At 57.5% G+C, this 57,671-nt stretch carries 52 protein-coding genes (1 of these 52 cut by a window edge); 38 read left to right on the forward strand and 14 right to left on the reverse strand.

Annotated features, from left to right (window positions below):
• The 21 genes from GUC22_RS07425 to GUC22_RS07525 form a co-directional block, all read left to right on the forward strand.
• Positions 1-454: the 3' end of a LysR family transcriptional regulator gene (locus tag GUC22_RS07425; protein WP_004870937.1), read on the forward strand. Its footprint begins 473 nt before the window's first position; only the last 454 of its 927 coding nucleotides appear in the window; the start codon falls outside the window, past its left edge; its stop codon occupies positions 452-454.
• 651 nt (positions 455-1,105) lie between these two features.
• Positions 1,106-1,552 carry an NADH-quinone oxidoreductase subunit NuoA gene (nuoA, locus tag GUC22_RS07430; protein ID WP_004870939.1) on the forward strand — a complete coding sequence of 149 codons (447 nt, stop codon included), beginning with the start codon at positions 1,106-1,108 and terminating at the stop codon, positions 1,550-1,552.
• Positions 1,553-1,567: 15 nt separating this feature from the next.
• On the forward strand, positions 1,568-2,242 hold the full coding sequence (nuoB, locus tag GUC22_RS07435) for an NADH-quinone oxidoreductase subunit NuoB (RefSeq protein ID WP_002913178.1): 675 nt from the start codon (positions 1,568-1,570) through the stop codon (positions 2,240-2,242).
• A gap of 86 nt (positions 2,243-2,328) precedes the next feature.
• Positions 2,329-4,137, forward strand: a complete 1,809-nt coding sequence (gene nuoC / locus GUC22_RS07440; protein WP_004104077.1) for an NADH-quinone oxidoreductase subunit C/D — start codon at positions 2,329-2,331, stop codon at positions 4,135-4,137.
• Positions 4,138-4,139: 2 nt separating this feature from the next.
• Positions 4,140-4,640: an NADH-quinone oxidoreductase subunit NuoE gene (gene nuoE / locus GUC22_RS07445; RefSeq protein WP_004104075.1), complete on the forward strand. Its 501-nt coding sequence runs from the start codon at positions 4,140-4,142 to the stop codon at positions 4,638-4,640.
• Positions 4,637-5,974 carry an NADH-quinone oxidoreductase subunit NuoF gene (gene nuoF / locus GUC22_RS07450; RefSeq protein WP_004870941.1) on the forward strand — a complete coding sequence of 446 codons (1,338 nt, stop codon included), beginning with the start codon at positions 4,637-4,639 and terminating at the stop codon, positions 5,972-5,974. Before nuoE ends, nuoF begins: the two co-directional genes overlap by 4 nt.
• A gap of 32 nt (positions 5,975-6,006) precedes the next feature.
• Complete coding sequence (gene nuoG / locus GUC22_RS07455; protein WP_160183448.1) at positions 6,007-8,733, forward strand: NADH-quinone oxidoreductase subunit NuoG; 2,727 nt, start codon at positions 6,007-6,009, stop codon at positions 8,731-8,733.
• Entirely contained in the window at positions 8,730-9,707 is a 978-nt protein-coding gene (gene nuoH, locus GUC22_RS07460) for an NADH-quinone oxidoreductase subunit NuoH (protein WP_004870946.1), read from the forward strand. Before nuoG ends, nuoH begins: the two co-directional genes overlap by 4 nt.
• Before the next feature lie 14 nt (positions 9,708-9,721).
• The gene (gene nuoI, locus GUC22_RS07465; RefSeq protein WP_004104066.1) at positions 9,722-10,264 is read left to right on the forward strand and encodes an NADH-quinone oxidoreductase subunit NuoI; all 543 of its coding nucleotides are present in this window, start codon (positions 9,722-9,724) and stop codon (positions 10,262-10,264) included.
• Positions 10,265-10,274: 10 nt separating this feature from the next.
• A complete protein-coding gene (gene nuoJ, locus GUC22_RS07470; RefSeq protein WP_004123127.1) occupies positions 10,275-10,829 on the forward strand; it encodes an NADH-quinone oxidoreductase subunit J in 555 nt (184 codons plus the stop codon).
• Complete coding sequence (nuoK, locus tag GUC22_RS07475; RefSeq protein ID WP_004104062.1) at positions 10,826-11,128, forward strand: NADH-quinone oxidoreductase subunit NuoK; 303 nt, start codon at positions 10,826-10,828, stop codon at positions 11,126-11,128. Before nuoJ ends, nuoK begins: the two co-directional genes overlap by 4 nt.
• Positions 11,125-12,966, forward strand: a complete 1,842-nt coding sequence (gene nuoL, locus GUC22_RS07480; protein WP_004870951.1) for an NADH-quinone oxidoreductase subunit L — start codon at positions 11,125-11,127, stop codon at positions 12,964-12,966. The genes nuoK and nuoL overlap by 4 nt, the downstream gene beginning before the upstream one ends.
• A gap of 157 nt (positions 12,967-13,123) precedes the next feature.
• Positions 13,124-14,653, forward strand: coding sequence for an NADH-quinone oxidoreductase subunit M (gene nuoM / locus GUC22_RS07485; protein WP_004870953.1), 1,530 nt, complete (start codon positions 13,124-13,126; stop codon positions 14,651-14,653).
• A gap of 6 nt (positions 14,654-14,659) precedes the next feature.
• Entirely contained in the window at positions 14,660-16,117 is a 1,458-nt protein-coding gene (gene nuoN / locus GUC22_RS07490) for an NADH-quinone oxidoreductase subunit NuoN (RefSeq protein ID WP_024359263.1), read from the forward strand.
• A gap of 202 nt (positions 16,118-16,319) precedes the next feature.
• Positions 16,320-16,871 (forward strand): tyrosine-type DNA invertase, encoded by a 552-nt coding sequence (locus tag GUC22_RS07495; RefSeq protein ID WP_024359262.1) that lies wholly within the window; start codon positions 16,320-16,322, stop codon positions 16,869-16,871.
• 425 nt (positions 16,872-17,296) lie between these two features.
• Positions 17,297-17,824 (forward strand): fimbrial protein, encoded by a 528-nt coding sequence (locus tag GUC22_RS07500; protein WP_024359261.1) that lies wholly within the window; start codon positions 17,297-17,299, stop codon positions 17,822-17,824.
• A gap of 62 nt (positions 17,825-17,886) precedes the next feature.
• On the forward strand, positions 17,887-18,549 hold the full coding sequence (locus GUC22_RS07505; protein ID WP_024359260.1) for a molecular chaperone: 663 nt from the start codon (positions 17,887-17,889) through the stop codon (positions 18,547-18,549).
• A 30-nt stretch (positions 18,550-18,579) separates the two neighbouring features.
• The gene (locus tag GUC22_RS07510) at positions 18,580-21,129 is read left to right on the forward strand and encodes a fimbria/pilus outer membrane usher protein (RefSeq protein ID WP_084402807.1); all 2,550 of its coding nucleotides are present in this window, start codon (positions 18,580-18,582) and stop codon (positions 21,127-21,129) included.
• 19 nt (positions 21,130-21,148) lie between these two features.
• Positions 21,149-22,192: a fimbrial protein gene (locus GUC22_RS07515; protein ID WP_024359258.1), complete on the forward strand. Its 1,044-nt coding sequence runs from the start codon at positions 21,149-21,151 to the stop codon at positions 22,190-22,192.
• A gap of 12 nt (positions 22,193-22,204) precedes the next feature.
• Complete coding sequence (locus tag GUC22_RS07520; RefSeq protein ID WP_004870973.1) at positions 22,205-22,714, forward strand: fimbrial protein; 510 nt, start codon at positions 22,205-22,207, stop codon at positions 22,712-22,714.
• A 34-nt stretch (positions 22,715-22,748) separates the two neighbouring features.
• Complete coding sequence (locus GUC22_RS07525; protein WP_004870975.1) at positions 22,749-23,279, forward strand: tyrosine-type recombinase/integrase; 531 nt, start codon at positions 22,749-22,751, stop codon at positions 23,277-23,279.
• 48 nt (positions 23,280-23,327) lie between these two features.
• On the opposite strand, the gene rnz is transcribed toward GUC22_RS07525, so the two are convergent.
• A complete protein-coding gene (gene rnz, locus GUC22_RS07530) occupies positions 23,328-24,245 on the reverse strand; it encodes a ribonuclease Z (RefSeq protein WP_024359257.1) in 918 nt (305 codons plus the stop codon).
• A gap of 60 nt (positions 24,246-24,305) precedes the next feature.
• Between rnz and GUC22_RS07535 the strand changes: the two genes are divergently transcribed.
• From GUC22_RS07535 to menE, 7 genes are all read left to right on the forward strand, one after another.
• The gene (locus GUC22_RS07535) at positions 24,306-24,767 is read left to right on the forward strand and encodes a GNAT family N-acetyltransferase (protein ID WP_004870979.1); all 462 of its coding nucleotides are present in this window, start codon (positions 24,306-24,308) and stop codon (positions 24,765-24,767) included.
• 97 nt (positions 24,768-24,864) lie between these two features.
• Positions 24,865-26,160, forward strand: coding sequence for an isochorismate synthase MenF (gene menF, locus GUC22_RS07540; protein WP_160183449.1), 1,296 nt, complete (start codon positions 24,865-24,867; stop codon positions 26,158-26,160).
• 77 nt (positions 26,161-26,237) lie between these two features.
• Complete coding sequence (gene menD, locus GUC22_RS07545; protein WP_049131213.1) at positions 26,238-27,908, forward strand: 2-succinyl-5-enolpyruvyl-6-hydroxy-3-cyclohexene-1-carboxylic-acid synthase; 1,671 nt, start codon at positions 26,238-26,240, stop codon at positions 27,906-27,908.
• Positions 27,905-28,663 (forward strand): 2-succinyl-6-hydroxy-2,4-cyclohexadiene-1-carboxylate synthase, encoded by a 759-nt coding sequence (menH, locus tag GUC22_RS07550; RefSeq protein ID WP_049131214.1) that lies wholly within the window; start codon positions 27,905-27,907, stop codon positions 28,661-28,663. The genes menD and menH overlap by 4 nt, the downstream gene beginning before the upstream one ends.
• Before the next feature lie 14 nt (positions 28,664-28,677).
• Positions 28,678-29,535, forward strand: a complete 858-nt coding sequence (menB, locus tag GUC22_RS07555; RefSeq protein WP_004123101.1) for a 1,4-dihydroxy-2-naphthoyl-CoA synthase — start codon at positions 28,678-28,680, stop codon at positions 29,533-29,535.
• Complete coding sequence (gene menC / locus GUC22_RS07560) at positions 29,535-30,500, forward strand: o-succinylbenzoate synthase (protein WP_049131215.1); 966 nt, start codon at positions 29,535-29,537, stop codon at positions 30,498-30,500. The genes menB and menC overlap by 1 nt, the downstream gene beginning before the upstream one ends.
• Complete coding sequence (gene menE, locus GUC22_RS07565) at positions 30,497-31,888, forward strand: o-succinylbenzoate--CoA ligase (protein ID WP_049131216.1); 1,392 nt, start codon at positions 30,497-30,499, stop codon at positions 31,886-31,888. The genes menC and menE overlap by 4 nt, the downstream gene beginning before the upstream one ends.
• Here the strand turns inward: menE and GUC22_RS07570 are convergent.
• The 4 genes from GUC22_RS07570 to GUC22_RS07585 all read right to left on the reverse strand — a co-directional run bounded on the left by GUC22_RS07570 (position 31,865) and on the right by GUC22_RS07585 (position 35,553).
• The gene (locus tag GUC22_RS07570; protein ID WP_004133986.1) at positions 31,865-32,488 is read right to left on the reverse strand and encodes a DUF2238 domain-containing protein; all 624 of its coding nucleotides are present in this window, start codon (positions 32,486-32,488) and stop codon (positions 31,865-31,867) included. The genes menE and GUC22_RS07570 overlap by 24 nt on opposite strands.
• Before the next feature lie 105 nt (positions 32,489-32,593).
• Positions 32,594-34,114, reverse strand: a complete 1,521-nt coding sequence (locus tag GUC22_RS07575) for a tripartite tricarboxylate transporter permease (protein ID WP_049087151.1) — start codon at positions 34,112-34,114, stop codon at positions 32,594-32,596.
• An 11-nt stretch (positions 34,115-34,125) separates the two neighbouring features.
• Positions 34,126-34,557: a tripartite tricarboxylate transporter TctB family protein gene (locus tag GUC22_RS07580; protein WP_004133992.1), complete on the reverse strand. Its 432-nt coding sequence runs from the start codon at positions 34,555-34,557 to the stop codon at positions 34,126-34,128.
• 15 nt (positions 34,558-34,572) lie between these two features.
• On the reverse strand, positions 34,573-35,553 hold the full coding sequence (locus tag GUC22_RS07585; protein ID WP_024359250.1) for a Bug family tripartite tricarboxylate transporter substrate binding protein: 981 nt from the start codon (positions 35,551-35,553) through the stop codon (positions 34,573-34,575).
• A 134-nt stretch (positions 35,554-35,687) separates the two neighbouring features.
• Between GUC22_RS07585 and tctD the strand changes: the two genes are divergently transcribed.
• Positions 35,688-36,365: a transcriptional regulator TctD gene (gene tctD / locus GUC22_RS07590; RefSeq protein WP_024359249.1), complete on the forward strand. Its 678-nt coding sequence runs from the start codon at positions 35,688-35,690 to the stop codon at positions 36,363-36,365.
• Positions 36,352-37,767: a sensor histidine kinase gene (locus tag GUC22_RS07595; protein ID WP_160183450.1), complete on the forward strand. Its 1,416-nt coding sequence runs from the start codon at positions 36,352-36,354 to the stop codon at positions 37,765-37,767. The genes tctD and GUC22_RS07595 overlap by 14 nt, the downstream gene beginning before the upstream one ends.
• Here GUC22_RS07595 and nudI read toward each other — a convergent pair.
• Positions 37,759-38,184, reverse strand: a complete 426-nt coding sequence (nudI, locus tag GUC22_RS07600; RefSeq protein ID WP_024359247.1) for a nucleoside triphosphatase NudI — start codon at positions 38,182-38,184, stop codon at positions 37,759-37,761. The genes GUC22_RS07595 and nudI overlap by 9 nt on opposite strands.
• A 137-nt stretch (positions 38,185-38,321) precedes the next feature.
• On the opposite strand from nudI, the gene GUC22_RS07605 reads away from it, so the two are divergent.
• Entirely contained in the window at positions 38,322-39,338 is a 1,017-nt protein-coding gene (locus tag GUC22_RS07605; protein ID WP_160183451.1) for an Rpn family recombination-promoting nuclease/putative transposase, read from the forward strand.
• A 49-nt stretch (positions 39,339-39,387) separates the two neighbouring features.
• Here the strand turns inward: GUC22_RS07605 and GUC22_RS07610 are convergent, their stop codons facing one another.
• Positions 39,388-40,836, reverse strand: coding sequence for a catalase (locus GUC22_RS07610; RefSeq protein ID WP_064343065.1), 1,449 nt, complete (start codon positions 40,834-40,836; stop codon positions 39,388-39,390).
• A 269-nt stretch (positions 40,837-41,105) separates the two neighbouring features.
• Between GUC22_RS07610 and GUC22_RS07615 the strand changes: the two genes are divergently transcribed.
• The 6 genes from GUC22_RS07615 (at position 41,106) to yfaU (ending at position 47,307) form a co-directional block, all read left to right on the forward strand.
• Entirely contained in the window at positions 41,106-41,648 is a 543-nt protein-coding gene (locus GUC22_RS07615; protein ID WP_004123076.1) for a YfaZ family outer membrane protein, read from the forward strand.
• Positions 41,649-41,744: 96 nt separating this feature from the next.
• A complete protein-coding gene (locus GUC22_RS07620; protein ID WP_024359244.1) occupies positions 41,745-42,941 on the forward strand; it encodes a nicotinamide mononucleotide deamidase-related protein YfaY in 1,197 nt (398 codons plus the stop codon).
• A gap of 204 nt (positions 42,942-43,145) precedes the next feature.
• Entirely contained in the window at positions 43,146-43,928 is a 783-nt protein-coding gene (locus tag GUC22_RS07625; RefSeq protein WP_004123072.1) for an IclR family transcriptional regulator, read from the forward strand.
• 13 nt (positions 43,929-43,941) lie between these two features.
• Positions 43,942-45,147 carry an L-rhamnonate dehydratase gene (rhmD, locus tag GUC22_RS07630; RefSeq protein ID WP_004134009.1) on the forward strand — a complete coding sequence of 402 codons (1,206 nt, stop codon included), beginning with the start codon at positions 43,942-43,944 and terminating at the stop codon, positions 45,145-45,147.
• A 52-nt stretch (positions 45,148-45,199) separates the two neighbouring features.
• Positions 45,200-46,489, forward strand: coding sequence for an MFS transporter (locus GUC22_RS07635; protein WP_024359242.1), 1,290 nt, complete (start codon positions 45,200-45,202; stop codon positions 46,487-46,489).
• Positions 46,490-46,503: 14 nt separating this feature from the next.
• A complete protein-coding gene (gene yfaU / locus GUC22_RS07640; RefSeq protein WP_024359241.1) occupies positions 46,504-47,307 on the forward strand; it encodes a 2-keto-3-deoxy-L-rhamnonate aldolase in 804 nt (267 codons plus the stop codon).
• Between the two features lie 23 nt (positions 47,308-47,330).
• On the opposite strand, the gene glpC is transcribed toward yfaU, so the two are convergent.
• From glpC to GUC22_RS07660, 4 genes are all read right to left on the reverse strand, one after another.
• Positions 47,331-48,509, reverse strand: a complete 1,179-nt coding sequence (glpC, locus tag GUC22_RS07645; protein WP_160183452.1) for an anaerobic glycerol-3-phosphate dehydrogenase subunit GlpC — start codon at positions 48,507-48,509, stop codon at positions 47,331-47,333.
• Positions 48,506-49,765 carry a glycerol-3-phosphate dehydrogenase subunit GlpB gene (gene glpB / locus GUC22_RS07650; protein WP_049087156.1) on the reverse strand — a complete coding sequence of 420 codons (1,260 nt, stop codon included), beginning with the start codon at positions 49,763-49,765 and terminating at the stop codon, positions 48,506-48,508. The genes glpC and glpB overlap by 4 nt, the downstream gene beginning before the upstream one ends.
• Complete coding sequence (glpA, locus tag GUC22_RS07655) at positions 49,755-51,380, reverse strand: anaerobic glycerol-3-phosphate dehydrogenase subunit A (RefSeq protein WP_160183453.1); 1,626 nt, start codon at positions 51,378-51,380, stop codon at positions 49,755-49,757. The genes glpB and glpA overlap by 11 nt, the downstream gene beginning before the upstream one ends.
• A 119-nt stretch (positions 51,381-51,499) precedes the next feature.
• Positions 51,500-52,378, reverse strand: a complete 879-nt coding sequence (locus GUC22_RS07660) for a LysR family transcriptional regulator (protein ID WP_024359237.1) — start codon at positions 52,376-52,378, stop codon at positions 51,500-51,502.
• A 184-nt stretch (positions 52,379-52,562) separates the two neighbouring features.
• Here GUC22_RS07660 and GUC22_RS07665 point away from each other — a divergent pair, with 184 nt between their 5' ends.
• Entirely contained in the window at positions 52,563-53,753 is a 1,191-nt protein-coding gene (locus GUC22_RS07665) for an MFS transporter (RefSeq protein ID WP_049131221.1), read from the forward strand.
• A gap of 3 nt (positions 53,754-53,756) precedes the next feature.
• Here the strand turns inward: GUC22_RS07665 and yfaE are convergent, their stop codons facing one another.
• The 3 genes from yfaE to nrdA form a co-directional block, all read right to left on the reverse strand.
• On the reverse strand, positions 53,757-54,011 hold the full coding sequence (gene yfaE, locus GUC22_RS07670; RefSeq protein WP_004104002.1) for a class I ribonucleotide reductase maintenance protein YfaE: 255 nt from the start codon (positions 54,009-54,011) through the stop codon (positions 53,757-53,759).
• Complete coding sequence (gene nrdB, locus GUC22_RS07675; RefSeq protein WP_004123058.1) at positions 54,011-55,141, reverse strand: class Ia ribonucleoside-diphosphate reductase subunit beta; 1,131 nt, start codon at positions 55,139-55,141, stop codon at positions 54,011-54,013. The genes yfaE and nrdB overlap by 1 nt, the downstream gene beginning before the upstream one ends.
• A gap of 103 nt (positions 55,142-55,244) precedes the next feature.
• Complete coding sequence (gene nrdA, locus GUC22_RS07680; RefSeq protein WP_004123055.1) at positions 55,245-57,530, reverse strand: class 1a ribonucleoside-diphosphate reductase subunit alpha; 2,286 nt, start codon at positions 57,528-57,530, stop codon at positions 55,245-55,247.
• Positions 57,531-57,671: the final 141 nt, after the last annotated feature.

The following is a 57,671-nucleotide window of genomic DNA, read 5'->3' on the forward strand; positions in this document are numbered from 1 at the left end:
GAAGGGTTTTGACATGCTGACGCTACGCGCTTCGCCAACGTTGTGGTACTGCGCAGCGGACTACGTCCTCCCTCAGGGCGAGTCTGTCCCGCTTGTTCTGCTGGATGCCCCGGATCCGTTTCGGGAAGAGATCGTTGCGGTGCTCAACGCCGCTCGCGTCCCCTGGCATCTTTCCCACGCGGCAACCTCAATGGCCGGGGTGAAGGCGGCGGTGAAGGCCGGGCTTGGGGTGACCGCGCAGCCGGTAGAGATGATGAGCCCTGAATTCCGCGTTCCGGGGCGGTGTGACGGCTTACCCGTGCTGCCGGATACCCACTATATGCTGAACTGCGATTCTCAGCAGGCAAGCGAACTGACGCAGGCTATTTTTCAGTCGCTGAGCGCGGAGTACCAGCCGTGGTCCACGCAACGTGTTTATACCCCCGAAGGGGGAGATAATTCCCTTATTTCCTGAGTGGGAAAAGCTAACAAACATCACAAAAACTGGTAACAAAATGTAAGTGTAAAAACGAACCCCCGACGTGTGAAATCGCCGCTGCGGTTCGTTTTTTTCAAATTTTATTGATTAATAGAATGTTTTGTTGATTTGTTTTGATGTAAATCAGTGAGTTAGATCTGCTCTTCCTCTCATTTCTCGACTTTTCTCTGCACTTTCAATACTTCCTGCTAATGTTAAAAAACCGGATAGTTTGTTGCCGTTTTCTTGGTTGAATTAACAAAAGCGTGTCACAGATCAAGAAAATACCCCTCTTTAGGGGGAGGAATCGTGGCTAAATCCTGTCAAAATAGGCGGGTAATTTTGATTTACGGCGGAAACGGACACGATTCAACAGCACTAAATCCGAAGAGTATGCAAGGTTATTCCGCATAAAAGGGCATTTAATGTTAATGAAAAAAATCCAATGTAAATTAATGTTGTGAAAACTTTTGTTAAAGTTGACAAAAGGTTAATGAAAGGAGTAAAAAGCCACCGCAACTGGCCTTCCACATCACCCAGGGACGCTTTTTTGCACGGCTATTTTTTTATTCCTCCCCGTGAAACGCTGTGGCGTTCATCTGCCAGTAAGAGCAGAGGGTTTTAGCGCTACACTTTTTTGGTTAAGCAATGCGTATGTCAACATCCACTGAAGTCATCGCTCATCATTGGGCATTCGCTATATTTCTCATCATCGCTATCGGCCTGTGCTGCCTGATGCTTATCGGCGGTTGGTACCTTGGCGGACGCGCGCGCGCGCGTAGCAAGAACACGCCGTTTGAATCCGGGATCGACTCCGTCGGTTCGGCTCGCTTACGTCTTTCTGCGAAGTTTTATCTGGTTGCCATGTTCTTCGTTATCTTCGACGTGGAAGCCCTGTATCTCTACGCATGGTCGACTTCTATCCGTGAAAGCGGCTGGGTCGGCTTTGTGGAAGCCGCAATTTTCATTTTAGTGCTACTGGCTGGTCTGGTTTACCTCGTTCGTATTGGCGCTCTGGACTGGACGCCTGCGCGCTCCCGTCGCACGCTGGTTAACCCGGAAACAGACAGTCCCACTAACCGTCATACGCAGTAAAAGCGAGGCAATAAGATGGATTATACGCTCACCCGCATCGATCCTAACGGTGAGAACGACCGTTACCCCCTGCAAAAACAGGAGATCGTAACCGACCCCCTGGAGCAAGAAGTCAACAAAAGCGTGTATATGGGGAAACTCGAACACGCTTTGCATGACATGGTGAACTGGGGCCGTAAGAACTCAATCTGGCCTTACAACTTTGGCCTTTCTTGCTGCTACGTGGAAATGGTGACGTCATTCACTGCGGTGCATGACGTTGCGCGTTTTGGTGCAGAAGTATTGCGTGCCTCCCCGCGTCAGGCTGACCTGATGGTGGTCGCGGGCACCTGCTTTACCAAAATGGCGCCGGTCATTCAGCGTCTTTATGACCAGATGCTGGAGCCGAAGTGGGTTATCTCGATGGGCGCATGCGCCAACTCCGGCGGTATGTACGATATTTACTCTGTCGTGCAGGGCGTGGATAAGTTTATTCCGGTTGATGTTTACATCCCGGGCTGTCCGCCGCGTCCGGAAGCGTATATGCAGGCGCTGATGCTGCTGCAGGAATCCATTGGTAAAGAACGTCGTCCGCTCTCTTGGGTGGTAGGCGATCAGGGCGTTTATCGCGCCAATATGCAGTCGGAACGCGAGCGTAAACGCGGCGAACGTATTGCAGTGACCAATCTGCGGACTCCGGACGAGATTTAACTTGCGCCTGCGGGCGGGATGAAAACTTCGCAAATCAATCTACTACAGCGCGAAGTCTCGCCGGCAGTCACCACGGACCTTTTGCAATGGTGAACAATATGACCGATTTAACCGCGCATGACGCCGCACCAGCCTGGCAAACCCGCGATCACCTTGATGACCCGGTGATCGGCGAACTGCGCAACCGTTTTGGGCCGGATGCCTTTACCGTTCAGCCAACCCGCACCGGCGTTCCGGTGGTTTGGGTGAAGCGTGAACAGCTGCTTGAGGTGGGTGATTTCCTGAAGAAGTTGCCGAAGCCTTACGTGATGCTGTTTGACCTGCATGGCATGGACGAACGTCTGCGCACGCACCGCGACGGTTTACCCGCCGCGGATTTTTCCGTTTTCTATCACCTGATTTCAATCGACCGCAATCGCGACATCATGCTCAAGGTCGCATTGTCTGAAAACGATCTGCATCTGCCGACCTTCACCAAACTGTTCCCGAACGCTAACTGGTATGAGCGTGAAACCTGGGAGATGTTTGGCGTGACCTTCGATGGTCACCCGAATCTGCGCCGCATCATGATGCCGCCGACCTGGGAAGGCCACCCGCTGCGTAAAGACTACCCGGCGCGCGCAACCGAATTTGACCCGTTTGAGCTGACCAAAGCCAAACAGGATCTGGAAATGGAAGCGCTGACCTTCAAACCGGAAGAGTGGGGCATGAAGCGCGGGACCGAAAACGAGGACTTTATGTTCCTTAACCTCGGCCCTAACCACCCCTCCGCGCACGGTGCGTTCCGTATTATTTTGCAGCTTGATGGCGAAGAGATCATCGACTGCGTTCCTGATATCGGCTACCACCACCGCGGCGCTGAGAAGATGGGCGAGCGCCAGTCCTGGCACAGCTACATTCCGTATACCGACCGTATTGAGTACCTCGGCGGCTGCGTTAATGAGATGCCGTACGTGCTGGCGGTGGAGAAACTGGCGGGAATAACCGTGCCGGATCGCGTCAACGTCATCCGCGTAATGCTCTCCGAGCTGTTCCGTATCAACAGCCATCTGCTGTACATCTCCACCTTTATCCAGGACGTCGGGGCGATGACGCCGGTGTTCTTTGCCTTTACCGACCGCCAAAAGATCTACGATCTGGTGGAAGCAATTACCGGCTTCCGTATGCACCCGGCCTGGTTCCGTATCGGCGGCGTCGCGCACGACCTGCCCCGCGGTTGGGATCGCCTGCTGCGTGAATTCCTCGAGTGGATGCCGAAGCGTCTGGATTCCTATGAAAAGGCCGCGCTGCGCAACACCATCCTGATCGGTCGTTCGAAAGGGGTTGCCGCCTACAACGCCAAAGAAGCGCTGGAGTGGGGCACCACCGGCGCGGGCCTGCGCGCGACCGGCATCGGCTTCGACGTACGTAAATGGCGTCCTTATTCTGGCTATGAAAACTTCGACTTTGAAATCCCGACCGGCGGTGGCGTCTCCGACTGCTACACCCGCGTGATGCTGAAAGTGGAAGAGCTGCGCCAGAGCCTGCGCATTCTTCAGCAGTGCCTCGATAACATGCCGGAAGGCCCGTTCAAGGCGGATCACCCGCTGACGACGCCGCCGCCGAAAGAGCGCACGCTGCAGCATATCGAAACCCTGATTACGCACTTTCTGCAGGTTTCCTGGGGGCCGGTCATGCCGGCGCAAGAATCCTTCCAGATGATTGAAGCGACCAAGGGTATTAACAGTTACTACCTGACCAGCGACGGCAGCACTATGAGCTACCGTACCCGCGTGCGCACGCCAAGCTTCGCGCACCTGCAGCAGATCCCGGCCGCTATTCGCGGCAGTCTGGTCTCCGACCTGATTGTCTATCTGGGTAGTATCGATTTTGTTATGTCAGACGTGGACCGCTAATTATGCACGAGAATCAACAACCACAAACCGAGGCTTTTGAGCTGAGTGCGGCAGAGCGTGAGGCGATTGAGCACGAAAAGCACCACTACGAAGACCCGCGTGCGGCGTCCATTGAAGCGCTGAAAATCGTTCAGAAGCAGCGCGGTTGGGTGCCGGACGGCGCAATCTACGCTATCGCCGATGTGCTGGGGATCCCGGCCAGCGACGTAGAAGGCGTGGCGACCTTCTACAGCCAGATTTTCCGCCAGCCGGTGGGTCGTCACGTGATTCGCTACTGCGACAGCGTGGTGTGCCATATCACCGGGTTCCAGGGCATTCAGTCGGCGATCGAGAAGAAGCTGGATATCAAACCGGGTCAAACCACCTTTGATGGCCGTTTCACTCTGCTGCCGACCTGCTGCCTGGGCAACTGCGACAAGGGGCCGACCATGATGATTGATGAGGACACTCACAGTTATCTGACGCCGGAAGCGATTCCTGACCTCCTGGAGCGGTATAAATGAAAACCATTATTCGTACTGCCGAAACCCATCCGTTAACCTGGCGTCTGCGCGACGACAAACAGCCGGTATGGCTGGATGAATACCAGAGTAAAAACGGCTACGCCGGGGCGCGTAAAGCGCTCTCCGGCATGGCGCCGGATGAAATCGTCACTGCGGTAAAAGACGCCGGCCTGAAAGGGCGCGGCGGCGCGGGCTTTTCCACCGGTCTGAAGTGGAGCCTGATGCCGAAAGACGAGTCCATGAACATCCGTTACCTGCTGTGTAACGCCGATGAAATGGAGCCGGGCACCTATAAAGACCGCCTGCTGATGGAACAGCTGCCGCACCTGCTGGTGGAAGGCATGCTGATCTCCGCGTTCGCGCTGAAAGCCTACCGCGGCTATATCTTCCTGCGCGGCGAATATATCGAAGCGGCGCAGCACCTGCGCCGGGCAATCGCCGAAGCGACCGAAGCGGGCCTGTTGGGGAAAAATATCCTTGGCACCGGTTTTGACTTCGAACTGTTTGTGCACACTGGGGCAGGGCGCTATATCTGCGGCGAAGAAACCGCGCTGATTAACTCCCTCGAAGGCCGCCGCGCCAATCCACGTTCGAAGCCGCCGTTCCCGGCCAGCTCCGGCGTATGGGGGAAACCGACCTGCGTGAACAACGTTGAAACCCTGTGCAACGTTCCGGCGATTCTGGCCAACGGCGTCGAGTGGTATCAGAACATTTCTACCAGTAAAGACGCCGGCACCAAGCTGATGGGCTTCTCTGGACGGGTGAAGAACCCGGGCGTCTGGGAACTGCCGTTCGGCACCACCGCGCGCGAGATCCTCGAAGATTACGCGGGCGGCATGCGCGATGGTCTGAAGTTTAAAGCCTGGCAGCCGGGCGGCGCGGGCACCGACTTCCTGACCGAAGCGCACCTCGATTTGCCGATGGAGTTCGAAAGCATTGGTAAAGCGGGTAGCCGTTTGGGTACCGCGCTGGCGATGGCCGTCGACCACGAGATCGGCATGGTTCCGCTGGTGCGCAACCTCGAAGAATTTTTTGCCCGCGAATCCTGCGGCTGGTGTACGCCCTGCCGCGACGGCCTGCCGTGGAGCGTGAAGATCCTGCGCGCCCTGGAGCGCGGCGAAGGCCAGCCGGGGGATATCGAGACGCTTGAGCAACTGTGTCGATTCCTCGGTCCGGGTAAAACCTTCTGCGCGCACGCGCCGGGCGCGGTTGAACCGCTGCAGAGCGCGATCAAATATTTCCGCGAAGAATTCGAGGCTGGCATTAAGCAGCAGTTCAGCAATACCCATGCAATTAACGGTATTCAGCCGAACCTGCTTAAGACGCGCTGGTAATCTAAAGGTTTTTTATTTTTGGAAGCACGCAAATGGCTACGATTCATGTAGACGGCAAAGAATACGAGGTCAACGGAGCGGACAACCTGCTAGAAGCTTGTCTCTCTCTGGGCCTTGATATTCCATACTTTTGCTGGCATGCGGCGCTAGGGAGCGTCGGTGCTTGCCGCCAGTGTGCGGTGAAGCAATATCAGAACGCGGAAGACACGCGTGGCCGCCTGGTGATGTCCTGTATGACTCCGGCATCCGACGGCACTTTTATTTCCATCGACGACGCAGAAGCGAAGCAGTTCCGCGAAAGCGTAGTTGAGTGGCTGATGACCAACCACCCGCATGACTGTCCGGTGTGCGAAGAGGGCGGCAACTGTCACTTGCAGGATATGACCGTGATGACCGGTCATAGCTTCCGTCGCTACCGCTTTACCAAGCGTACCCACCGCAACCAGGATCTGGGGCCGTTCATCTCGCACGAAATGAACCGCTGCATCGCCTGCTACCGCTGCGTCCGCTACTACAAAGATTATGCCGACGGCACCGACCTTGGCGTTTACGGCGCTCACGACAACGTCTACTTTGGGCGCCCGGAAGACGGCACGCTGGAAAGCGAGTTCTCCGGCAACCTGGTGGAAGTCTGTCCGACCGGCGTGTTTACCGATAAAACGCACTCCGAGCGTTATAACCGTAAATGGGACATGCAGTTTGCGCCAAGCATCTGTCAGCAGTGTTCCATCGGCTGTAACATCAGCCCCGGCGAACGCTATGGCGAACTGCGTCGTATCGAAAACCGCTATAACGGTACCGTTAACCGCTACTTCCTCTGCGACCGCGGTCGTTTCGGCTACGGCTATGTGAATCTCAAAGACCGTCCGCGTCAGCCGGTTCAACGCCGCGGTGACGATCTGATTACCCTTAACGCCGAGCAGGCGATGCAGGGGGCGGCGGATATTCTGCGCCAGTCGAAGAAAGTGATCGGTATCGGCTCCCCGCGCGCCAGCCTCGAAAGCAACTTCGCGCTGCGCGAACTGGTCGGCGCCGGGAACTTCTATACCGGCATCGCGAAGGGCGAACAAGAGCGCCTGCAGATGATGCTGAAAGTGCTGCGCGAAGGCGGTATCCATACCCCGGCGCTGCGCGAAATCGAATCCTACGATGCGGTGCTGATCCTCGGCGAAGACATCACCCAGACCGGCGCGCGTATCGCGCTGGCGGTGCGTCAGGCGGTGAAAGGCAAAGCGCGCGAAATGGCGGCGGCGCAGAAAGTCGCCGACTGGCAGATCGCCGCGATCCTTAACATCGGCCAGCGCGCGAAGCATCCGCTGTTTGTCACCAATATTGATGACACCCGCCTCGATGACATCGCCGCATGGACCTACCGCGCGCCGGTGGAAGATCAGGCGCGCCTCGGCTTTGCCATCGCCCATGCGCTGGATGAAAGCGCCCCGGCGGTCGAAGGGTTGAGCGGCGAGCTGAAAGGCAAAATCGACGTGATCGTTCAGGCGTTAGCCGGAGCGAAAAAACCGCTGATTGTCTCCGGAACCAACGCCGGCAGCATTGAAGTGATTCAGGCGGCGGCCAACGTGGCGAAAGCCCTGAAAGGCCGCGGCGCCGATGTCGGCGTGACGATGGTCGCCCGCGCGGTCAACAGCGTTGGCCTCGGCATGATCAGCGGCGGCTCGCTTGAAGAGGCGCTGAGCGAACTGGAAACCGGCGCAGCCGATGCGGTTATCGTGCTGGAAAACGACCTGCACCGCCACGCTTCAGCCGCCCGCGTTGATGCGGCGCTGGCGAAAGCGCCGCTGGTAATGGTGGTTGACCATCAGCGTACGGCGATTATGGAAAAAGCGCATCTGGTGCTCTCCGCGGCAAGCTTTGCGGAAAGCGACGGTACCGTGGTCAACAACGAAGGTCGCGCCCAGCGCTTCTTCCAGGTTTACGACCCGGCCTACTACGACGCGAAAACCGTAATGCTGGAGAGCTGGCGCTGGCTGCACTCATTGCACAGCACCGTGAACAATCGTCAGGTTGACTGGACCCAGCTGGACCACGTGATTGACGCTGCCGTTGCCGCACTGCCGCAGCTGGCCGGTATCAAAGACGCCGCGCCGGATGCGACCTTCCGCATTCGCGGCCAGAAGCTGGCCCGTGAACCGCATCGCTACAGCGGTCGTACGGCGATGCGCGCCAACATCAGCGTGCATGAACCGCGTCAGCCGCAGGATAAAGACACCATGTTCGCCTTCTCCATGGAAGGGAACAACCAGCCGTCCGCGCCGCGCTCGCAAATTCCATTTGCCTGGGCTCCGGGCTGGAACTCCCCGCAGGCGTGGAACAAGTTCCAGGATGAAGTGGGCGGTAAACTGCGCCACGGCGATCCGGGCGTGCGTCTGTTTGAAGCTTCCGCTAGCGGTCTTGAGTACTTTACCGCAGTACCGGCAAGCTTCCAGGCAGAGGACGGGAAATGGCGTATCGCGCCTTACTATCACCTGTTCGGCAGCGACGAGCTGTCGCAGCGTTCTCCGATATTCCAGAGCCGCATGCCGCAGCCGTACGTTAAGCTGAACCCGGCAGATGCCGCGAAGCTTGGGGTGAACGAAGGCGCAATGGTCTCTTTGCGCGTTGATGGCCAGGCGCTTAGCCTGCCGCTGGTGATTTCGGCGGGGCTGACGGCAGGGCAGGTTGGCTTACCGATGGGCATGCCAGGGATTGCGCCGGTACTGACCGGAGCGCGTATTGATACTCTGCAGGAGGCGAAAGCATGAGTTGGTTAACTCCCGATCTCATCGACATTCTGTTAAGCATCCTTAAAGCGGTGGTGATTCTGCTGGTCGTGGTGACCTGCGGCGCGTTTATGAGCTTCGGCGAACGTCGTCTGCTGGGCCTGTTCCAGAACCGTTATGGACCTAACCGCGTGGGCTGGGGCGGTTCGCTGCAGCTCGTCGCCGACATGATCAAAATGTTCTTTAAAGAGGACTGGGTTCCGCGCTTCTCGGATCGCGTGATCTTTACTCTGGCGCCGGTTATCGCCTTTACTTCGCTGCTGCTGGCCTTCGCCATTGTGCCGGTCAGCCCGACGTGGGTAGTGGCCGATTTAAACATCGGGATTCTGTTCTTTCTGATGATGGCAGGCCTGGCGGTCTATGCGGTGCTGTTCGCCGGTTGGTCGAGCAACAACAAATACTCGCTGCTTGGCGCGATGCGTGCTTCTGCCCAGACCCTGAGCTACGAAGTATTCCTCGGGCTTTCCCTGATGGGCGTAGTGGCGCAGGCCGGTTCATTCAACATGACCGATATCGTCAACAACCAGGCGCATCTGTGGAACGTTATTCCTCAGTTCTTTGGCTTTGTGACCTTTGCGATTGCGGGCGTAGCGGTATGTCACCGTCACCCGTTTGACCAACCGGAAGCGGAGCAGGAGCTGGCCGACGGTTACCACATCGAATATTCCGGCATGAAGTTCGGTCTGTTCTTCGTCGGTGAATATATCGGCATTGTTACCGTATCGGCGCTGATTGTGACGCTGTTCTTCGGCGGCTGGAATGGCCCATGGTTACCTCCTTTCATCTGGTTCGCGCTGAAAACCGCGTTCTTTATGATGATGTTCATTTTGATCCGCGCATCATTACCGCGTCCGCGCTATGACCAGGTAATGTCCTTTGGCTGGAAGGTATGCCTGCCGTTAACGCTGATCAACCTGTTGGTAACGGCGGCTGTCATTCTCTGGCAGGCGCAATAAGGGGTGAATTGACCATGACCTTAAAAGAATTATTGGTAGGGTTTGGCACCCAGGTCCGCAGTATCTGCATGATCGGGATGCACGCCTTTGCCAAACGAGAAACTCGGATGTACCCGGAAGAGCCGGTATATCTGCCGCCGCGCTACCGTGGCCGTATCGTGCTGACGCGCGATCCGGACGGCGAAGAGCGCTGCGTTGCCTGTAACCTGTGTGCGGTAGCCTGTCCGGTAGGCTGTATCTCTCTGCAAAAAGCGGAGACCAAAGACGGCCGCTGGTACCCGGAGTTTTTCCGCATCAACTTTTCACGCTGTATTTTCTGCGGCCTGTGCGAAGAAGCGTGCCCGACCACGGCGATTCAGTTGACCCCGGACTTTGAGCTGGGCGAATACAAACGTCAGGATCTGGTGTACGAAAAAGAGGATCTGCTGATTTCCGGTCCGGGTAAATACCCGGAATATAACTTCTACCGGATGGCGGGTATGGCAATCGACGGCAAAGATAAGGGCGAAGCAGAGAACGAAGCCAAGCCTATCGACGTCAAGAGCCTGTTACCGTAAGGAGAGGGCAATGGAATTCGCTTTTTATATCTGTGGCCTGATAGCCATCCTCGCAACCCTGCGGGTGATCACCCACACAAATCCGGTGCACGCGCTGCTGTACCTGATCATTTCGCTGTTGGCGATTGCCGGGGTGTTCTTCTCGCTGGGGGCTTACTTCGCCGGCGCGCTGGAAATTATCGTTTATGCGGGCGCCATTATGGTGCTGTTCGTGTTCGTGGTGATGATGCTCAACCTGGGCGGCAGCGAAATCGAACAGGAACGTCAGTGGCTGAAACCCGGGATCTGGATTGGTCCGGCCATTCTTTCCGCGGTGCTGCTGGTGGTGATCGTTTACGCCATTCTCGGCGTTAACGATCAGGGTATCGACGGCGCGGCGATTAACGCCAAAGAGGTGGGTATCGCGCTGTTTGGGCCGTACGTTCTGGCGGTGGAGCTGGCCTCCATGCTGCTGCTCGCGGGTCTGGTTGTCGCCTTCCATATCGGTCGCGAAGAACGCGCCGGGGAAGTGCTGAGCAACCGTCCGAACGACAGCGATAAAAGAAAAACGGAGGAACACGCATGATCCCCTTAACACATGGACTGATCCTCGCCTCTGTCCTGTTTGTCCTCGGCCTGACGGGGCTGGTTATCCGCCGCAATCTGCTGTTTATGCTGATTAGCCTGGAGATCATGATCAATGCCGCCGCGCTGGCTTTCGTGGTTGCAGGGAGCTACTGGGGCCAGACCGATGGCCAGATAATGTATATCCTCGCCATCACCCTCGCCGCCGCGGAAGCGAGTATCGGCCTGGCGCTGCTGCTGCAGCTCCATCGTCGTCGCCAGAACCTGAACATCGATTCAGTAAGTGAGTTGCGCGGATGAACATGCTTGCCTTAACCATTCTTTTGCCATTGATTGGCTTTGTTTTGCTGGCCTTCTCCCGCGGCCGCTGGTCGGAAAATTTATCCGCCACCGTAGGGGTTGGCTCGGTAGGCCTGGCGGCGCTGGTGACGGCGTTTGTCGGCGTCGACTTCTTTGCCAACGGCAAACAGGCGCTCAGCGTTCCGCTGTGGACCTGGATGTCGGTCGGCGACTTCAACATCGGCTTCAACCTGGTGCTGGACGGCCTCTCTCTGACTATGCTCTCCGTGGTCACCGGCGTCGGTTTCCTGATCCACATGTTCGCCTCCTGGTATATGCGCGGTGAGGAGGGCTACTCCCGCTTCTTCGCCTATACCAACCTGTTTATCGCCAGCATGGTCGTTCTGGTGCTCGCGGATAACCTGCTGCTGATGTACCTCGGCTGGGAAGGCGTGGGCCTGTGCTCTTATCTGCTGATCGGCTTCTACTACACCGATCCGAAGAACGGCGCGGCGGCGATGAAAGCGTTTGTGGTGACCCGCGTCGGCGATGTGTTCCTGGCGTTCGCGCTGTTCATTCTCTACAACGAACTGGGCACCCTGAACTTCCGCGAAATGGTCGAACTGGCGCCTGCGCACTTTGAGGCCGGCAACAACATGCTGATGTGGGCAACCCTGATGCTGCTGGGCGGCGCGGTGGGTAAATCTGCGCAGCTGCCGTTGCAGACCTGGCTTGCGGACGCGATGGCGGGCCCAACGCCGGTTTCCGCGCTAATCCACGCCGCGACCATGGTCACCGCCGGTGTCTATCTGATTGCGCGCACTCATGGCCTGTTCCTGATGACCCCGGAAGTCCTGCATCTGGTGGGGATCGTCGGGGCGGTAACGCTGGTGCTGGCAGGCTTCGCCGCGCTGGTGCAGACCGATATCAAACGCGTGCTCGCTTACTCCACCATGAGCCAGATTGGCTACATGTTCCTCGCGCTCGGCGTGCAGGCGTGGGACGCGGCCATTTTCCATCTGATGACCCATGCGTTCTTTAAAGCGCTGCTGTTCCTGGCGTCCGGCTCGGTGATCCTTGCCTGCCACCACGAACAGAACATCTTCAAGATGGGCGGCCTGCGTAAGTCAATTCCGCTGGTATACGTCTGCTTCCTGGTCGGGGGCGCGGCGCTGTCCGCGCTGCCGCTGGTGACTGCCGGCTTCTTCAGTAAGGATGAGATTCTGGCGGGCGCGATGGCGAACGGTCATCTTAATCTGATGGTCGCCGGTCTGGTCGGGGCGTTTATGACCTCCCTGTACACCTTCCGTATGATTTTCATCGTGTTCCACGGTAAAGAACAAATTCACGCTCACGCAGGGAAGGGGATTACCCATCATCTGCCGCTGATTGTGCTGCTGGTGCTCTCGACCTTCGTTGGCGCGCTGATTGTGCCGCCGCTGGAAGGCGTGCTGCCGCAGACCACCGAGCTTGAACACGGACGCGTCATGACGCTGGAAATCGCCTCCGGGGTGATTGCCATCGCCGGCATTCTGATTGCCGCCTGGCTGTGGCTGGGTAAACGCACGCTGGTGACGTCGATTGCCAACAGCGCGCCGGGTCGTCTGCTCGGTACCTGGTGGTACAACGCCTGGGGCTTTGACTGGCTGTATGACAAAGTATTCGTCAAGCCGTTCCTCGGCGTGGCGTGGCTGCTGAAGAGCGATCCGCTGAATGCGCTGATGAACATTCCGGCAATCCTTTCCCGCTTCGCAGGCAAAGGCCTGGTGGTGAGCGAGAACGGCTATCTGCGCTGGTATGTGGCTTCAATGGGCATCGGCGCGGTCGTGGTGCTGGCGCTGCTGATGGTATTGCGTTGAGTTTGCGGAGGGCGGGCGTTGTCGGGTAGCGCTTACCCGTAGGCCCGGCAGGCAGAGCGCCGCCGGGCAACAAAACCCGCAATCCGAAGTGAATTTTCTGTGAGAATTCGTTGAAAATCGGTCCTGAACGGGACTTTAACAAGGAATAAAGATCGCCATGTTATTACCCTGGCTAATATTAATTCCCTTTATCGGCGGCTTCCTGTGCTGGCAGACTGAACGCTTTGGCGTGAAGATGCCGCGCTGGATCGCGCTGATCACTATGGGATTGACGTTTCTGCTTGGCCTGCAGTTGTGGATGCAGGGCGGCTATTCTCTCACGCAATCAACCGGTATTCCGCAGTGGCAGTCGGAATTCGTGATGCCGTGGATCCCGCGATTCGGTATCAGCATCCATCTGGCTATCGACGGCCTGTCGCTGCTAATGGTGGTGCTGACCGGGCTGCTCGGCGTGCTGGCGGTGCTCTGTTCATGGCGCGAAATCGAGAAATATCAGGGCTTTTTCCATCTTAACCTGATGTGGATCCTCGGCGGCGTGATCGGCGTATTCCTGGCTATCGACCTGTTCCTGTTCTTCTTCTTCTGGGAAATGATGCTGGTGCCGATGTACTTCCTGATCGCGCTGTGGGGCCATAAAGCCTCCGACGGTAAAACGCGTATCACGGCGGCAACCAAGTTCTTCATTTATACCCAGGCGAGCGGGCTGGTGATGCTGATTGCCATCCTGGCGCTGGCGTTTGTCCACTTCAACGCTACCGGCGTGTGGACCTTCAACTATGAAGAACTGCTGAAAACCCCGATGTCCCACGGCGTGGAATACATGCTAATGCTGGGCTTCTTTATCGCTTTCGCGGTAAAAATGCCGGTGGTTCCGCTGCACGGCTGGCTGCCGGACGCGCACTCTCAGGCGCCGACCGCCGGTTCCGTTGACCTCGCGGGGATTCTGTTGAAAACCGCGGCCTACGGCCTGCTGCGCTTTGCGCTGCCGCTGTTCCCGAACGCTTCCGCCGAATTTGCCCCTATCGCCATGTGGCTGGGCGTCATCGGTATTTTCTACGGCGCGTGGATGGCCTTCAGCCAGTACGATATCAAGCGTCTGATTGCTTACACCTCCGTTTCCCACATGGGCTTTGTGCTGATTGCTATCTATACCGGCAGCCAGCTGGCTTACCAGGGCGCGGTGATTCAGATGATTGCCCACGGCCTGTCCGCTGCCGGCTTGTTTATCCTTTGCGGCCAGCTGTACGAGCGCCTGCATACGCGCGATATGCGTCAGATGGGCGGTCTGTGGAGCAAAATCAAGTGGCTGCCGGCGCTGTCGATGTTCTTTGCGGTCGCGACCCTCGGGATGCCGGGTACCGGTAACTTCGTCGGCGAATTTATGATTCTGTTCGGCAGCTATAAAACCGTACCGGTGATTACGATTATTTCTACCTTCGGTCTGGTGTTCGCTTCCGTGTACTCGCTGTCGATGCTGCATCGCGCGTACTTTGGTAAAGCAAAAAGCGAAATCGCCGCGAAAGCATTGCCGGGAATGTCCCTGCGTGAACTGTCGATCATCCTGCTGCTGGTTGTTCTGCTGGTGCTGCTGGGCTTCTTCCCACAGCCGATTCTGGACACCTCGCACTCTGCGATGAGCAACATTCAGCAGTGGTTTGTTAATTCTGTTTCTACTACAAGGCCGTAATTCGCCATGACAATAACTCCACAACAACTGATCGCACTGCTACCGCTGCTGATCGTCGGCTTGACGGTGGTGGTTGTGATGCTCTCCATTGCGTGGCGACGCAATCATTTCCTCAATGCCACGCTGTCGGTTCTCGGCCTGAACGCCGCGCTGATATCACTCTGGTTCGTGGGTCAGAACGGAGCGATGGACGTCACGCCGATGATTCGCGTAGACGGCTATTCGATGCTCTACACCGGGCTGGTGCTGCTGGCGAGCCTCGCCACCTGTACTTTCGCCTACCCATGGCTTGAGGGTTACAAGGACAATAAAGAAGAGTTCTATCTGCTGGTGCTGATCGCCGCGCTGGGCGGCATTCTGCTGGCGGGCGCTAACCATCTGGCGGCGCTGTTCCTCGGTATCGAACTGATTTCGCTGCCGCTGTTCGGCCTGGTCGGCTACGCCTTCCGCCAGAAACGTTCGCTGGAAGCCAGCATCAAGTACACGATTCTGTCCGCCGTTGCCTCTTCGTTCCTGCTGTTCGGTATGGCGCTGGTATATGCCAATTCCGGCAACCTTTCGTTCCTGGCGCTCGGTAAGAGCCTGACGGATGGCATGCTGCACGAGCCGCTGCTGCTGGCCGGTCTCGGTTTGATGATTGTCGGCCTCGGCTTTAAGCTGTCGCTGGTGCCGTTCCACCTGTGGACGCCGGACGTTTACCAGGGGGCGCCTGCGCCGGTCTCCACCTTCCTGGCGACCGCCAGCAAGATCGCCATCTTCGGCGTGGTGATGCGTCTGTTCCTCTATATGCCGGTTGGCGGCAGTGAGGCGGTACGCGTGGTGCTGGGTCTTATCGCCTTTGCGTCGATTATCTTCGGTAACCTGATGGCGCTGAGCCAGACCAATATCAAACGTCTGCTCGGCTACTCATCCATTTCTCATCTTGGCTACCTGCTGGTGGCGCTGATTGCCCTGCAGAGCGGCGAGATGTCGATGGAAGCAGTGGGGGTTTACCTGGCGGGTTACCTGTTCAGCAGCCTCGGCGCGTTCGGCGTGGTGAGCCTGATGTCCAGCCCGTACCGCGGCCCTGATGCCGATTCGCTCTACTCCTACCGAGGCCTGTTCTGGCATCGTCCGATTCTGTCGGCGGTGATGACGGTGATGATGCTGTCTCTTGCCGGTATCCCAATGACGCTGGGCTTTATCGGTAAGTTTTACGTGCTGGCGGTAGGCGTGCACGCGCACCTGTGGTGGCTGGTCGGGGCGGTAGTGCTGGGTTCAGCGATTGGCCTCTACTACTATCTGCGCGTGGCGGTGAGCCTCTATCTGAGCGCGCCAGAGAAACTGAATCGCGATGCGCCGTCTAACTGGCAGTACAGCGCCGGGGGCATCGTGGTGCTGATCTCCGCGCTGCTGGTGCTGGTACTGGGCGTATGGCCGCAGCCGTTAATCAGCATCGTACAGTTGGCTACGCCGCTGATGTAATCATATCCGTCGTGGGTAAAAAGGATCGCTTCGGCGGTCCTTTTTTTATCTACGCGAAAGCGGTGGGACCTTTGCTTTAATATTTTTTGTAATATTCATGCTTTTTATCATATTAATCTCACTTTACATTTCCACTCATCCTCTTATTTTCCGTACTATTATTACTACGCACACTGTTGTGTTTTGTAGATGGAGAAAGTGAATGAAAACAAGGCGTAAGCATTTGACCATCGGGGAGGTTCAGCGTTTGGTTGAAGCGGCCAGGCGGGGGGCAAATCCGGAACGCGATGTCTGTTTACTGTGGATGTGTTTTAATCATGGGTGTCGGGTGAGCGAAATTCGTCACTGGAAGCTCTCTGATATCGATATTCAAAGCGGGGTCATTTATATTCGTCGGCTGAAAAATGGCTTTTCAACCACGCATCCTATTTATAAACAAGAGGTAAAGGTACTCAACGAGTGGCTGCGCGTGCGTAATAATTACCCCGGGAATAATTCCGGCTGGCTCTTTTTATCACGTAATGGCCAGCCTTTATCCCGCCAGAGAATATATCAAATGATGAAAAATCTGAGCCTTGTTGCCCAGTTGGAAATTAATGCGCATCCGCATATGCTGCGCCACGCGTGTGGTTTCGCGCTGGCGAATAACGGTGTGGATACGCGATTAATTCAGGATTTTCTTGGGCACCGGAATATTCAGCATACGGTTATTTATACGGCAAGTAATGATGCAAGATTTAGAGAGGTTTGGTAAATGAAATAGTCATTTTGTATCAAACTGACTCCTATGCTATCCACAGATGGTAACAATGTCAATTTATGATTAACAATGTTTTTTGTTATTATTTTCATGTGGTTACATTAAATATAGACGTCATTTATTTTTCGGTTTTTTTAATTAGCTTCACGTATGGTTTGTACCTCTTCCCACTCTTTAGTTTTTTATCGTGTTTATTAGGCTTTTTCCTGGTAAATACGAAATAAAAAATGCCCTCCCTGGCAATATATATTTCAATTAATTGAAGTGGTCAAATTGATACAAAATGACCACTTCAGAATATTATATCCATTTCATGGGTCAATGTTTTGTTGTGTTATTAATATCAAACGTAAATAAAAGGATGCGCACGGTATTGCGCTTTTAAGTTAATGCATTGACTGCATTGAAAAGGACAAATCATGAAAAAAACATTACTTGCTGCTGTTGTTGCCGCCTGCGCGACGATCTCTGGTGCTGCGCTGGCAGATGACGGTCAGGTGAAGTTTATTGGCGACATCATTGATGCTGGTTGCGACGTGGTCAACGACCTGTCTAACCCGCTGGAAGTCCAAATGGGACAGATCGCCAAGACGGCGTTTACCGGTACCGGTTCTACTGCGGCTGAGCAAGGTTTTGATATCCAACTGAAAAACTGCCCGACTACGGTTACTAAAGCATCGGTACTGTTCTCCGGCACTAACGTCGGCGGCGACAATAGCAAACTGCAGCTGACCGCAGAACCTAATGTCGCTACAGGCGTGGCTCTGCAGCTGGTTGATGGCAGCACTAACAGTACCCTGCCGCTGTTCACCCGTTCTACCAGCCTGACCATCCCATCTACCGGTGATATCGATCTGCCGTTCCGCGTTCGTTATATCCAGACCGACACAACTGTTGTTGCTGGTAAAGCTAACGGTAGCGCTAACTTCACTATCAGCTACAACTGATCCTCCGTCTATTAGACCGTGCTAGCGAGCCGAAATCGGCTCGCTTTTCCAGGGAGCTGGAGATGAAACGATACCTGAAAGTGTTGATGGCTGGATGGCTGTTGGTGGGCGCTACGGCACATGCGGGCGTCGTGACCGGCGGTACTCGCCTGATTTATCCGGGCGGTAAAAAAGAGGCCACGCTGAGCGTAACCAACAATGATGCTACACCCTATCTTATTCAGAGCTGGGTGGAGAATGATAAAGGGGCCGCGCCCTTTCTGTTAACGCCGCCGTTATTTCGCCTGGACGGTGAGCAGCAGACCCGCCTGCGGGTGATTTATAGCGGCGGATTGCCCGAAAACAAAGAAAGTATGTTCTGGATGAATATCAAAGCGATTCCATCCTCACAGGCCAAAGCTGGCGCCAACACATTACAGATCGCTATTAAAACCCGTATCAAATTAATTTATCGGCCGAAATCCGTCGAGGGAACGCCGGAAACAGTGACGGATCAGCTTCGCTGGACGCGCAGCGGCAATACGCTACAGGTCACTAATCCCACCGCGTTTTATATGAATTTCGCCGAGGTGAAAATCGGTGGCGCGGAAGTCAAAGAAGCCAACTGGGTGGCGCCTGGCGCGACGGCGCGTTTTGATTTGCCGCGCGGCAGTACAGGCTCTTTGCAGTGGAAACTGATTAATGATTACGGCGGTATTGGCGCGCAGCACAGCGCTAATTTGTAAAGGCTATCAGGCCAGGGAGTTCCAGAGACAATGAACAATAATCATAACAAATGGCGGCTTAACCGGATAGCCGGAGCTCTGGCCGTTGCCTTGATACCGTGGTGTGATACTGCGCTGGCGCGGGATGTGTTTAACCCGGCGTTATTGGAAATGGATGGCCCGCAGACGGGGGTCAGGGATTTATCGGCTTATGAACACGCTGGAGGGCAGCAGCCGGGAACCTATCGGGTCGATATTTACCTCAACAATATCTTTATGGAGACCCGGGATGTCACTTTTCAGCAAAGCCGGATCCCGGGGGAAACGGCCCTGCAGCCGTGTCTGAACGTTGAAGAGCTTGCCGAATGGGGCGTGCGCGTTAAGCAATTCCCTGAATTAGGCCGTAAATCGGCGGACTGCGCGGATTTGGGCGTTATACCACAGGCAACGGCTGACTTTCGTTTTAGTCAGCAACGCCTGTTATTAAGTTTCCCTCAGGCGGCGGTTACCAGCGCGGCGCGGGGCTGGGTCGACCCGAAGCAGTGGGATGACGGCATAGCGGCCCTTCTGCTGAACTACTCCGTAAGCGGGGCGAATAACTGGTCGCGCAAGAATGACATGCCGGATAGTGACAACCAATACGTTAACCTGCGTCCCGGTATCAACATGGGTCCGTGGCGTTTGCGCAACTACACTACCTGGTCACGTAACAGCAGCGAAGGCGAGTCCAGTAACAGCTGGGATACGGTTTATACCTATGCCCAGCGTAATATTAATGCCCTGCAAGGGGTGATGACGTTGGGCGATAGCAGCACCGACGCCGACATTTTCGAAGGCATCCCTTTTCGCGGGGCGATGCTGGCTTCCGATGACGATATGCTGCCGGAAAGCCTGCGCGGCTATGCGCCGGTGGTACGCGGGATTGCGCGTACCAATGCCCAGGTCATTATTCGCCAGAACGGCTATGAGATTTACCAGACCTATGTCTCCCCCGGCGCGTTCGAAATCACCGATATGTATCCGACCGGTGGCTCGGGCGATTTATCGGTCACTATTAAAGAATCCGATGGCAGCGAGCAAAACCTGATCGTGCCTTATGCTTCACTGCCTGTCCTGCAGCGCGAGGGCCGCCTCAAATATAGCGTGACCTCCGGCGTATACCGGGCCTACGACAATAGCATTGATGAAACGCCCCTTACTCAGGGGACGGCTATTTACGGTCTACCGTTGGGGATAACCCTGTACGGCGGCGGTCAGTTTAGCAGCAAATATCAGTCCCTGGCGCTGGGGGTGGGGAAAAACCTTGGCGATCTTGGCGCCGTATCGACCGATGTCACCCAGGCCTGGTCGAACCGACAGGATCAAGACAAAGAGAGCGGGCAGTCGGTGCGTATTCGTTATAGCAAAGATCTTCCAGGCTTAGGGACTAACATTTCCCTGGCCGGATATCGCTATGCTACCAGCGGCTACTGGGATATGCAGGAGGTGCTGGATACCTATCGGGACGATAATTATACCCCTTCAATCGAACGGCGGCGCAATCGCGGGGAAGTGACGCTCAGCCAGAGCCTTGGCGAAGAAATGGGGTCTCTCTCGCTAAACTATATCCGCGAAGATTACTGGAACACCGGGCGCACGATGGAGTCCGTCGGCGTGGGATACAACAATAGCTGGCGCGGCGTCAGCTACAGCATGAACTACAGCTATAACCGTAATACCACCGACCAGAATACCGGAACGCGCAATGATGAAGACCACCTTTTCGCTCTGAGCATCAGCGTGCCGCTGGGGGAATGGCTGCCGAAACCAGTTTATGCCAGCTACTCCCTGAACAGCAGTAAGAATGGCTCCACCAGCAACAACCTGGGCCTTTCCGGCACTTTGCTTGAGCGTGATAACCTGAGCTGGAGCGTACAGGAAGGATACACCAGCCAGGGACGAGGGGAGAGCGGCAGCATTAATGCCGACTGGCGCGCGACCTATGGCGAGCTTACCGGCGGCTACAGCCATGATAAATACAGCCATCGCCTGAACTACGCCCTGCGCGGTGGAGTCCTGGCGCATGAAAATGGCCTGACGCTGGGGCAGCCTTTTGGCGAAACCCTCGCTTTAGTTAAAGCGCCCGGCGCTTCCGGGGTTGGGATCAATAACCAGACCGGCGTCAGAACCGACTGGCGGGGCTACGCCGTGGTGCCTTACGCCTCGCCGTATCGCAAGAATATCTTGACCCTTGACACCAGCACGATGCCGGACGATGTCGATCTCGAGCTAACCACTCAAACGGTGGTGCCAACCCGCGGGGCGGTGGTTCGCGCAAACTACTCCACTAGCGTCGGTAGCCGGGTTCTGATGACGGTTCGTCGGGCGAATGGTCAGCCGGTACCTTTCGGCGCGATGGTCAGCGTACCCGGAGCCGCGGCGTCAGAGCAGGCATTTATCGTTGGCGAGGGCGGACAAGTTTATCTGACCGGGCTGGAGTCTAATGGAGCGCTTAACGTGAAATGGGGAGCGGCCGCACAGGAGCGCTGCCGGATTCAGTACGCGCTGCCGTCAGGTAAAACGCTCACCGGCATTATTGTAGCCCCGGGGCTATGCCGCTAATCGAAAGGATGCAGAAATAATGAAACGATTTTTATGGGCAATATTAGCAGGCCTGTCGGCGCTGGCGCTATCGCCGCAGGCGATGGCGGCAACCGGGTGGTGTGAGACGACTTCGGCTGGTCACGCTCCATTTCGCAATACATTCTCATTTATTGAAACCTTTACTAATCCCTCGCAAAACCAGGCTGGGATGACGTTTCCTCGCCTGTACCGTTGGAATACCGGGGGAAATTATAATGCAAAATGTGATTGTGGCAGCTATATCACTGGGCCTACATATTTTAAAGCCACGGTACCTGGGATGGCTGCGACGCAAAGTCGAGGCGGGGTAAATTATTATCAGCTTAATAAATATCTGGAAATTGCCAGCGAGCTATATATTGCCGGGGGCGTGAATGACTATTTCCCAACACCTATCGACAATAAAAGCAATAACAATAACCAGGGCTTTGCTTGCAATGCGGGCGGTTCAACTTTTCAGAGTGGTTCAGTGGGATACGTTTCGCTCTATTTTACTCGACCATTTGTTGGTCAGGTGACTATCCCTCCGACGGTTATCCTTAATGTCTATGGAACAAGAATCTCTGGAAGCTACGGTGCAAATCCATTAACGCAGATCTCAATGAGCGGCTCGGTTACGGTACCGCAGTCCTGCGAAATAAATACCGGTCAGCCAATTAACATTGATTTTGGCGATATTGCTGGCAATAACTTCAAAACGGCCAACCAGATGCCGACGGGCTTCACTCCTTACGAGGTAAATATGACCGTGGCCTGCACCAATATTTCGGCAGGGGTTAAAATTGCTCTCTCATTCCAGGGCACGGCTGACTCCCATGACAACACTGCGCTGGTGACGACCAATAGCGATATTGCGGTGCGGATTGAAAGTATTACCGGAACCAAAATTCCAGTGATTTCAGGGCTGCTGCCGGTCGATCTGAACTATTCGACCCAGACCGGGGATACCACTATGAAAGTCTATCCGATAAATACCACCGGTAATTTACCCGCTGGCGGTGGGTTTACCGCCACGGCAACCATTCAGGCTGAAATTGAATAGCAGGAGTCAATAATGAAAAAGGCGCTATGGTTGGCATTGTTGCTGCCTGTTTTTTCATCCTGGGGCGGAATACCCTTAAATATAAAAGGCACGATTTATTATTATCCCTGCGATGTGAGCACTGATACAAAATATCAAGAGGTGAATTTCGGTACGCTGGTGAAAACAAATTTTCAGGCGGCCGGCTCCGCTTCGGAGTGGAAAACCTTTACCTTAAATGTCGAAAACTGCCCGGCAGGAACCACTAAAGCGACGGTGAAGTTTGACGGCGTGACGGACGGCGATGACGCCACGCATTTCGCCAATGTGGCGGCCAGCGATGCGGCGCAGCGTATTGCGCTGCAAATAACCAATAGCGACCATTCCACGACCTATAAAAATCAGGACAAGATGACGGTTGCGATTAACAGCAGTACGCAAAAGGGCGTTTTTCCGCTGGCTGCCCGTTTATATTCAACTCAGGGCGGAGCGACGGCGGGTAACTTTGAATCGGTGGTGCAGTTAACATTTACCTATCAATGACCTGATGAGCTAACTGGATGAAAAGGAATGGCGTATGCAGGAAGATACGGAATATCTGAGCGTAAAGGATGTTGAGCGACTGGTACTTGCCGCAAACTATTGTGCTCACCCGGAAAGAAATAGCTGCATGATTCAAATGTGCTTTTTGCACGGCTGCCGGATTAACGAAATTACCGCATTAACTTTGCGAGATATCGACCTGCCGGGAAAACGAGTTTATATTCGCCGGGCGCGTCACGGTATTTCTGGGTATCATCCATTACAACCGAAAGAGGTTCTCTCACTGCAGCGCTGGTTGCTGGCCAGAGAGTGTTATCCGGCGCAAAATGATTTATTATTTATCTCCTCTCGCGGTAATAAAATGACCCGTCAGCGTTTTTACCAGATTATTCGTGAATGCTGCGAGCTGGCAAAATTGAAGCAAAATATTCACCCGCGGATGCTGCGCCATGCCTGCGGCTATGAACTGGGAAAAAAAGGCATTGATGACGACTCTATCCAGGATTACCTGGGTTATCGGAATTTGAAATCTATCCTGCGTTATAACAGCTACGTTGAAGAGTAGCTGGCGGCGTATTCGCGGCTTTTGTCTCTGCCGCGTTACGCCTCTTTTTTATTCTACGGTATAGACCATGAAATCTTCCGCCAGCACGGTCGACGGGAATATCTCTCGGCACTCTGCCAGCAGGCGCTGGCAGCCTTCAGCGTCATAGCGAGAACTAAAATGCGTGGCGATAAGCGTACCGACGTCGGCGTCGTGCGCCAGCGCGGCGGTTTGCTGGCTGGTTGAATGGCCACGGCTATTCGCTTTTTCCGCCATCGCCTGTTCGAGCGTCACCTCATGGACCATAACATCCACGCCGCGGGCCAGTTCCAGCGCCGCCGGGCAGGGGGCGGTATCGCCGAAAATCGCCAGCTTCTTACCCGGCGTTGCCGGGCCGAGGTAGCGGCTGCCGTCAATCACCCGACCATCCAGCTCAACCGTCAGCCCCTGCTTTAAACGGTGGAACAGCGGGCCGGGAGGCACGCCTTCGGCGATAAGCCGGGCGGCATCGAGGGTGCCCGGCTTATCATGCTGTTCGATACGATAGCCATAGCACTCGACCGGATGGTTTAACGGCCAGGCGGTGACCCGGAAGCCGGCTTCATCAAACACCAGCCCCGGTTCGACTTCGACGATAGTGAGCGGATAATCGGTCCAGGAGCCGCTCAGGCGCAGCGCGGTTTCCACAAACTCTTTAAGCCCCTTTGGCCCGTACAGCGTCAGCGGCAAAGTATTGCCCTGCATCGAGCGGCTGCACAGCAGGCCGGGGAGGCCGAAAAGGTGATCGCCATGTAAATGGGTGATAAAAATCTTGTTCAGTTTGCCGGGGTGACAGGCGGTGCGCAGAAACTGATGCTGAGTTCCCTCTCCGCAGTCGAACAGCCACATCTCCGCCATTGTTGGCTGTTGCAAATTCAGCACTATCGACGTCATATTACGCGTACGGGTCGGCACGCCAGCGGATGTCCCCAAAAAGAGTAATTCCATCGTCCAGTATCCTCAGGGCGTGGGTCAAAAAAACAAAGTATACCAACTAAGGAACCGCAGATGATGACATGGCAGGATCTTCACCACGCCGAACTGACCGTCCCCCAGCTATATGCCGTGCTGAAATTACGCTGTGCAGTGTTTGTTGTCGAACAATCCTGCGTCTATCAGGACATCGACGGCGACGATCTGGTGGGAGAGAACCGCCATCTTCTCGGCTGGCGCGGCGATGAACTGGTGGCCTACGCGCGCATTCTCAAGAGCGATGACGAGTTTGAACCGGTAGTGATTGGCCGGGTGATTATCAGCCCGGCGGCGCGCGGCGAGAAGCTGGGTTATCAGCTGATGGAACAGGCGCTGGCCAGCTGCCGTCAACACTGGCCGCAAAAGGCCATCTATCTTGGCGCCCAGGCGCATCTGCAAAAATTCTACGCCAGCTTCGGTTTTGTGCCGGTGACCGAAGTTTACGACGAGGACGGCATCGACCATATCGGCATGGCGTACGAAATCGCCACTCACTGACCGTCGCGCGAATTAAAAGCCGCTCCCTCATCGTGGGTACTGCTATTCCTCAGTAGTACCCCGTATAATGTGGGGTTTTTACTCCGTGGAGGTTCGCGTGCTGTCTGTTTCCACCGCGCTGGAAAGCCTATACCGCTGCCTGGATGAAGCGTTCCCGCCATCGCCCGGCACGCGAATTTACGATATCTCCTTTGCGCTGAATGACGCTTTTGATCCGCTGCTGTGGTGCAACCATCAGCGGCAGTGGCCGCAGTTTTACTGGCAGCAGCGCAGCGGCGATGAAGAGCTGGCGGCGCTGGGAGCGGTAAAAACCTTTGCTTCCCTGACGCTGGCGCACGATTTTTTGCGCCAGCAGGGGCGTGATGACCTGCGAATTTGCGGCCTTAACGCCTTTGATCCTCAGCAGGGCCTGTTGCTATTGCCGAGGCTGGAGTGGCGTCGCCTGGGCGGCAGCGCCACGCTACGTCTGGTGCTGTCCAGCGAGAGCTCGCTCCGCGACGATGCCCGCGCGGCGCGTGAATTTCTCGATTCGCTGACGGCGAAAGAGGCGCAGGCCACCGCGATGCCCTCTCTGCTTAGCGAACAGCATTTCCCGGCTTATCCGCAGTGGCGAGCGCTGATTACGCAGGCGACGCAGGCGATAGCGGCGGGGGAGATGGATAAAGTAGTGCTGGCTCGCGCCACCGATTTGCATTTCGCCGCGCCGTTAAACGCCGGATCGATTATGGCCGCCAGCCGTCGCAGCAATCTTAACTGCTTCCACTTCCTGATGGCCTTTACCCCGCGAGAGGCATTCGTGGGTTCAACGCCGGAACGGCTGTGGCGGCGGCGCGGCGCGCTATTGCGTACCGAAGCGCTGGCGGGAACCGTCGCCAGCCATGCGGACGATCGTCAGGCCCAGCGTTTGGGCAACTGGTTGATGGGCGACGATAAAAATCAGCGCGAAAATATGCTGGTGGTGGAGGATATCTGCCAGCGGCTGCAAGGGGAGACGCGCGCGCTGGAAGTGCTGCCGCCGCAGATTGTTCGTTTGCGGAAAGTTCAGCATTTGCGGCGCTGTATATGGGCCGAGCTGGATAAACCCGATGATGCCCGCTGTCTTCATCTGCTTCAGCCCACGGCGGCGGTCGCGGGTTTGCCGCGTCAGGTGGCGCTGGATTTTATCACCCGTAATGAGCTTTTTACCCGCGGCTGGTATGCAGGCTCCGCTGGCTATCTGTCGCTGGCGCAAAGCGAATTTTGCGTCTCTCTGCGTTCGGCGAAAGTCGAAAACCATACGCTCAGACTGTATGCCGGGGCGGGGATCGTCAGCGGCTCTGACCCTGAGCAGGAGTGGCAGGAAATTGAAAATAAAGCCGCGGGATTGCGTTCGTTACTGCTTACAGAAACATAGATAAAACGATGCATATCAAAACGGCAACAGTCTGCTTTATCTATACTTAGCCTCAATATTTGATACTGGACAAATTCATGTCAGTAAGCGCATTTAACCGACGCTGGGCGGCGGTGATCCTTGAAGCTTTGACCCGCCACGGCGTGCAGCACATCTGCATTGCGCCCGGATCGCGTTCGACGCCTTTAACCCTGGCGGCGGCGGAAAACCACGCGTTTATTCACCATACCCACTTTGACGAACGCGGTCTTGGCCATCTGGCGTTAGGGCTGGCGAAAGCCAGCGGCCAGCCGGTGGCGGTAATTGTGACCTCCGGTACCGCGGCGGCTAACCTCTATCCGGCGCTGATTGAAGCCGGGTTGACCGGCGAAAAACTCATTTTGCTGACTGCCGACCGGCCGCCGGAGCTGATCGACTGCGGCGCGAATCAGGCTATACGCCAGCCGGGCATGTTCGCCTCGCATCCGTCGCACACAATATCCCTTCCGCGCCCGTCGCAGGATATCTCCTCCCGCTGGCTGGTCTCGACCCTCGACCAGGCGCTCGGCGCGCTGCACGTCGGCGGCGTTCATATTAACTGCCCGTTTGCCGAACCGCTGTATGGCGATATGGACGACACCGGCGCCGAATGGCAGCAGCAGCTCGGCGACTGGTGGCAGAGCGATAAGCCCTGGCTGCGTCAGTCTCTGCAGACCTCAAGCGAAAAGCAGCGTGACTGGTTTTTCTGGCGCCAAAAACGCGGCGTAGTGGTCGCCGGACGGATGAGCGCGGAAGAGGGCCTGAAGGTTGCCGAGTGGGCGAAAACGCTCGGTTGGCCGCTGATTGGCGATGTGCTCTCGCAAACCGGGCAGCCGCTTCCCTGCGCCGATCTGTGGCTCGGCAACGCAAAAGCGGTCAGCGAACTGGCGCAGGCGCAAATCATTGTTCAACTGGGCAGCAGCCTGACCAGCAAACGCGTTTTGCAGTGGCAGGCTACCTGCGAACCCGAAGAGTACTGGCTGGTGGACAACCTGCCGGGGCGTCTGGATCCTGCCCAGCATCGCGGTCGTCGCCTGGTCTGCGCCATCGACCGCTGGCTTGAGCAGCACCCGGCGGAAAAACGCCAGCCGTGGGCCGTCGTTATTCCTGAACTGGCGCGCCAGGCCTGGCAGGCGGCGGTGGCCAGCAGCGAGGCGTTCGGCGAGGCCCAGCTGGCGCAGCGAATCCGGCGCTATCTGCCGGATCAAGGGCAGCTGTTTGTCGGCAACAGCCTGGCGGTACGTTTAATTGACGCGCTGTCGCAGCTACCGGCGGGTTACCCGGTCTACAGCAATCGCGGAGCCAGCGGAATCGACGGCCTGCTGGCGACGGCGGCCGGGGTGCAGCGCGCCAGCGCGCGCCCTACGCTGGCTATCGTCGGCGATCTGTCGGCGCTTTACGATCTCAACTCGCTGGCGCTGCTGCGTCAGGCTTCAGCGCCGATGGTGCTGATTGTCGTCAACAATAACGGCGGGCAGATTTTTTCCCTGCTGCCCACGCCGCAGGCGCAGCGAAGCCAGTTCTATCTGATGCCGCAGAATATCCATTTCGCCCATGCGGCGGCGATGTTCGATCTGACCTATCATCGCCCTGCGGACTGGAATGAACTGGAACGGGCGCTGGACGTTGCCTGGCGAGCGCCCGGCGCGACGCTGATTGAGCTGGTGGTCAACGAAACCGACGGTACGCAAACTTTGCAGCGGCTGCTGGCGCAGGTGAGTCAGCTATGATCCTCCACGCGCTGGCCGAACGCGGCCAGCCGGGCCATCCCTGGCTGGTCTTTTTGCACGGTTTTTCCGGCGATTGTCACGAATGGCTGACGGTCGGCCAGGCGTTTGGCGCGTATTCGCGTCTCTATATTGACCTGCCGGGCCACGGCGGTTCAGCGAATATTGCGGCAAACAGCCTGGCTGAGGTTGGTCATCTTGTTGAGAAAACACTTAATAGTTACAACATACTTAAGTACTGGCTGGTGGGTTACTCCCTTGGCGGACGGGTGGCCATGTACTTTGCCTGCCAGCCGCGCGAAGGGCTATGCGGGCTGGTGGTGGAGGGGGGGCATCCGGGGTTAACGGATGAAAACCAACGCTTGCTGCGCCGCCGCGGCGATGCCGCCTGGGCTGAACGCTTTCGCCGCGAGCCGCTGACCCAGGTGTTTGCCGACTGGTATCAGCAGCCGGTCTTTGCTTCCCTTAATGCCGCGCAGCGGGCGGCGCTGATTGCGCTACGCAGCCGCAATAACGGCGGTGCGCTGGCGGCAATGCTGCAGGCCAGCTCGCTGGCGGAACAGCCCGATCTCCGCGAACCGTTACGGGCTCGCGAGTTCCCTTTTCATTACCTTTGCGGCGAACGCGACGGCAAGTTTCGCGCCATCGCCGATGAGCTATCGGCCACCACGCACGTGATTAATCATGCCGGACACAATGCGCATCGGGAAAACCCCGATGCTGTCGTGGCTTGTCTGGCGCAGTTTTTAGCGAGTTAACTGAAGGACACTTTATGATCTCTCTTGATGAAGCAATGCTTTACGCCCCGATTGAATGGCAGGACTGCTCCGAAGGCTACACCGACATTCGTTACCAAAAATCGGCGGACGGAATTGCCAAAATCACCATCAACCGCCCGCAGGTACGCAACGCATTTCGTCCGCTGACCGTCAAAGAGATGATTCAGGCGCTGGCGGATGCCCGCTATGACGACAATATCGGCGTCATCGTGCTGACCGGTGAAGGCGACAAAGCGTTTTGCGCCGGCGGCGATCAGAAGGTCCGCGGCGACTACGGCGGCTATCAGGATGATTCCGGCGTTCATCACCTCAACGTTCTCGATTTCCAGCGGCAGATCCGCACCTGCCCGAAACCGGTGGTGGCGATGGTGGCGGGTTATTCCATTGGCGGCGGCCATGTCCTGCATATGATGTGCGATCTGACCATCGCGGCGGAAAACGCTATCTTTGGCCAGACCGGTCCGAAAGTCGGCTCCTTCGACGGCGGCTGGGGCGCCTCGTATATGGCGCGCATCGTCGGGCAGAAAAAAGCCCGTGAGATCTGGTTCCTGTGCCGCCAGTACGACGCGCAGCAGGCGCTGGATATGGGCCTGGTCAATACCGTGGTGCCGCTGGCGGATCTGGAAAAAGAGACCGTGCGCTGGTGCCGGGAAATGCTGCAAAACAGCCCGATGGCGCTGCGCTGCCTGAAGGCGGCGCTGAACGCCGACTGCGACGGCCAGGCGGGACTGCAGGAGCTGGCGGGTAACGCCACCATGCTATTTTACATGACCGAAGAGGGTCAGGAAGGGCGCAATGCTTTCAACCAGAAGCGCCAGCCGGACTTCAGCAAATTTAAACGGAATCCGTAATGCGACAGGCGCAGGTCTACCGCTGGCAGCTACCGATGGACGCGGGTGTGGTGCTGCGTGAACGGCGGTTAAAAACCCGCGATGGTTTGCTTCTGCGCCTGCGCGACGGCGAGCGCGAAGGCTGGGGGGAAATCTCTCCCCTGCCGGGATTCAGCCTGGAAACGCTGGATGACGCGCGGACGGCGCTGCTGGCGTGGGCAAGCGCCTGGCGAGATGGCGAAGACGGCGCGCTGCCGGCCCCGCCGTCGGCGGCTTTCGGGGCGAGCTGCGCACTGGCGGAACTGTGCGGCGAGCTGCCGCAGGCGGCGGATTATCGTGCGGCGCCGCTCTGTTCCGGCGACCCGGACGAGCTGTTCGCCACGCTTTCGCTGATGCCCGGCGAGAAGGTCGCCAAGGTCAAAGTTGGCCTGTATGAGGCGGTGCGCGACGGTATGGTGGTCAATCTGCTGCTGGAGGCGATTCCCGATCTGACGCTGCGCCTCGACGCTAACCGCGCCTGGACGCCGCTGAAAGCCCAGCAGTTCGCTAAATATGTTAATCCGTACTATCGCAGCCGCATCGCCTTTCTCGAAGAGCCTTGTAAAAATCGCGACGATTCGCGCGCTTTTGCGAAAGAAACGGGTATCGCTATCGCCTGGGATGAGAGCCTGCGCGAGGCGGACTTTATCTTTGCCGCCGAGCCGGGGCTGCGGGCGGTGGTGATTAAACCGACCTTGACCGGCAGCCTGCAAAAGGTACGCCAGCAGGTGGCGCAGGCGCATGCGCTGGGGCTGACGGCGGTGATCAGCTCATCCATTGAGTCGAGCCTTGGACTGACGCAGCTGGCGCGAATCGCCGCCTGGCTTACCCCGGACACGATACCCGGTCTGGACACCCTGAGCCTGATGCGCGGCCAGCTGGTGCGCCGTTGGCCGGATAGCGAGCTGCCGTGTCTGAGCGTTGATGAGCTGGAGCCGCTGCTGTGACCTTTAGCGACTGGCCCTGGCGTCACTGGCGGCAACGGCGGGAAGAGGCCCGGGCGCTGCGCTTGAATGAGCGCCGGCTAAGCTGGCGAGAACTGTGCGCGCGCATTGATGCGCTGGCGGCGGGATTTCACGCCCAGGGGGTCAGCGACGGCGATGGCGTGCTGCTTCGCGCTTACAACCAGCCCGATGCTTTGCTGGCATGGCTGGCCCTGCTGCAGTGCGGCGCGCGCGTTCTGCCGCTGAATCCGCAGCTGCCGGCTCCTCTGTTGGCGGAACTGCTGCCGTCCCTTGGCCTGCGCCACGCGCTGGCGCTGAACGGCGGCGACCTTCCGGTGGCGCTTAATGCCTTAGTTTTGCGCGTTGGCGACTGCGCGTACGCGGCGGCCTGGCGAGAAGATCGTATCGCTTCCATGACGCTCACCTCGGGGTCGACGGGGCTGCCGAAAGCGGCGGTGCACGCTTTTCGCGCCCATCTTGCCAGCGCAGAGGGCGTGCTGGCGATGATACCCTTTGCGCCACACGATGACTGGCTGCTGTCGCTGCCGCTGTTTCACGTTTCCGGTCAGGGCATTCTCTGGCGCTGGCTATTTGCTGGCGCAGGCCTGACGGTACGCGACAAGCAGCCGCTGGAACAGGCGTTACGCGGCTGTACCCACGCCTCCCTGGTGCCGACTCAGCTATGGCGCCTGCTTAACGGCGACGCCGGGGTGTCGTTAAAAGCGGTTCTGCTCGGCGGCGCGGCGATTCCGGTGGCGCTCACCGAACAGGCCCGCAGGCGCGGTATCCGCTGCTGGTGCGGCTACGGGCTAACCGAGTTTGCCTCCACGGTATGCGCCAAGGAGGCGGACGGCCTGGCGGATGTCGGGCGGCCGCTGCCGGGGCGCGAAGTGCGGATTGTCGATGGCGAGGTCTGGCTGCGCTCGGACAGCATGGCGGAAGGCTACTGGCGCGATGGGCAAACGGTCCCCATTGCTGATGCCGACGGCTGGTTCGCCACCCGCGATCGGGGACAGCTGGAGCACGGCAGGCTGACTATCCTCGGAAGAGTGGATAACCTCTTTTTTAGCGGCGGAGAAGGTATTCAGCCGGAAGAGGTGGAGCGGGTTATCGGCGCACACCCATTGATTGGGCAAGTTTTTATCGTGCCGCAGGATGACGCGGAGTTTGGCCAGCGGCCGGTGGCGGTGGTGGAATGCAGCGCGCATTGCGAACCGTCCGAGCTGGCAGGCTGGTGCGCCGATAAGCTGGCGCGGTTTCAGCAGCCGGTGCGCTGGCTGCGGCTGCCTGAATCGCTGAAAACCGGCGGAATTAAAATTTCCCGCCGGGCGCTACGCGACTGGGTCAACCAGCAGGAGAGCTCCGCCTCAGAAGCGCTGGACGTGCAGTAGCTGCTGCGTATGCCAGCGGCCCAGCGCAAAAACGGTGGTCAGCGCGCCGAGCAGGGCGCAGAACATATCGGACTGAGTATCCCAGGGATCGCCCTGGGTGCCGAGAAATTCATCGGCGCCCTGTCCCAGCGCCAGCGCCGCCCACCATTCGATCAGCTCGTAGACGGCGCTAATCGCCAGCGCAATGCAGCAGACCACGAAACCGAGCATTTTACGCCCGTGAACGTAGCCGCCGCGCAGCAAAATCTCCCGCGCCGCCAGCGCCGGGACCAGCCCCTGGAAAAAGTGTCCCAGCTTATCGTAGGGGTTGCGGCTCAGCCCCAGCCATTCCTGTACGTCAAAGCCGATGGGCACTTTGGCGTAGGTGTACATACCGCCGACCATCAAAATGATGGCATGGAAGAAAACCAGCGTGTAAAGCAGCGGCGTCAACGGATAACGCGAGCGCGTGGCCAGCAAAAGCGGAACGAGGATAATGACCGGCGTGACTTCCATCAGCCAGGTGAGTTTGTCCCCTGCGCTGATACCGGTGTAAGCGAGGATCAGGGCCAGCGCCAGCGCGGCGAATGTTAACCCCGAACGGGATGCTGCGACGGTCATAACGGATCACCAGAAAGTTAAAACGATAACTATCAGGCAGATGCAGGAGAAATTCAATCGATACCGTCATTGGCGGCGGTTGACGACCGCCAATGACGTTGTCTATCAGGAGGAGGGAATATCGCCGGGCGTTTTTTGCTGACGTTTACGCATATATCGCAGCAGCGGGGGCACAACAATCACCGCGATGGCCAGCAGCAGGAGCGTTTTGGTCACGCCGCTTTGCCACAGAATCGCCACGTTGCCGTTGCTGATGGAGAGCGCGCGGCGCAGGTTCTGCTCCAGCATCTCCCCCAGCACGAAGCCTAAGATCAGCGGCGACATCGGGAAGTGCATCTTACGCATGATGTAGCCGAGCACGCCCAGCCCAACCATCAATAGCAGGTCGAAGGTGGTGCTGTGCACCGCGTAGACGCCGACCGCGGACACGGCGGCGATAGCCGGGACCAGAAACCACAGCGGGATGGTCAGCATGCGGGTGAACAGACCGATCAGCGGAATGTTCATAATCAGCAGCATCACGTTGGCGATGAGCAGCGCGGCAATTAACCCCCAGACGATATCCGGCTGTTCGGTAAACATCGCCGGCCCCGGGGTAATATTGTAGAGGGTCAGCGCGCCCATCATCACCGCGGTGGTCCCGGAACCGGGGACGCCGAGCGTGAGCATCGGAATAAACGAGCCGCAGGCGGAAGCGTTATTCGCCGCTTCCGGCGCCGCGACGCCGCGAATATCGCCTTTCCCGAAGGTGTCGCTGTTGCCGCTGAGCTTTTTCTCGGTCATATAGGTGATGGCGCTGGCAATGGTCGCCCCCGCGCCCGGCAGAATGCCGACAAAAAAACCCACCACCGATGAGCGCAGGGTCGCGCCGACGCACTGTCCCGCCTCTTTAGCGTTAAACAGCATACGGCCGGTTTTGCGCACCAGCTTCTGCCCGCCGCTGGTGCTCTCCAGCATCAGCAAGATCTCCGAAACCGAAAAGAGGCCAATCACCACCACGATAAACTGCACGCCGTCGGAGAGATGAACGCTGTCGAAAGTGAAACGATACACCCCAGTATTGGCATCAACGCCCACCGTCGCCAGCCCCAAACCGATCAACGCGGCGAGGAACGACTTGAGCGGATTTTGCGCCATCATGCTGCCGAGGCAGGCGATGGCGAAAACCATCAGGGCGAAATATTCCGCCGGGCCGAACGCCAGCGACCACTGCGCCAGTATGGGGGCGAACAGAATCATCCCGCCGATAGCGATCATTGAACCGACGAAGGAGCTGACGGCGGAGATCGACAGGGCCACGCCGCCGCGCCCCTGCTGCGCCATAGGATAACCGTCGATGGCGGTCATAATGGCGGCGGCATCGCCGGGCACGTTAAGCAAGATCGATGAAATACGTCCGCCGTATTCACAACCTATATAGACCGTGGCCAGCAGAATGAGCGCCGATTCAGCGGGCAGATGCAGGGCAAAGGCCAGCGGCAGTAGGATCGCCACGCCGTTAATTGGGCCCAGGCCCGGCAGCAGGCCGACGATGGTGCCAACGAAGCAGCCAATCAGCGCGATCAGCAGGTTGGTCGGCGTCATGGCGACGGCGAAGCCCTGCGACAGATAAATCCAGATATCCATAAACTCCTCCGTTAACTCAACCAGACGCCGAGCGGCAGGGTGACATCGAGCAGGGCGTCAAAGACGTACCACAGCGCGATGCCCATCGCCACGCCGGCTACCCCGGCAGCGGGCAGGGTGGCGCCAAACAGCAGGCCAAAAACGGCGGTCAGCAGCGCGGTGGCCAGAGGAAAACCCAGCCATTCAAAACCCCACGCGTAGACCACCAGTGCCACCACCATCGTCAATAAACGTTGTAAAACCAGACGCCCAGGCCAGGTGATGGCGTCGGGCCGACGCAGAAGCAGTAAAACAGAGCACAGCAGCATCAGGCCGATAATGCCTACCGGGAAAGGGCGCGGGCCGACGGGTTCATAGGCGTATTCGCTGTGGATTTGCCAGGCGATAAACATTCCCCCCGCGCAGAGCAGCAGCCACACACCGGCAAAAATACGATCGCTCATCGCAACCTCCGTTAATTATTTTGCCAGGCCAAAGGATTTCGCCTGCTGGCGATACGCTTCCACCTGCTTTTTGACATAGGCGTCCAGTTCCTTGCCGTTCATGTTGAATTCAAACAGGCCGCGCAGCTCGCGCTGCTTTTTGAACGCGTCGGTCTGCTGCAATTTAGTGAACTCATCCACCCACCACTGATAGTCGGCGTCGCTGACTTTCGGGCCCACGAAGAAGCCGCGAATAATCGGCCATACCAGGTCATAGCCCTGCTCTTTGGCGGTGGGGACATCGGCGAGCGCGCCCGGTAGCCTTTCGTTAGCGAAGACCGCCAGCACGCGGATTTTATTGCCCTGTAGATAAGGCACCATTTCGCTGAGATCGCCGGAGACTGCCTGCACGTGATTGCCCAGCAGCGCGGTGACCGGTTCGCCGCCGCCCTCGAAGGCCACGTAACGCATTTTGTGCGGATCGACGTTCGCTTTTTGCGCCAACAGCGCCGCTTTCATCCAGTCCTGGCTACCGATTGAGGCGCCGGCGCCGATGACGATACTGGCGGGGTTTTTTTCCATCGCCGCCATGAACGACGGCAGGTCTTTCCACGGCGAGTCGGTGCGTACCGCGATCATGCCGTAATCGGTGCCGACGCTGGCCAGCCAGCGGACATCATCCACGCCGTAGCGGCCAAACTTGCCCTGCGCCAGGTTGAGCAGCGAGCCGCCGGAAAAGGCGACCACGGTACCGGGTTCGCCGGGACGCTGGGCGACGATCGCATTGTAGGCCACTGCCCCTACGCCGCCGGGCATGTAGGTGACGCGCATTGGTTTTTTGATGGCGCCGGTTTCCATCAGGCTGACCTGAATCAGTTTGCAGGTGAGATCGAAGCCGCCGCCGGGCTTGGCGGGCGCGATACATTCGGTACGGGAAGGCGCCTCGACGGCCCAGGCGGAGGCGGTACAAAGGCATAGCGCGAGGGCGCTAAGATGGCGCAGGAATGGAATATTCATAGGCTTCCTCAGTCAGTTACAGGGTACGTTTTTTTGATTATGTGAACCGGCATGTGGCTATTCGGTTGCATGATTGTTAAAACAATTACCTTTCATTTCCCTTTCAACGCGGCAGCAACTTTTCAGGATGTGATATGCGTCTCTTACTGGCAGAAGATAACCGTGAGCTGGCTCACTGGCTGGAGAAAGCGCTGGTACAGGGCGGGTTTGCCGTGGACTGCGTATTTGATGGCCGGGCGGCCGATCATCTGCTGCAAAGCGAAAAATATGCGCTGGCGGTGCTGGATATCGGCATGCCGGGACTCGACGGTCTGGAGGTGGTGCAGCGCCTGCGAAAGCGCGGGCAGACTCTTCCCGTCCTGCTGTTAACCGCCCGCAGCGCGGTGGCGGATCGGGTTAAAGGGCTGAACGTCGGCGCCGATGACTATTTGCCAAAACCTTTTGAGCTCGAAGAGCTGGATGCCAGGCTGCGCGCGCTGCTGCGGCGTAGCGAAGGCCAGGTGCATGAGGTGCAACAGATTGGCGCGCTGGAATATCGCGATGAAGGCTATTTTTTACTGCGCGGGCAGACGCTGTCGTTGACGCCGCGCGAGCAGGCGCTGCTGACGGTGCTGATGTTCCGCCGTACGCGGCCGGTGTCGCGCCAGCAGCTGTTTGAACAGGTTTTCAGCCTCAGCGATGACGTCAGCCCGGAAAGCATTGAGCTGTATATTCATCGTCTGCGTAAGAAACTTCAGGAGAGCAACGTGCGTATCGTGACCCTGCGCGGCCTGGGCTACGTGCTGGAGCTCGCTCATCATGAGGTGGGGTAAACCGCAGTCGTTATTCGCCCAGCTGCTGCTGTTTCTCGGCCTGCCGCTGGTTTTGCTGTGGGGGCTGTCGGCGTTCAATAGCTACGTCAGCGCCCTGCAGGCGGCGACCCAGGCTTACGATCGTACGCTGCTCTCCTCCGCCCGCACGGTGGCGGAGCGTCTGGTGGTACGCCACGGCAGGCTGGAAGTGAATGTTCCCTGGGTGGTGCTTGATAGCTTTGAGCTGAATATGAACGATCGCCTGTACTATAAAGTTCTCGATCCCGAGAGGCGGGTGATTTCCGGTTTTGACGACCTGCCGCCAATGCCGCCATCAACCTCTCGTACCGATCTCTATCCGGCGCTGGCGTGGTTTTATCATACCGAATATCGCGGCCAGGCCATTCGCGTGGCGCGGCTGCTGCAGCCGGTTAACGAAGGCGACGTTGTCGGCATGGCGGAAATCTATATCGCCGAAACGCTGCAGTCGCGGCGCTGGCTGGCGGGACAGCTGCTGTTTTCATCATGGATCTCGCAGGGGCTATTAGTGCTGCTGACGCTGGTTCTCGCCGGCTGGCTGCTGCGCCGCGTGCTGCGGCCAATGCGCCAGCTTTCGGCGCTGATGGTACGGCGCGAACCCGGCCTGTTGACGCCGCTGCCGGAGCTGCTGCCGTGGTCGGAAACCCGGCTGCTGATCGTCGCCTTTAACCGCTATATCGACCGGCTGCGGGTGATGATTTCCCGCCAGGAGCGGTTTAGCGCCGACGCGTCTCATCAGCTCAAAACGCCGCTAGCGGTGTTGAAAACTCAGGCTTCGGTGGCGCTGGCGAGCGGCGATCCCCGACTGTGGCGCGAGAGCCTGGCGGCGATGAGCGGCACGCTTAATAGCACGATCCTGCTCACCGAGCGCCTGCTGCAGCTGGCTACCATCAAACGGAAAGAGCAGGGGGAACAGGCGTTCCCGCCGGTAGACCTTCAGGAGATCGTTCACCATAGCTGCTTTTCCCGTCTTCAGCAGGCGCGGAGCAAAGCTATCGATCTCGGTTATGAGGGGGAAACCTCGACGGTGACCATCGCCGGAGACGGCGTTTTGTTGAGCGAGCTGTGCGCGAATCTGCTGGATAACGCGATTCGCTATACGCCGCAGGGGGGGATCGTCACCGTCAGCCTGCATCGTGACGGAGAGGCGGTGCTGCTGGACGTCGAAGATAGCGGGCCGGGGATCGATGATGCGCAGATTCAGCAGGCGCTCATGCCGTTTCATCGTCTGGAAAACGTGGGGGATAACCCCGGCGCCGGGCTTGGCCTGGCGCTGGTTAGCGATATTGCGCGCCTGCACCGCAGCCATCCGCAGCTGCTGCGGAGCGAAACGCTGGGCGGGCTGAAGGTCAGGCTGCGCTTTTTGCGCGCGCGTTCAGAGTAAGCCTTTCAGGGTGAGGGTCCGGCGGGTCGCCACGTTCAAATCATAGTGAGGAAGATCCTCGACTTTCACCCAGGCGTAGTCCTGAAACTCTTCGTTGATCGTCACGTCGCGATTGGCGCTGATGCAGTCGAAGATCAGGTAAATCATATAAATTTCTTCCCGGCGGCCATCGGCGTAGGTTTTAACCCGGACGTCGTCGCGAAAGGTCCACGGGGTGACGTTGGTCAGCTGCAGTTTTTCGCCCAGCTCTTCACGAATTTCTCGCCGCAGCGCCTCTTCAATGCGCTCGCCTGGCTCGACGCCGCCGCCGGAGAGCGCCCACTGGCCGGGAAACACGCCGCGATCGTCGGCCATTTTACACAGCAGATAGTGGCCTTCATGTTGAATGAGCGGGCAGACGATAGTCCTTTGACGCATGATTTCTCCTTAATGATGATGCGGATAAAAATTGTAATGGCCCAGTTTGCGAGCCGCCTCGGCAAACCGCAAGCGAAAACGCGCGGTGAATGCGAGTGGTGGTAGGGTGAGCGCAAGTTAATTGGTCAGGGGCCATCATGGAACAGATAGCAAGCCACTCGCCGCACGATGCGGTCTTTAAACATCTTTTGTCCCAACGGGCAACGGCGCGCGATTTTTTGCATATTCATTTGCCGAAGCATTTGCGGGAACAGTGCGATCTGCGGACGCTGCAGCTGGAGTCCGGCAGTTTTATTGAAGAGGACTTACGCGCCAGCCATTCGGATATCCTTTATTCGCTAAAAACCCATGGCGGAGAGGGGTATATCTACATTCTTATTGAGCATCAAAGCTCTCCCGACAGGCATATGGCGTTTCGCCTGATGCGATACGCCATCGCGGCGATGCAGCGTCATCTTGATAAAGGGCATCATCAGCTGCCGCTGGTGATTCCTCTGCTCTTTTATCACGGCAGGACCAGCCCCTACCCGTATTCAACGCGCTGGCTGGATGGCTTTCCACAGCTAGAGATGGCCGAGCGGCTGTATAGCCGGAGTTTTCCTCTGATAGACGTCACTGAGATCCCTGACGATCGGCTTGTACAGCACCGCCGGGTCGCTATGCTTGAGCTACTGCAAAAACATATCCGCCAGCGGGACCTGATGGACATCTCTGAGCAACTGGTCAGAATATTATCCTTGGGATACACTACGCGTCGGCAGTTTAAAACGTTGCTGAATTATATGCTTCAGGCGGGTAACGCCGCCGATCCGGTGGCCTTTTTACGCAAGCTCGCGCAAAAGACGCCGCTCAAGCCGCATAAGGAGACGCTGATGAATATTGCTCATTTTCTGGAAGAGCGTGGCCGTAAAGAGGGGATCCTTCAGGGAATGAAGGCGGGGATAGAAAAGGGCTTACAAAAGGGCCGACGTGAAGGTCGCAATGAAGGCCGACGTGAAGGTCGCAATGAAGGCCGAAATGAAGGCCGACATCAAGGTCTGCAGGAGGCGACGCAACGCATTGCCCTGGCGATGCTGGATGAGGGGCTTGAGCCTTCTCAGGTCGCAAAGCTGACCGGTTTATCGCAGCAGCAGCTCGCTAAGCTCCGGCACTAAAATCGTTTAAAAAGCGCAAAATGGCAGCCTTAAGGGCTGCCATCAGTACTTATTCCCCGTGCTTTAAGGCCTGTAACGCCGCTGCAACACCCGCGCCGTAGTCGGGGTGGACTTCGCTGAACAGGCCAATTTGTCGCTGCTGAATAAACTCAGGAATATCCCGCATATCATTGGCGATACGCTGGAACATACGCTGATGCTCATCTTCGCCTAATAGCTCAAACAGTCTGCGCGGCTGGCTAAAGTAGTCGCTATCTTCCCGGTGATCCCAGTGCGCCGCCGCGCCTTCAAGGCTTAAAGGCGGCTCGCTAAAGTCCGGTTGTTCCTGAAACACGCCAAAGCTGTTGGGCTCATAGGTGACGCCGTTGCCGCTATTGCCGTCAACGCGCATCGCGCCGTCGCGGTGATAGTTATGGAACGGGCAGCGCGGAGCATTGACCGGAATTTGATGATGGTTAACGCCCAGACGATAGCGCTGGGTATCGCCGTAGGAAAACAGCCGTCCCTGCAGCATCCGGTCCGGAGAGAAGCCCACGCCAGGTACCACGTTCGCCGGATTCATCGCGACCTGCTCAACCTCAGCGAAGTAGTTATCCGGGTTGCGGTTAAGCTCCAGTACCCCGACTTCAATCAGCGGATAATCGCCGTGCGGCCAGATTTTGGTCAGATCGAAGGGGTTGTAAGGGACCCGGCTGGCTTCCGCTTCCGGCATTATCTGCACGTAGAAGGTCCAGCGCGGGAAATCGCCTCTTTCAATCGACTCATAGAGATCGCGCTGCGAACTCTCGCGATCTTCTGCTACCAGGCGTTTCGCTTCATCATCCATCAGGTTGGCGATCCCCTGCTGGGATTTGAAGTGGAATTTCACCCAAAAACGTTCATTTTCAGCGTTAATAAAGCTGAACGCGTGGCTGCCGAAACCGTGCATATGGCGATATGAGCGCGGGATGCCGCGGTCGCTAAAGTCGATGGTTAACTGATGCAGCGTTTCGGGAAGCAGGGAGAAAAAATCCCATTTCCAGGTTGGATTACGCAGGTTGGTGCGCGGGTCGCGTTTGACAACGTGGTTAAGGTCGGGAAATTTCAGCGGGTCGCGAAGGTAGAAAATCGGCGTATTGTTGCCCACCAGATCCCAGTTGCCCTCTTCGGTATAGAACTTGATAGAAAAGCCGCGAATATCGCGCTCGGCGTCAGCGGCGCCGCGTTCTCCGGCGACGGTTGAGAAACGCAGGAACAGGTCGGTGGTTTTACCGACTTCGGAAAAAAGCTTTGCTCGGGTATAGCGGGTGATATCGTGGGTAACGGTCAGTTTGCCGTATGCCCCGGAGCCTTTAGCGTGCATTCGGCGTTCCGGGATAACCTCACGGTCAAAGTGGGCCAGTTTTTCCAGAAACCAGACATCTTGCAGCAGCATCGGGCCGCGAGGACCTGCAGTCACGACATTATTATTATCGACAACCGGCGCGCCGGCACCGGTGGTTAGTCCTTTCTTGCTCATCTTTATCTCCTGACAAAGTTTTATGTAACTTATTCATCTCCCTGAAGGAAAAAAATAAGCTGAGCACACTTTGTAGAATAAATAGCCAGCACGGACAATCTGGCTCTGGCTATCGAATTGATACCCGGAGTCGTTGGCAAAATTCCGGTAGCAACTGGTTACAATCACAATGGCAAACGTCGTTTTAGTTCATTGATTCCTTAGCATTCGGCAGTACAATTTCGCGGTTTTTTGGGATTTTCTTATTATTATTTTCTGGATAGATAAAAATGAAAAAAAGCATATTTATGGCCCTCGCCGGCATGATGTTCGTCTCGACGGCGGCAAATGCGATCAGCGTCAGCGGGCAGGCCGGTGAGCACTACACCAATCTCGGCGTCGGATTCGGCACCGAATCGACCGGCCTGGCGGTAACCGGCAACTGGCTGCACAATGATGACGACGGCGATGCGGCGGGTCTGGGATTGGGCCTGAACATCCCCCTTGGGCCATTCCTGGCCACCGTGGGCGGCAAAGGCGTTTACACCAATCCGAACAACGGCGATGAGGGCTACGCGGCGGCGGTCGGCGGCGGTCTGCAGTGGAAAATCGGCGACAGCTTCCGTCTGTTCGGCGAATACTATTACTCTCCGGATTCACTCTCCAGCGGCATCGACAGCTATCAGGAAGCCAATGCCGGCGCGCGCTTTACCATTATGCGTCCTCTGAGCATCGAAGCCGGCTACCGCTACCTCAACCTGGCGGGTAAAGACGGCAACCGCGATAACGCGGTCGCTGACGGTCCGTACGTCGGCGTCAACGCCAGCTTCTAATCTCTGCGGCGCGGTATTCCGCCGCGCCTGATTTTCAGGCTTTTTCGCCAGCCGCTTTGCGATATAGTATTTCTACTTATCAGGCTGGAGTTCACAATGTTAAACGTGGAAATGCTGTCCACCGGCGATGAAGTACTGCATGGACAAATCATCGATACCAATGCCGCGTGGCTGGCGGATTTCTTTTTTAATCAAGGATTACCCTTAAAGCGTCGCCATACCGTTGGTGACGATCTCGACTCCCTGGTGGCGATTTTACGCGAGCGCAGCGAGCATGCCGATGTGCTGATCGTCAACGGCGGTCTGGGGCCGACCAGCGACGACCTGAGCGCGCTGGCCGCCGCGACGGCCAAAGGCGAAGGGTTGATTCTGCACGAAGCGTGGCTGGAAACCATGACCCGTTTCTTTGCCGAGCGCGGCAGGCCCATGGCCGCCAGCAATCGTAAACAGGCGGAAATTCCGCAAAGCGCCGAGATGATCGATAACCCGGTTGGAACCGCCTGCGGTTTTGCCGTGCAGCTAAACCGCTGCCTGATGTTTTTTACCCCCGGCGTGCCTTCCGAATTTAAGGTGATGGTCGAGCAGGAAATCTTACCGCGCCTGCGCGAGCGTTTCCCGCTGCCTGCTGCGCCGCTGTGCCTGCGTCTGACCACCTTCGGCCGTTCCGAAAGCGAACTGGCGCAGAGCCTCGATCATCTGCAGCTGCCGCCGGGAGTGGTGATGGGCTATCGCTCCTCGATGCCGATTATCGAACTGAAGCTGACCGGGCCCGCTGAACAGCGCGAGGCGATGCTGGCGCTATGGCCGGAAGTGCGGAAAGTGGCCGGAGAGAGCATGATTTTCGAAGGCACAGAAGGCCTGCCCGCGCAGATCGCCCGTCGTCTGCAGGAGCGTCAGCTAAGCCTGACGCTGAGCGAGCAGTTTACCGGCGGCCTGCTGGCGCTACAGCTTTCACGCGTCAATGCGCCGCTGTTGGCCAGTGAAGTCATTCCGTCGCAGGAAGAGACTCTGGCGCAGTCCGCGCGCTGGGCGGCTGAGCGGCGCGAGAAACATTTTGCCGGCCTGGCGCTGGCGGTCAGCGGCCAGGAGAGCGATCACCTGAATTTTGCGCTTTCTACGCCGGACGGCACCCACGCGCTGCGGGTGAAATTCACCACCAGCCGCCACAGCGTGCAGGTGCGTCAGGAGGTGTGCGCGATGATGGCACTGAACATGCTGCGCCGCTGGCTGAACGGCCAGCCGGTGGCCGGCGAACACGGCTGGATTAACGTCGTCGAATCTCTCACGGTGTAAACAAACCTCCGCGTCGGGAGTCTTTCCCGACGCGCGATGAGTCCAGCCAGCTGTACTTGCTTTTAAATATTCTGTGTACTACCTCGCATTTTTATCCTTCCGAACGTCCACCTTGCTGGAATAGCGTCGTCATTTGAAGCCGCTCACAATTTATCCGCCTGACAACCGCAACACTGATTCCAGTATTCAGGATTGGAGTCCAGTATGTTGGAATCAAGCAAAGTCCCGGCGCTGACCCGCGCCATTGATATTCTCAATTTGATCGCCCGCATCGGTCCCTGCAGCGCGGCGACCATTATTGACGAACTGGGTATTCCGAAAAGTACCGCCTATCTGCTGCTGGGAGAGCTGAAAAAACAGCGCTTCCTCAGCATGGATAATCAGGATAACTACTGCCTGTGGACCAAGCTGGTTGAGCTGGCCGGGCAGGCGCTGAGCAAAATGGACCTGCGCGAGCTGGCGCGTCCGCGCCTGACGCAGCTGATGGATCAGTGTGGGCTGCTCTGCCACCTGGGCATTATCGACAGCGGCAACGCCTACTACATTCTGAAGATTGAGTCCCCGGCCACCATCAGCGTGCGCTCGCATGAGGGGAAGAGCCTGTCGCTGTATCGCTCCGGTATCGGTAAATGCCTGCTGGCCTGGCAGCCCGAGCGGGTTCAGGAGTCGATTATCAGCGAGCTGCGGTGGGAACGGGCGACGCCAACCACTATCACCAGCGCCCAGCAGCTTCGCGATGAGCTGGGGCGTATTCGCGCCCGCGGCTGGAGCTTCGATAACGGCGAAGACTATCCCGACGTTCGCTGCGTGGCCGCCCCGGTGTTTAACGCCAATAACGAGCTGACCGCCGCCATTTCCGTGGTGGGTACCCGTCTGCAAATCAATGAAGACAATCGCGATTACCTCGCCGGTAGGGCGATTGCCTGCGCCAAAGATATTTCCCGTCTGCTGGGGTGGAAGAGCCCCTTCGAACAACAAGCCTCATAATAAGGAGAAGATCATGACCCTACCGAAAATTAAACACGTCCGCGCCTGGTTTATCGGCGGCGCTACCGCAGAGAAAGGCGCTGGCGGCGGCGATTATCATGACCAGGGGGCAAATCACTGGATTGACGATCATATCGCCACGCCGATGAGCAAATATAAACAGTATGAACAGTCTCGCCAGTCGTTTGGCATCAACGTTCTCGGTACGCTGATCGTTGAAGTGGAAGCCGAAAACGGGCAGACCGGCTTTGCGGTGTCGACCGCGGGCGAGATGGGTTGCTTTATCGTGGAAAAACATCTGAACCGCTTTATTGAAGGTAAGTGCGTCAGCGATATCAAACTGATCCATGACCAGATGCTCAACGCTACCATGTATTACTCCGGATCCGGCGGTCTGGTGATGAATACTATCTCCTGTATCGACCTGGCGCTGTGGGATCTGTTCGGCAAAGTGGTTGGGCTGCCGGTTTATAAACTGCTGGGCGGCGCGGTGCGCGATGAAATTCAGTTCTACGCCACCGGGGCGCGCCCGGATCTGGCGAAGGAGATGGGCTTTATTGGCGGCAAGATGCCGACCCACTGGGGGCCGCACGATGGCGACGCGGGGATCCGCAAAGATGCCGCGATGGTGGCCGATATGCGCGAAAAATGCGGGCCGGACTTCTGGCTGATGCTGGACTGCTGGATGAGCCAGGACGTGAATTACGCCACTAAACTGGCCCACGCCTGCGCGCCCTCTAACCTTAAGTGGATCGAAGAGTGCCTGCCGCCGCAGCAGTACGAAGGCTACCGCGAGCTGAAACGCAATGCGCCAGCCGGAATGATGGTCACCAGCGGCGAGCACCACGGCACGCTGCAATCTTTCCGCACGCTGTCGGAAACCGGCATCGATATTATGCAGCCTGATGTGGGCTGGTGCGGCGGCCTGACCACGCTGGTGGAGATTGCGGCGATCGCCAAATCGCGCGGCCAGCTGGTGGTGCCGCACGGCTCGTCGGTCTATTCGCACCACGCGGTCATTACCTTTACCAATACGCCGTTCAGCGAGTTCCTGATGACCAGCCCGGACTGTTCAACGATGCGTCCGCAGTTTGACCCGATTCTGGTTGACGAGCCGGTGCCGGTAAACGGGCGCATTCATAAAAGCGTGCTGGATAAACCGGGCTTCGGCGTCGAGCTGAACCGCGACTGCAACCTGAAACGTCCTTATAGCCACTGATCCCGTCGTGCCGCACAGCGCAGATGTGCGGCCCATTGTTGAGGATATTACGATGAGCAACACCTTGCTTGAAAGCGTGGTGAAGAAAAACCGCGCCCGTTTGATCCCTTTTATGCTGGCGCTGTACGTGCTGGCGTTTCTTGACCGTTCGAATATCGGCTTTGCCAAAGAGACCTATCAGCTGGATACCGGCCTGAGCAACGAGGCCTATGCGCTGGGGGCGGGGATTTTCTTTGTGGTGTACGCCTTTCTCGGGGTGCCCGCCAACCTGCTGATGCGCAAATTCGGCGCAAGAAAATGGATCGGCTGCACCACCTTGCTGTGGGGGCTTCTCTCCGCAGCGATGGCGTGGGCGGACACCGAAGCGAAGTTTCTGCTGGTGCGTACCCTGCTGGGCGCCGCCGAGGCGGGCTTCTTCCCGGGTATGATCTACCTGACTTCCCAGTGGTTCCCGCAGCAGAACCGCGCCAGCATTATGGGGCTGTTTTATATGGGCGCGCCGCTGGCGCTGACCCTTGGGTCGCCGCTCTCCGGCGCGCTGCTGGAAATGCACGGCTTTATGGGACATCCCGGCTGGTTCTGGATGTTTATCATTGAGGGGCTGCTGGCGGTCGGCGCCGGGTTCTTCACCTTCTTCTGGCTTGACGATACGCCGCAAAAGGCGCGTTTCCTGAGCGCTGCCGAAAAACAGGCGTTAATCAGCGAGCTGGCCAGCGAAGAGCAGAAAAAGGTGACTTCGCGTTTGTCCGATGCGCTGCGCAACGGCCGCGTCTGGCAGCTGGCCATTATTTATCTGACCATTCAGGTAGCGGTTTACGGTCTGATCTTCTTCCTGCCGACCCAGGTTGCCGCGCTGCTCGGCACCAAGGTGGGGTTTGTGGCTTCGGTGGTGACCGCTATTCCTTGGGTAGCGGCGCTGTTCGGGACCTGGCTGATTCCGCGCTACTCCGACCGTACCGGCGAGCGGCGTAATATTGCCGCATTCACCCTGCTGGCGGCGGCGATTGGCATTGCGGTCTCCGGGCTGGTGTCGCCAGTGCTGGCGATTATCGCGCTGTGCGTTGCCGCCGTGGGCGTCATTGCCGTACAGCCGGTGTTCTGGACCATGCCGACGCAGCTGTTGTCCGGCACGGCGCTGGCCGCGGGCATCGGTTTCGTCAACCTGTTTGGCGCCATCGGCGGTTTTCTGGCGCCGATTATCCGCGTCCAGGCTGAAACAATGTTCGCGAGTGATTCTGCCGGATTAGTGACGCTCGCCTGCGTGGCGATTGTCGGAGTTGTTATTATCTTTTCACTGCGCGTCAATCGTACGGTGCCGCAGGCTGACAGCGTACAGCATTAATGTAAGGGAGAACTATGAACGCAATTTTATCGAACCCATTTAAAGCGGGATTGTTGCAAGGGGAAGCGCAAATTGGCCTGTGGCTGAGCTCGACCTCTTCGTATATGGCTGAGATTGCCGCCACCTCGGGTTACGACTGGCTGCTGATTGACGGCGAACATGCGCCCAATACCATTCAGGACCTGTATCATCAGCTGCAGGCCATCGCGCCCTACGCCAGCCAGCCGGTGATTCGCCCGGTGGAGGGCAATCGTAGCCTGATTAAACAGGTACTGGATATCGGCGCCAGAACGCTGCTGATCCCGATGGTCGATACCGCTGAACAGGCGCGGGAGATCGTCTCGGCTACCCGCTATCCGCCGGTGGGCACCCGCGGCGTCGGGGCCGGGGTGGCTCGCGCCGCGCGCTGGGGGCGGGTAGAGAACTATATGGCGCAGGCCAACGATGAACTGTGCCTGCTGATTCAGGTGGAGAGCAAAACCGCCCTCGATAATCTGGATGCGATCCTCGAAGTGGAGGGGATTGACGGCGTCTTTATCGGCCCGGCTGACCTATCGGCTTCGCTGGGCTACCCGGACAACGCCGGGCATCCGGACGTTCAGCGCATTATCGAACAGAGCATCCGCCGCATTCGCGCGGCGGGAAAAGCCGCCGGTTTCCTCGCCGTTGACCCGGAGATGGCGCACAAAGCGCTGGCGTGGGGGGCCAATTTTGTCGCCGTGGGCGTTGATACCAACCTCTATACCCGCGCGCTGGATAAACGGCTGGCGATGTTCAAGCCGATAGCCGAACAGGCGGAGGGAAAGGGGAGCTATTAGTCCCCCCGCAGCCGGTGCTGGTATCAGGCCAGCGCCTGCGCCAGCAGAGAGATGGGATGTTCGCAGCGTTTGCTGGTGGACATCTCAATCTGCCATTTGCAGGTTTCACAATCGGTCACCACCAGGTCGGCGCCGCTCTCCTCAATTTGCCGGAACAGCGGCGCGCCAATGGCCTGCGATGAGTCGTAGTTCTCCGACTTAAACCCGTAGGTGCCGGCAATGCCGCAGCATTGAGAGTCGAGCACCTCCAGCTGCAGTCCGGGGATCAGCCGTAAGAGTTCAAGGGTATACAGCGACCAGCCCATTTTCTCCATATGACAGGGGGTGTGATAGACCACCTTCAGCGGCAGCGGTTTTAGCTGCAGAGGCCGCCCATCATCCAACTGACGCCAGATCCAGCGGGTTGCCAGCTCAATACGATCGCGAACGTCGCGGTTCTCAATATCGAGTACGTGCGGGTATTCATCGCGTAGGGTAAAGGTGCAGGTTGATGAGGTCGCAATAATGGGGAGGCTATTTTCCCGCATCGCGGTGACGTTGCTCTGCGCCTGCTTGCGCGCCCTGGCAAAAAAACCGTTGGCAATCAGCGGCACGCCGCAGCACTGCTCCTTACTGAATAACTGCACGCCGATGCCCATGGCGTTCAGCACCCGGATAAGATCTTTGCCCAGCTGTGGGTGGTTGTAGTTGACATAGCAGCCGTGAAAAAACGCCACCTGTTCGGCGTATTGCGCCTGCTGAGCAGACAGCTGACGATACGCGCGGCGAAAGGTGCCAAAGCCATATTTCGGCAGCGTACGGCGGTGATCGATTTTAAGCGCGGCGTCGAGGAGTCGCCGTACCGGCTTCAGCCCGGTGGTGGCGTTCACCAGCGGGGCAAACGGCGTGGAGAGGGTGCCCATCAGGTCGGTATGGCTGAGGATCGCATCGCGCAGCGTGGGCTTTTGCCGACCATACTCCATGCGCGCGCGCTGGATAATATCGCCGATTTTGACGTCTGAGGGGCAGGCGACTTCGCAGCGTTTGCAGTTAATGCAGTATTTTAACGCCTCGTCGTAGAGCGTGCCGTCTTTCAGGCGCAGGCGCTCGCCGTCCGGCCCGGCCTGTTTTGGCCCAGGGTAGCGCGGGTTAACCCGGCTGACCGGGCAGGCGGTGGTGCAAACGGTGCATTTAATGCAGTGTTCAAAACGCGTGTCGTTCATGACTCACCTCCGGCAAGCTCGCCGATTAACCTTGCGGCGTGCAGCGCGGTGACCGCGCAGACGCCGCCGCCGCATCCCAGCGCGATGGCATCAAAACCGCCGAGAATAGAACCTACGGCGAACAGATTCTCCAGCGTCTGCCCCTGAAGCTGCGGACGCAGGGCCGCATCGGTTTTCAGGCCGAAACGCTGCCAGGGCTGGGAAGCAAAAAAGTCCTGCTGATACCAGCGCTCGCGCGGTAGCGTCTGCTGCAGATCAAGGCCAAGAATAGGCTCGCGCACGCCGCTGCGTTCGGCGACCAGCCCATTGCTGAAAAAGCTGCCGCTGGCCAGCACCGCGAAGCGCGGGCGCAGCGGGATATCGCCGTGGTTGCGCGTCCAGATAGCGTTAACGATACCGTTCTGCTGGCTAATATTGATGACTTCGTCGCCGGTAAGCCAGGTGCCGCCGCCGCGGATAAAATGCCGCTGGAGCTGGGCGTGCAGGCGCATCCCCGGCACCGACGGCGGCAGCGTAGGCAGCAGGCGCAGCGGGCAGGGAAGGCGCTGCTGTAGCCACTGATACAGACGATCGTCGGCGAGGCCGAAGCAGGCGGGCATGATAATGAAACGGTGCCGCTGCGCCAGCGGACGCAGCGCCGCCAGCAGCGCTGGCCACTGCGTTTCATCGTCCAGACGGCGGGCGATATTGGCGGCGCGAAATTCGGATGGGCTATCGCGCAGAACATCAAGGAGCGGTAAATCTATCTCCTGCGCTTCGGCGTGAACGCCATGCTGGTTCAGCGAGGCGGCGGCAAGATGCGGCTGGAAGTCGCCGAATCCGCTGATGCCGACCACGCAGACGCCGTTGGCGGGCAGCGGCGCGGTGGCAATCTCCTGCGGCGAAAGCCAGGCCGCGCGTAAGGTTCCCAGCGGCGTCACGCGCAGATGCGGCTGGCTGGCCTCACCCTGCATGGCGATACCGCAGTCGGCAAACAGAGCCTGCGCCTGGCTGGCGTAACCCATTACCCGTTCGGCGCCGAGTCTGGCATAAGGATGCTCGGGAAGCTGGCGGGCCAGCTGGCCGATGCCGTGAGCAACATCGGTGACGGTTTCGCCATTCGGCAACGTCGAGAGCAGATCCAGCGAGGCGGAAGAGAAGTGCAGGGCGCTTTGGCCGCGGCTGATAATCACGCTGCGCAGGCCGCGCTGATTGAGCGCCAGACCGCAGAGCAGCCCGGCAAGGCCGCCGCCGATAATGGCGCAATCAAACTTCATCCTGATGCTCCTTTTGTAATCCGCACAGGCCGAGATAGACCCAGCGGGTGAACTCGCTTTCGCGCAGCGCGTCTCCCCAGGCCACCGGCTGGACGCCTTTCCAGCGCTCGTTCAGAAATTCAGACAGCTGGGTAAGGGAGCGCGCGGAGGTGGTGACGTTAAAACGCGCGAGCAGCCCGGCGGCCCGGCAGGCGCACAGCTCGCCCTGACAGGTGCCCATGCCGACGCGGGTGCGCTGGCGCAGGTCGAGCAGGTTTTTCACCGCCAGATTTTCGACCGCGTACTGAACCTCGCCGGCGGTGACCGCTTCGCATTCGCAGACCAGGCTGCGGTGCTGGCGGCTATCGCCAAGCCAGGCGGGGGTACGATCGCCGTGGCGATAAATGGCTGACCCGCGCAGCGATGCTGGTAAAGCGATGATTTTGCGTAACGTGGTTTCCGTCGGCTCCTGCGAGCCGGGAAGCGGCGCATCGGCGGTTGTACAGGGGGCGGTATTGCCGAGCTTGCGGCATACCGCATCCGTAGCCCATTCCGCCATCAGGCGGTAGGTCATCAGCTTACCGCCGGTGATGGTGATAAAACCTTCCATGCCGTCGCGCTGGGCGTGGTCGAGCAGCACGATGCCGCGGCTGACGCTGCGTCCACTGGGATCGTCATCGCTGGCGACCAGCGGACGTACGCCGGAGTAGGCGCGCAGTATCCGGGTCCGCCCCATGATCGGCGCCAGCTTTTCCCCCTCGCGTAGTAGCGTATCGACTTCCCCGGCCGTCACCCGGTTGTCGTCAATTTCGTCATAGGGAATGTGCATCGAGGTGGTGCCAATCAGCGAAATGGTATCGCCGGGTACCAGGATATCGGCGTCAGCCGGTTTGCGGCAGCGGTTGATAACCTGACGGTTAATGCGGTGGTCGAGGATCAGCAGCGATCCTTTTGCCGGAAACATCGCGATGCGCAGGTCGGCATACTCTGCGATACGCTGCCCCCAGATCCCGGCGGCGTTGACCACCACCTGCGCGCGCAGGCTGAGCGGTTCACGGCGCTGACGATCGTAGAGCGCTACCCCCAAGACGCGATCGCCCTCGCGCAGCAGGCCGGTGACTTCGCAGCCGGTGAGGATCGTGGCGCCATGTTCGCGGGCATCGAGCATATTCGCGGCGGTGAGGCGGAACGGATCGACGGTGCCGTCCGGTACCTGCACGGCGCCAAGCAGCGCGGGATTCACGGCAGGCTCCAGGCGCAGCGTTTCGGCGGGCGTCAGAGGCTGGGCTTCAATACCCGCCTGCTGGCAGGCGGTGATAAAGGTGTGCTGATACGCCGGGTCATCTTCCGGCAGGGTAATAAAGAGTCCGCTGGTGGGCTCAATGCAGTGGCGGGCGATACGGCGTAAGATGCGGTTTTCGCTGATGCACTCGCGCGCCGATTCGCTATCGGTGACCGCATAGCGCGCGCCGCTATGCAGCAGGCCGTGGTTACGCCCGGTCGCGCCGGTAGCGATATCGTAGCGCTCAACCAACGCCGCCTTCAGCCCGCGCAGCGCGCAGTCGCGCGCGATCCCGGCGCCGGTTGCGCCGCCGCCAATAATAATGACCTCGAAGTCTGAGTTGGCAGAATTCATTCTGTGCCCTCGATGTTCGTTTTACATCATTAAGGCACGTATTTATTTATTTTTGTTTGATATCGAGCATATTCGAACTTAAAACGAAAGTTTTATTGCCGTTTTGTGCAGCGGATCGTTTAAATTTTACCTTCTGTGACCAGTTGATGGAGGCACTCATTGAGTATCTGCAAGGGGCTGCCCGTCACTGGAGGGTGGTTGGCAATGAGAGAAATATGTCGATAAAAGGCTGGCTCCAGGGCCACGGAACGCAGCGGATGCTCCAGCGCTTTGAGCGTCAGTTCGGGGAGCAGCGCGATGCCCAGTCCCTGGCGGATAAAACTGATAGCCGTTGCCGGGTGGTTGAATTCATATTTAATCTCGGGCGTAATATTGTGCTCTTTAAATAACGTCATAATACTTAGCTCATAGCGGCCTGTACTGGTAATTAACGGCTCGCTGAAGAGCTCTTCAAGCTTTACGGAGTCGCGCTGTGCAAACGGGTGGTTTTCCGGAACCACGACGGTGAATTTATCTTTGTAGACCGGGAGGGAATACATATTGGGTACCGGAGAGTGGACAAAACCAATATCAATTTTATCCTGGCGCAGGGATTCAATAATTTCCGTACTGTTGGCTTCGTGGGGAATAATTTTAATCTGCGGGTAGTATGTTTCAAAATAGCGCACTACCTGCGGTAAAATGCAGGCGCAAATACTGGGGAAGCAGCCAATACGCAGTAATCGTAACGGCGACTGTTTTTCCTGCTCGGCGATTTCTTTCACCGCGTTGACCTCATGCGCCAGCCGTCGCAGATGGGAGACAATCCGTTCACCGACTGCCGTTAGCGTGATGGCCTTTCGCCGCTCGCGTACCAAAATCACGACCCCTAGCTCCTCTTCCAGTGCATTAATTGCCTGACTGACGGCTGATTGTGTCATGTACAGGCGTTTTCCCGCCTCGGTAAACCCGCCGCATTCAAGCACCATGAGTAGAGCGTTTATCTGTGTTAGCGTCATTAGTGATTTCTAATCAAAGCCATTAATAGGATTAATTTTACTAATGGTATGTATTTTCATATAATTTTTCAACAGGCTTAATCACAAAATCACGTACGCAATCATCTGTGTCGATAGTCTACTTATTCGTTAGATATCGATGATGAATGTGATGCTACGCGCCGTATAAACAAGGTGCTTATTGATGAAAGAGAAATTATGGACTAAGGATTTTTGGGCAATAACTATTATTAGTTTTATTATCTTCTTTGTTTTCTATGTGCAGCTAACGCTGCTCCCTATTTATATTGCCGATAATTTGCATGCCACCGCTGACAAAGCCGGGCTGCTGGTAACCTGTTTTCTGATCGCGGCGATTATTATTCGTCCGTTTGCCGGGCAGTGGGTAGGGAAATATTCGAATAAAACGGTTCTGATGCTTTCTTCTCTGGCCTTTTTGGTAGTGACTGCGTTATATCCGCTTTGCCATTCTATCGAAGCATTGCTATTTATTCGCGTGCTTCATGGGATCACTTTTGGGGTGATAACAACGGTGAAGGGAACGATTTCTGCGCGGTTAATACCGGCCTCCCGACGTGGAGAGGGCATCAGTTTTTTCTCATTAGCGATGGGGCTGGCGATGGTGGTGGGACCGTGGATCGGTCTGAATATGGCGCGGCATAGCGCGTATATTGAAGCGTTCTGGTTGTGCACCGGCGTCTCGATTGTCAGCATCGTGCTGGCGCTGATTGTGGCCGTGCCGCCGGTAATTCGCCATGCCGACGGTTCAAAACCGAAGCTGGGTTTTGCTGCTATGTTCGATCGCGCAGCCATGCCGTTTGCCCTGGTCACCTTCTTTATGACCTTTGCCTACGCTGGCGTTTCTGCTTTCCTTGCCCTGTATGCCCGCGAATTAGATCTAATGGCCGCCGCGAGTAATTTTCTGCTGTGCTATGCCATATTTCTGATGATCTGCCGTGCCTTCACCGGTAACGTCTGTGATAAAAAGGGGCCGAAGTATGTGGTTTATCCCTGCCTGCTCGCCTTCACTGTCGGCCTGGTGGTGCTGGGCTATACCCACGGCAGCATCACCATGGTTTTATCTGGTGCGCTGATCGGCATTGGCTACGGTTCCGTTACGCCAATATTCCAGACGCAGATCATCAGTTCGGTAGAGCCGCATAAAATCGGCGTGGCGAACTCACTGTTTTTTAATGCAATGGATGCGGGACTGGCGTTGGGCGCTTTCGTTATGGGCTTGATGGTGGATGGCGTGGGCTATCGTTCAATTTATCTGATGGGGGCGGTACTGGTGGTACTTGCCGGCGCGCTGTATATCCTGCAGATGAAAAAACGCGGCGACGTTAAGCTGGTCTCCGCGCACGAAGTACATTAAGCATTACATCTCGATTTCGATATCGCCTTTCGCCCGGCAGCAGCAGGGCAAAATCTCTCCCGGCTGGACAAACGCCAGCGGCTCGGTGAGCCAGTCAACCTGGCCCGAAACCAGCCGTAGACGGCAGGAGCCGCAGTACCCTTCGCGGCACTGATACTCCACGTCGATATTGTGCGATTCCAGGGCCGCCAGCAGAGAGGGGTGTTCATCCTGACACTCAAGACGAGTGTCAGAAATCTTCAAAAAAATGCGTTTCATCAGAGCTGGAAGTTGCTCAGATCGTCGGCGTCGACTTCGGAATCGATCTGCCCGACGAGATAGGAACTGACTTCCACTTCCTGCGGCGCCACCTGCACGTTATCGGACACCAGCCAGGTGTTGATCCACGGGATCGGGTTGGAGCGGGTCTGGAACGGCAGATCGAGACCCACCGCCTGCATGCGGATGTTGGTAATGTACTCAACGTACTGGCAGAGAATATCTTTGTTCAGGCCGATCATCGAGCCGTCGCGAAACAGATAATCCGCCCACTCTTTTTCCTGCTGCGCCGCCTGCACGAACAGGTCGTAGCACGCCTGTTTGCACTCTTCGGCGATTGAAGCCATCTCCGGATCGTCGACGCCGGAACGCAGCAGGTTCAGCATGTGCTGAGTACCGGTCAGGTGCAGTGCTTCATCGCGGGCGATCAGACGGATAATCTTGGCGTTACCTTCCATCAGCTTGCGCTCGGCAAAGGCGAAGGAGCAGGCGAAGCTGACGTAAAAACGGATGGCTTCCAGCGCGTTCACGCTCATCAGGCACAGGTAGAGTTTCTTTTTCAGCTCGCGCAGGTTCACGGTGATGGTTTTACCGTTCACGCTGTGGGTGCCTTCGCCCAGCAGATGCCAGTAGCTGGTCAGCTCAATCAATTCATCGTAATAGCTGGAAATCCCTTCCGCGCGTTTCTGAATCTGCTCGTTGGTGACGATATCGTCAAACACCATCGCCGGATCGTTAACGATATTGCGGATGATATGGGTGTAGGAGCGCGAGTGAATGGTCTCTGAGAACGCCCAGGTTTCAACCCAGGTTTCCAGCTCCGGAATTGAAATCAGCGGCAGCAGGGCGACGTTCGGGCTGCGTCCCTGGATCGAGTCGAGCAGCGTCTGATATTTCAGGTTGCTGATAAAAATGTGTTTTTCGTGTTCCGGCAGCGCCTGGTAGTCGATGCGGTCGCGGGAAACGTCAACTTCTTCCGGACGCCAGAAGAAGGAGAGCTGTTTTTCAATCAGCTTTTCGAAGATGTCATATTTTTGCTGATCGTAGCGGGCGACGTTCACCGGCTGACCAAAAAACATCGGCTCAAGCAGCTGATCGTTTTTGGTCTGAGAAAAAGTGGTATATGCCATGAGTGGGGATCCTGTCCTGGAATTACAAGCCGGGTGGCGCTTCGCTAACCCGGCCTACAATATACCGTAGGCCCGGCAAGCGACGCGCCGCCGGGCAATATTATCAAATCTTACATGCGCCGCTTTCGCAGCCGTCGTCCTGGATGGACGGCGCCAGATCGTCCTGGGCATCTTCCGCGCCATCGCGAGTGTTGTGATAGTACAGCGTTTTGACGCCGAACTTATAGGCGTTGAGCAAGTCTTTCAGCAATTGCTGCATCGGCACTTTACCTGACGGGAAGCGGGTCGGGTCGTAGTTGGTGTTGGCGGAAATCGACTGGTCGATAAACTTCTGCATAATACCGACCAGCTGCAAGTAACCGTCGTTGTTCGGCATTTCCCACAGCAGCTCGTAGCCGTTCTGCAGTTTTTCGTAATCCGGCACCACCTGGCGCAGGATCCCGTCTTTCGACGCTTTGATGCTGACGTGGCCGCGCGGCGGCTCAATGCCGTTGGTGGCGTTGGAGATCTGCGAAGAGGTCTCGGACGGCATCAGCGCGGAGAGCGTGGAGTTACGCAGGCCGTGCGTTTTGATCGATTCGCGCAACGCTTCCCAGTCGTAATGCAGGGATTCATTGACGATCGCATCCAGGTCTTTTTTATAGGTATCGATCGGCAGAATGCCTTTGGCATAGGTGGTTTCGTTAAACCACGGGCACGCGCCCTGCTCGATAGCCAGTTCGTTAGAGGCTTTCAGCAGGTAGTACTGAATCGCTTCGAACGTTTTATGCGTCAGGTTGTTGGCGCTGCCGTCGGAGTAGCGTTTACCGTGCTTCGCCAGATAGTAGGCAAAGTTGATTACGCCAATGCCCAGCGTACGACGGCCCATGGCGCCGCGTTTGGCTGCCGGGATCGGGTAGTCCTGATAATCCAGCAGGGCATCCAGCGCGCGAACCGCCAGCACCGCCAGTTCTTCCAGCTCATCAAGGCTATCGATAACGCCGAGGTTGAAAGCGGAGAGGGTGCACAGCGCAATTTCACCGTTTTCGTCGTTCACATCTTCCAGCGGCTTGGTCGGCAGGGCGATTTCCAGGCACAGGTTGGACTGGCGCACCGGCGCGACCACCGGGTCAAACGGGCTGTGGGTGTTGCAGTGGTCGACGTTCTGGATGTAGATACGGCCGGTGGAGGCGCGCTCCTGCATCATCAGCGAGAACAGCTCTACCGCTTTAATGCGCTGCTTGCGAATGCTGTCGTCCTGCTCGTATTTGGTGTACAGGCGCTCAAACTCGTCCTGATCGGCGAAGAACGCATCGTACAGGCCCGGGACGTCTGACGGGCTGAACAGGGTGATATCGCCGCCTTTCAGCAGACGGGTGTACATCAGCTTGTTGATCTGTACGCCGTAGTCCATGTGACGAACGCGGTTGGCATCGGTGCCACGGTTATTTTTCAGCACCAGCAGGCTTTCGACTTCCAGATGCCACATCGGGTAGAAGAGGGTCGCCGCACCGCCGCGCACGCCGCCCTGCGAGCAGGATTTCACTGCGGTCTGGAAGTGCTTATAGAACGGAATACAGCCGGTGTGGAACGCTTCACCGCCGCGAATCGGGCTACCCAGCGCGCGGATGCGACCGGCGTTGATGCCGATACCGGCGCGCTGAGAGACGTATTTAACAATGGCGCTGGAGGTGGCGTTAATCGAATCCAGGCTGTCGCCGCACTCGATCAGCACGCAGGAGCTGAACTGGCGGGTCGGGGTGCGCACGCCGGACATAATCGGCGTCGGCAGGGAGATTTTAAACGTCGACACCGCGTCATAGAAACGCTTGATGTAGTCCAGACGCGTCTCGCGCGGGTAGTTGGAGAACAGGCACGCGGCGACCAGAATGTACAGGAACTGGGCGCTTTCATAGATCTCGCCGGTGACGCGGTTCTGCACCAGATATTTGCCTTCGAGCTGCTTAACCGCCGCGTAGGAGAAGGTCATATCGCGATCGTGCTCGATGAACGAATCCATCTGCTTGAACTCTTCTTCCGTGTAGTCTTCCAGCAGATGAGTATCGTATTTGCCGTTTTTCACCATTTTCGACACGTGGTCGAACAGCGCTGGCGGCTCAAACTGGCCGTAGGCTTTTTTACGCAGGTGGAAAATCGCCAGGCGGGCGGCAAGATACTGGTAATCCGGGGCGTCGCGGGAAATAAGGTCCGCGGCGGCTTTGATAATGGTTTCGTGAATGTCGGCGGTTTTGATGCCGTCATAGAACTGAATGTGGGAACGCAGTTCTACCTGGGAGATGGAAACGTTATTCAGTCCTTCTGCCGCCCAATCCAGCACGCGGTGGATTTTATCGAGATTGATGCGCTCGGTGCTACCGTCGCGCTTTGTCACCAGCAGACTCTGATTCATGTGGATTATACCTGTCCGTGAAAGAAAATATCCCCCACTTATCCACAGATCGCCGTTGTGACTAACTCTGTGGATAAATACTATATGTAGGGGGTTGTCGATAAAAGAAACGCTATATGGTGAGTATTCTAGTAAGGATTC

Source organism: Klebsiella sp. MPUS7 (assembly GCF_009905335.1).
Classification (GTDB): domain Bacteria; phylum Pseudomonadota; class Gammaproteobacteria; order Enterobacterales; family Enterobacteriaceae; genus Klebsiella; species Klebsiella grimontii.

Coding starts and splice junctions, on each gene's coding strand:
- nuoA (WP_004870939.1), top strand. CDS start 1,106: ATGCGTATGTCAACATCCACTGAAGTCATCGCTCATCATTGGGCATTC.
- nuoB (WP_002913178.1), top strand. CDS start 1,568: ATGGATTATACGCTCACCCGCATCGATCCTAACGGTGAGAACGACCGT.
- nuoC (WP_004104077.1), top strand. CDS start 2,329: ATGGTGAACAATATGACCGATTTAACCGCGCATGACGCCGCACCAGCC.
- nuoE (WP_004104075.1), top strand. CDS start 4,140: ATGCACGAGAATCAACAACCACAAACCGAGGCTTTTGAGCTGAGTGCG.
- nuoF (WP_004870941.1), top strand. CDS start 4,637: ATGAAAACCATTATTCGTACTGCCGAAACCCATCCGTTAACCTGGCGT.
- nuoG (WP_160183448.1), top strand. CDS start 6,007: ATGGCTACGATTCATGTAGACGGCAAAGAATACGAGGTCAACGGAGCG.
- nuoH (WP_004870946.1), top strand. CDS start 8,730: ATGAGTTGGTTAACTCCCGATCTCATCGACATTCTGTTAAGCATCCTT.
- nuoI (WP_004104066.1), top strand. CDS start 9,722: ATGACCTTAAAAGAATTATTGGTAGGGTTTGGCACCCAGGTCCGCAGT.
- nuoJ (WP_004123127.1), top strand. CDS start 10,275: ATGGAATTCGCTTTTTATATCTGTGGCCTGATAGCCATCCTCGCAACC.
- nuoK (WP_004104062.1), top strand. CDS start 10,826: ATGATCCCCTTAACACATGGACTGATCCTCGCCTCTGTCCTGTTTGTC.
- nuoL (WP_004870951.1), top strand. CDS start 11,125: ATGAACATGCTTGCCTTAACCATTCTTTTGCCATTGATTGGCTTTGTT.
- nuoM (WP_004870953.1), top strand. CDS start 13,124: ATGTTATTACCCTGGCTAATATTAATTCCCTTTATCGGCGGCTTCCTG.
- nuoN (WP_024359263.1), top strand. CDS start 14,660: ATGACAATAACTCCACAACAACTGATCGCACTGCTACCGCTGCTGATC.
- GUC22_RS07495 (WP_024359262.1), top strand. CDS start 16,320: ATGAAAACAAGGCGTAAGCATTTGACCATCGGGGAGGTTCAGCGTTTG.
- GUC22_RS07500 (WP_024359261.1), top strand. CDS start 17,297: ATGAAAAAAACATTACTTGCTGCTGTTGTTGCCGCCTGCGCGACGATC.
- GUC22_RS07505 (WP_024359260.1), top strand. CDS start 17,887: ATGAAACGATACCTGAAAGTGTTGATGGCTGGATGGCTGTTGGTGGGC.
- GUC22_RS07510 (WP_084402807.1), top strand. CDS start 18,580: ATGAACAATAATCATAACAAATGGCGGCTTAACCGGATAGCCGGAGCT.
- GUC22_RS07515 (WP_024359258.1), top strand. CDS start 21,149: ATGAAACGATTTTTATGGGCAATATTAGCAGGCCTGTCGGCGCTGGCG.
- GUC22_RS07520 (WP_004870973.1), top strand. CDS start 22,205: ATGAAAAAGGCGCTATGGTTGGCATTGTTGCTGCCTGTTTTTTCATCC.
- GUC22_RS07525 (WP_004870975.1), top strand. CDS start 22,749: ATGCAGGAAGATACGGAATATCTGAGCGTAAAGGATGTTGAGCGACTG.
- rnz (WP_024359257.1), bottom strand. CDS start 24,245: ATGGAATTACTCTTTTTGGGGACATCCGCTGGCGTGCCGACCCGTACG.
- GUC22_RS07535 (WP_004870979.1), top strand. CDS start 24,306: ATGATGACATGGCAGGATCTTCACCACGCCGAACTGACCGTCCCCCAG.
- menD (WP_049131213.1), top strand. CDS start 26,238: ATGTCAGTAAGCGCATTTAACCGACGCTGGGCGGCGGTGATCCTTGAA.
- menH (WP_049131214.1), top strand. CDS start 27,905: ATGATCCTCCACGCGCTGGCCGAACGCGGCCAGCCGGGCCATCCCTGG.
- menB (WP_004123101.1), top strand. CDS start 28,678: ATGATCTCTCTTGATGAAGCAATGCTTTACGCCCCGATTGAATGGCAG.
- menC (WP_049131215.1), top strand. CDS start 29,535: ATGCGACAGGCGCAGGTCTACCGCTGGCAGCTACCGATGGACGCGGGT.
- GUC22_RS07570 (WP_004133986.1), bottom strand. CDS start 32,488: ATGACCGTCGCAGCATCCCGTTCGGGGTTAACATTCGCCGCGCTGGCG.
- GUC22_RS07575 (WP_049087151.1), bottom strand. CDS start 34,114: ATGGATATCTGGATTTATCTGTCGCAGGGCTTCGCCGTCGCCATGACG.
- GUC22_RS07580 (WP_004133992.1), bottom strand. CDS start 34,557: ATGAGCGATCGTATTTTTGCCGGTGTGTGGCTGCTGCTCTGCGCGGGG.
- GUC22_RS07585 (WP_024359250.1), bottom strand. CDS start 35,553: ATGAATATTCCATTCCTGCGCCATCTTAGCGCCCTCGCGCTATGCCTT.
- tctD (WP_024359249.1), top strand. CDS start 35,688: ATGCGTCTCTTACTGGCAGAAGATAACCGTGAGCTGGCTCACTGGCTG.
- GUC22_RS07595 (WP_160183450.1), top strand. CDS start 36,352: ATGAGGTGGGGTAAACCGCAGTCGTTATTCGCCCAGCTGCTGCTGTTT.
- nudI (WP_024359247.1), bottom strand. CDS start 38,184: ATGCGTCAAAGGACTATCGTCTGCCCGCTCATTCAACATGAAGGCCAC.
- GUC22_RS07605 (WP_160183451.1), top strand. CDS start 38,322: ATGGAACAGATAGCAAGCCACTCGCCGCACGATGCGGTCTTTAAACAT.
- GUC22_RS07610 (WP_064343065.1), bottom strand. CDS start 40,836: ATGAGCAAGAAAGGACTAACCACCGGTGCCGGCGCGCCGGTTGTCGAT.
- GUC22_RS07615 (WP_004123076.1), top strand. CDS start 41,106: ATGAAAAAAAGCATATTTATGGCCCTCGCCGGCATGATGTTCGTCTCG.
- GUC22_RS07620 (WP_024359244.1), top strand. CDS start 41,745: ATGTTAAACGTGGAAATGCTGTCCACCGGCGATGAAGTACTGCATGGA.
- GUC22_RS07625 (WP_004123072.1), top strand. CDS start 43,146: ATGTTGGAATCAAGCAAAGTCCCGGCGCTGACCCGCGCCATTGATATT.
- rhmD (WP_004134009.1), top strand. CDS start 43,942: ATGACCCTACCGAAAATTAAACACGTCCGCGCCTGGTTTATCGGCGGC.
- GUC22_RS07635 (WP_024359242.1), top strand. CDS start 45,200: ATGAGCAACACCTTGCTTGAAAGCGTGGTGAAGAAAAACCGCGCCCGT.
- yfaU (WP_024359241.1), top strand. CDS start 46,504: ATGAACGCAATTTTATCGAACCCATTTAAAGCGGGATTGTTGCAAGGG.
- glpC (WP_160183452.1), bottom strand. CDS start 48,509: ATGAACGACACGCGTTTTGAACACTGCATTAAATGCACCGTTTGCACC.
- glpB (WP_049087156.1), bottom strand. CDS start 49,765: ATGAAGTTTGATTGCGCCATTATCGGCGGCGGCCTTGCCGGGCTGCTC.
- glpA (WP_160183453.1), bottom strand. CDS start 51,380: ATGAATTCTGCCAACTCAGACTTCGAGGTCATTATTATTGGCGGCGGC.
- GUC22_RS07660 (WP_024359237.1), bottom strand. CDS start 52,378: ATGACGCTAACACAGATAAACGCTCTACTCATGGTGCTTGAATGCGGC.
- GUC22_RS07665 (WP_049131221.1), top strand. CDS start 52,563: ATGAAAGAGAAATTATGGACTAAGGATTTTTGGGCAATAACTATTATT.
- yfaE (WP_004104002.1), bottom strand. CDS start 54,011: ATGAAACGCATTTTTTTGAAGATTTCTGACACTCGTCTTGAGTGTCAG.
- nrdB (WP_004123058.1), bottom strand. CDS start 55,141: ATGGCATATACCACTTTTTCTCAGACCAAAAACGATCAGCTGCTTGAG.
- nrdA (WP_004123055.1), bottom strand. CDS start 57,530: ATGAATCAGAGTCTGCTGGTGACAAAGCGCGACGGTAGCACCGAGCGC.